This window comes from Mycobacterium sp. NGS41 (genome assembly GCF_059812725.1).
Genome location: NZ_JCALDF010000016.1, coordinates 1 through 57,236 on the forward strand (window position 1 = coordinate 1; position 57,236 = coordinate 57,236).

The 57,236-nt window shown below is 66.8% G+C and carries 59 protein-coding genes (1 of these 59 running past the window's edge); 31 read left to right on the plus strand and 28 right to left on the minus strand.

Annotated features, from left to right (window positions below; translation table 11 throughout):
* Positions 1–8 precede the first annotated feature (8 nt).
* From AC5Y21_RS15660 to AC5Y21_RS15670, 3 genes are read left to right on the plus strand one after another with little or no spacing between them, the layout of a single operon-like run.
* Positions 9–773, plus strand: a complete 765-nt coding sequence (locus AC5Y21_RS15660; RefSeq protein ID WP_499913641.1) for a gamma-glutamyl-gamma-aminobutyrate hydrolase family protein — start codon at positions 9–11, stop codon at positions 771–773.
* Positions 770–2,143: an aldehyde dehydrogenase family protein gene (locus AC5Y21_RS15665; protein WP_499913439.1), complete on the plus strand. Its 1,374-nt coding sequence runs from the start codon at positions 770–772 to the stop codon at positions 2,141–2,143. The genes AC5Y21_RS15660 and AC5Y21_RS15665 overlap by 4 nt, the downstream gene beginning before the upstream one ends.
* The gene (locus tag AC5Y21_RS15670) at positions 2,140–2,916 is read left to right on the plus strand and encodes a 3-oxoacyl-ACP reductase (RefSeq protein ID WP_499913443.1); all 777 of its coding nucleotides are present in this window, start codon (positions 2,140–2,142) and stop codon (positions 2,914–2,916) included. The genes AC5Y21_RS15665 and AC5Y21_RS15670 overlap by 4 nt, the downstream gene beginning before the upstream one ends.
* Before the next feature lie 16 nt (positions 2,917–2,932).
* Here the strand turns inward: AC5Y21_RS15670 and AC5Y21_RS15675 are convergent, their stop codons facing one another.
* The 21 genes from AC5Y21_RS15675 to AC5Y21_RS15775 all read right to left on the minus strand — a co-directional run bounded on the left by AC5Y21_RS15675 (position 2,933) and on the right by AC5Y21_RS15775 (position 22,066).
* Positions 2,933–3,871, minus strand: coding sequence for a PPE family protein (locus AC5Y21_RS15675; protein WP_499913445.1), 939 nt, complete (start codon positions 3,869–3,871; stop codon positions 2,933–2,935).
* Between the two features lie 276 nt (positions 3,872–4,147).
* Positions 4,148–4,597, minus strand: a complete 450-nt coding sequence (locus AC5Y21_RS15680; protein WP_499913447.1) for a hypothetical protein — start codon at positions 4,595–4,597, stop codon at positions 4,148–4,150.
* A gap of 73 nt (positions 4,598–4,670) precedes the next feature.
* Positions 4,671–5,822 (minus strand): alkaline phosphatase family protein, encoded by a 1,152-nt coding sequence (locus AC5Y21_RS15685; protein WP_499913448.1) that lies wholly within the window; start codon positions 5,820–5,822, stop codon positions 4,671–4,673.
* 379 nt (positions 5,823–6,201) lie between these two features.
* Complete coding sequence (locus AC5Y21_RS15690; RefSeq protein ID WP_499913643.1) at positions 6,202–6,921, minus strand: DUF6390 family protein; 720 nt, start codon at positions 6,919–6,921, stop codon at positions 6,202–6,204.
* Between the two features lie 31 nt (positions 6,922–6,952).
* On the minus strand, positions 6,953–8,089 hold the full coding sequence (hypD, locus tag AC5Y21_RS15695; RefSeq protein WP_499913450.1) for a hydrogenase formation protein HypD: 1,137 nt from the start codon (positions 8,087–8,089) through the stop codon (positions 6,953–6,955).
* 9 nt (positions 8,090–8,098) lie between these two features.
* Positions 8,099–8,371, minus strand: coding sequence for a HypC/HybG/HupF family hydrogenase formation chaperone (locus AC5Y21_RS15700; protein ID WP_499913452.1), 273 nt, complete (start codon positions 8,369–8,371; stop codon positions 8,099–8,101).
* Between the two features lie 35 nt (positions 8,372–8,406).
* Positions 8,407–9,519: a hydrogenase expression/formation protein HypE gene (gene hypE / locus AC5Y21_RS15705; protein WP_499913454.1), complete on the minus strand. Its 1,113-nt coding sequence runs from the start codon at positions 9,517–9,519 to the stop codon at positions 8,407–8,409.
* A gap of 47 nt (positions 9,520–9,566) precedes the next feature.
* On the minus strand, positions 9,567–10,232 hold the full coding sequence (locus AC5Y21_RS15710; RefSeq protein WP_499913456.1) for a D-sedoheptulose-7-phosphate isomerase: 666 nt from the start codon (positions 10,230–10,232) through the stop codon (positions 9,567–9,569).
* Positions 10,229–10,945, minus strand: coding sequence for a HypC/HybG/HupF family hydrogenase formation chaperone (locus tag AC5Y21_RS15715; RefSeq protein WP_499913458.1), 717 nt, complete (start codon positions 10,943–10,945; stop codon positions 10,229–10,231). The genes AC5Y21_RS15710 and AC5Y21_RS15715 overlap by 4 nt, the downstream gene beginning before the upstream one ends.
* On the minus strand, positions 10,942–13,305 hold the full coding sequence (gene hypF / locus AC5Y21_RS15720) for a carbamoyltransferase HypF (RefSeq protein WP_499913460.1): 2,364 nt from the start codon (positions 13,303–13,305) through the stop codon (positions 10,942–10,944). Before hypF ends, AC5Y21_RS15715 begins: the two co-directional genes overlap by 4 nt.
* A 1-nt stretch (position 13,306) precedes the next feature.
* A complete protein-coding gene (locus AC5Y21_RS15725) occupies positions 13,307–13,573 on the minus strand; it encodes a HypC/HybG/HupF family hydrogenase formation chaperone (protein ID WP_499913462.1) in 267 nt (88 codons plus the stop codon).
* 3 nt (positions 13,574–13,576) lie between these two features.
* Positions 13,577–14,074, minus strand: a complete 498-nt coding sequence (locus tag AC5Y21_RS15730) for a hydrogenase maturation protease (RefSeq protein WP_499913464.1) — start codon at positions 14,072–14,074, stop codon at positions 13,577–13,579.
* Between the two features lie 16 nt (positions 14,075–14,090).
* Positions 14,091–14,210, minus strand: a complete 120-nt coding sequence (locus AC5Y21_RS15735) for a DUF6893 family small protein (RefSeq protein ID WP_499913466.1) — start codon at positions 14,208–14,210, stop codon at positions 14,091–14,093.
* Positions 14,198–15,559, minus strand: coding sequence for a hypothetical protein (locus AC5Y21_RS15740; RefSeq protein WP_499913468.1), 1,362 nt, complete (start codon positions 15,557–15,559; stop codon positions 14,198–14,200). Before AC5Y21_RS15740 ends, AC5Y21_RS15735 begins: the two co-directional genes overlap by 13 nt.
* Positions 15,556–16,212 (minus strand): DUF6084 family protein, encoded by a 657-nt coding sequence (locus AC5Y21_RS15745; protein ID WP_499913470.1) that lies wholly within the window; start codon positions 16,210–16,212, stop codon positions 15,556–15,558. The genes AC5Y21_RS15740 and AC5Y21_RS15745 overlap by 4 nt, the downstream gene beginning before the upstream one ends.
* Entirely contained in the window at positions 16,209–16,868 is a 660-nt protein-coding gene (locus AC5Y21_RS15750) for a DUF5947 family protein (RefSeq protein ID WP_499913472.1), read from the minus strand. The genes AC5Y21_RS15745 and AC5Y21_RS15750 overlap by 4 nt, the downstream gene beginning before the upstream one ends.
* The gene (locus tag AC5Y21_RS15755) at positions 16,865–17,803 is read right to left on the minus strand and encodes a NifU-related iron-sulfur-binding protein (protein WP_499913474.1); all 939 of its coding nucleotides are present in this window, start codon (positions 17,801–17,803) and stop codon (positions 16,865–16,867) included. Before AC5Y21_RS15755 ends, AC5Y21_RS15750 begins: the two co-directional genes overlap by 4 nt.
* A gap of 3 nt (positions 17,804–17,806) precedes the next feature.
* Entirely contained in the window at positions 17,807–19,606 is a 1,800-nt protein-coding gene (locus AC5Y21_RS15760; protein WP_499913476.1) for a nickel-dependent hydrogenase large subunit, read from the minus strand.
* 88 nt (positions 19,607–19,694) lie between these two features.
* Positions 19,695–20,750, minus strand: coding sequence for an NADH-quinone oxidoreductase subunit B family protein (locus AC5Y21_RS15765; protein ID WP_499913478.1), 1,056 nt, complete (start codon positions 20,748–20,750; stop codon positions 19,695–19,697).
* A 200-nt stretch (positions 20,751–20,950) separates the two neighbouring features.
* On the minus strand, positions 20,951–21,718 hold the full coding sequence (gene hypB, locus AC5Y21_RS15770; protein WP_499913480.1) for a hydrogenase nickel incorporation protein HypB: 768 nt from the start codon (positions 21,716–21,718) through the stop codon (positions 20,951–20,953).
* 12 nt (positions 21,719–21,730) lie between these two features.
* Positions 21,731–22,066, minus strand: coding sequence for a hydrogenase maturation nickel metallochaperone HypA (locus AC5Y21_RS15775; RefSeq protein ID WP_499913482.1), 336 nt, complete (start codon positions 22,064–22,066; stop codon positions 21,731–21,733).
* Positions 22,067–22,155: 89 nt separating this feature from the next.
* On the opposite strand from AC5Y21_RS15775, the gene AC5Y21_RS15780 reads away from it, so the two are divergent.
* Positions 22,156–22,473, plus strand: a complete 318-nt coding sequence (locus AC5Y21_RS15780) for a hypothetical protein (RefSeq protein WP_499913483.1) — start codon at positions 22,156–22,158, stop codon at positions 22,471–22,473.
* Positions 22,455–23,528 carry a hypothetical protein gene (locus AC5Y21_RS15785; protein WP_499913485.1) on the plus strand — a complete coding sequence of 358 codons (1,074 nt, stop codon included), beginning with the start codon at positions 22,455–22,457 and terminating at the stop codon, positions 23,526–23,528. The genes AC5Y21_RS15780 and AC5Y21_RS15785 overlap by 19 nt, the downstream gene beginning before the upstream one ends.
* 6 nt (positions 23,529–23,534) lie before the next feature.
* On the opposite strand, the gene nicT is transcribed toward AC5Y21_RS15785, so the two are convergent.
* On the minus strand, positions 23,535–24,659 hold the full coding sequence (gene nicT / locus AC5Y21_RS15790; protein WP_499913486.1) for a Nickel transporter NicT: 1,125 nt from the start codon (positions 24,657–24,659) through the stop codon (positions 23,535–23,537).
* A gap of 142 nt (positions 24,660–24,801) precedes the next feature.
* On the opposite strand from nicT, the gene AC5Y21_RS15795 reads away from it, so the two are divergent.
* Positions 24,802–25,287, plus strand: coding sequence for a Fur family transcriptional regulator (locus AC5Y21_RS15795; RefSeq protein WP_499913488.1), 486 nt, complete (start codon positions 24,802–24,804; stop codon positions 25,285–25,287).
* Here the strand turns inward: AC5Y21_RS15795 and mtr are convergent.
* Complete coding sequence (gene mtr, locus AC5Y21_RS15800; RefSeq protein ID WP_499913491.1) at positions 25,273–26,652, minus strand: mycothione reductase; 1,380 nt, start codon at positions 26,650–26,652, stop codon at positions 25,273–25,275. The genes AC5Y21_RS15795 and mtr overlap by 15 nt on opposite strands.
* Before the next feature lie 14 nt (positions 26,653–26,666).
* Positions 26,667–27,671 carry an alpha/beta hydrolase gene (locus tag AC5Y21_RS15805; protein WP_499913645.1) on the minus strand — a complete coding sequence of 335 codons (1,005 nt, stop codon included), beginning with the start codon at positions 27,669–27,671 and terminating at the stop codon, positions 26,667–26,669.
* Between the two features lie 139 nt (positions 27,672–27,810).
* Between AC5Y21_RS15805 and mqo the strand changes: the two genes are divergently transcribed.
* The 8 genes from mqo (at position 27,811) to AC5Y21_RS15845 (ending at position 38,561) form a co-directional block, all read left to right on the plus strand.
* Positions 27,811–29,292 carry a malate dehydrogenase (quinone) gene (gene mqo / locus AC5Y21_RS15810; protein WP_499913493.1) on the plus strand — a complete coding sequence of 494 codons (1,482 nt, stop codon included), beginning with the start codon at positions 27,811–27,813 and terminating at the stop codon, positions 29,290–29,292.
* Positions 29,289–29,822 (plus strand): GNAT family N-acetyltransferase, encoded by a 534-nt coding sequence (locus AC5Y21_RS15815; protein ID WP_499913495.1) that lies wholly within the window; start codon positions 29,289–29,291, stop codon positions 29,820–29,822. The genes mqo and AC5Y21_RS15815 overlap by 4 nt, the downstream gene beginning before the upstream one ends.
* Entirely contained in the window at positions 29,819–31,663 is a 1,845-nt protein-coding gene (locus AC5Y21_RS15820; RefSeq protein WP_499913497.1) for a magnesium chelatase subunit D family protein, read from the plus strand. The genes AC5Y21_RS15815 and AC5Y21_RS15820 overlap by 4 nt, the downstream gene beginning before the upstream one ends.
* Before the next feature lie 20 nt (positions 31,664–31,683).
* Positions 31,684–32,307 (plus strand): cob(I)yrinic acid a,c-diamide adenosyltransferase, encoded by a 624-nt coding sequence (gene cobO / locus AC5Y21_RS15825; protein WP_499913499.1) that lies wholly within the window; start codon positions 31,684–31,686, stop codon positions 32,305–32,307.
* 94 nt (positions 32,308–32,401) lie between these two features.
* Positions 32,402–33,781, plus strand: coding sequence for a cobyrinic acid a,c-diamide synthase CobB (locus AC5Y21_RS15830; protein WP_499913501.1), 1,380 nt, complete (start codon positions 32,402–32,404; stop codon positions 33,779–33,781).
* A gap of 139 nt (positions 33,782–33,920) precedes the next feature.
* The gene (cobA, locus tag AC5Y21_RS15835) at positions 33,921–35,126 is read left to right on the plus strand and encodes a uroporphyrinogen-III C-methyltransferase (protein WP_499913503.1); all 1,206 of its coding nucleotides are present in this window, start codon (positions 33,921–33,923) and stop codon (positions 35,124–35,126) included.
* Between the two features lie 33 nt (positions 35,127–35,159).
* On the plus strand, positions 35,160–36,752 hold the full coding sequence (locus AC5Y21_RS15840) for an MFS transporter (RefSeq protein ID WP_499913505.1): 1,593 nt from the start codon (positions 35,160–35,162) through the stop codon (positions 36,750–36,752).
* Positions 36,753–36,812: 60 nt separating this feature from the next.
* Positions 36,813–38,561 carry a proline--tRNA ligase gene (locus tag AC5Y21_RS15845; RefSeq protein ID WP_499913507.1) on the plus strand — a complete coding sequence of 583 codons (1,749 nt, stop codon included), beginning with the start codon at positions 36,813–36,815 and terminating at the stop codon, positions 38,559–38,561.
* Between the two features lie 15 nt (positions 38,562–38,576).
* Here AC5Y21_RS15845 and AC5Y21_RS15850 read toward each other — a convergent pair whose 3' ends face one another.
* Positions 38,577–39,077, minus strand: a complete 501-nt coding sequence (locus tag AC5Y21_RS15850) for a ferritin-like domain-containing protein (RefSeq protein WP_499913509.1) — start codon at positions 39,075–39,077, stop codon at positions 38,577–38,579.
* Entirely contained in the window at positions 39,074–39,610 is a 537-nt protein-coding gene (locus AC5Y21_RS15855) for a hypothetical protein (RefSeq protein WP_499913511.1), read from the minus strand. The genes AC5Y21_RS15850 and AC5Y21_RS15855 overlap by 4 nt, the downstream gene beginning before the upstream one ends.
* A gap of 162 nt (positions 39,611–39,772) precedes the next feature.
* Here AC5Y21_RS15855 and rimP point away from each other — a divergent pair, with 162 nt between their 5' ends.
* The 11 genes from rimP (at position 39,773) to AC5Y21_RS15910 (ending at position 51,744) form a co-directional block, all read left to right on the plus strand.
* Entirely contained in the window at positions 39,773–40,357 is a 585-nt protein-coding gene (gene rimP, locus AC5Y21_RS15860) for a ribosome maturation factor RimP (RefSeq protein ID WP_499913513.1), read from the plus strand.
* On the plus strand, positions 40,354–41,397 hold the full coding sequence (gene nusA, locus AC5Y21_RS15865; protein WP_499913515.1) for a transcription termination factor NusA: 1,044 nt from the start codon (positions 40,354–40,356) through the stop codon (positions 41,395–41,397). The genes rimP and nusA overlap by 4 nt, the downstream gene beginning before the upstream one ends.
* A 177-nt stretch (positions 41,398–41,574) precedes the next feature.
* The gene (locus AC5Y21_RS15870; protein WP_499913647.1) at positions 41,575–41,829 is read left to right on the plus strand and encodes a YlxR family protein; all 255 of its coding nucleotides are present in this window, start codon (positions 41,575–41,577) and stop codon (positions 41,827–41,829) included.
* Positions 41,830–41,904: 75 nt separating this feature from the next.
* Complete coding sequence (gene infB / locus AC5Y21_RS15875; RefSeq protein ID WP_499913517.1) at positions 41,905–44,652, plus strand: translation initiation factor IF-2; 2,748 nt, start codon at positions 41,905–41,907, stop codon at positions 44,650–44,652.
* The gene (gene rbfA / locus AC5Y21_RS15880; protein ID WP_499913519.1) at positions 44,652–45,158 is read left to right on the plus strand and encodes a 30S ribosome-binding factor RbfA; all 507 of its coding nucleotides are present in this window, start codon (positions 44,652–44,654) and stop codon (positions 45,156–45,158) included. Before infB ends, rbfA begins: the two co-directional genes overlap by 1 nt.
* Positions 45,133–46,143, plus strand: coding sequence for a DHH family phosphoesterase (locus tag AC5Y21_RS15885; protein WP_499913521.1), 1,011 nt, complete (start codon positions 45,133–45,135; stop codon positions 46,141–46,143). The genes rbfA and AC5Y21_RS15885 overlap by 26 nt, the downstream gene beginning before the upstream one ends.
* Positions 46,109–47,479, plus strand: a complete 1,371-nt coding sequence (locus AC5Y21_RS15890; protein ID WP_499913649.1) for an MATE family efflux transporter — start codon at positions 46,109–46,111, stop codon at positions 47,477–47,479. Before AC5Y21_RS15885 ends, AC5Y21_RS15890 begins: the two co-directional genes overlap by 35 nt.
* A gap of 117 nt (positions 47,480–47,596) precedes the next feature.
* Positions 47,597–48,508, plus strand: a complete 912-nt coding sequence (locus tag AC5Y21_RS15895; protein ID WP_499913524.1) for a carbohydrate ABC transporter permease — start codon at positions 47,597–47,599, stop codon at positions 48,506–48,508.
* Positions 48,505–49,350: a carbohydrate ABC transporter permease gene (locus AC5Y21_RS15900; RefSeq protein WP_499913526.1), complete on the plus strand. Its 846-nt coding sequence runs from the start codon at positions 48,505–48,507 to the stop codon at positions 49,348–49,350. Before AC5Y21_RS15895 ends, AC5Y21_RS15900 begins: the two co-directional genes overlap by 4 nt.
* Positions 49,351–49,352: 2 nt before the next feature.
* Positions 49,353–50,654 carry an ABC transporter substrate-binding protein gene (locus AC5Y21_RS15905; protein ID WP_499913529.1) on the plus strand — a complete coding sequence of 434 codons (1,302 nt, stop codon included), beginning with the start codon at positions 49,353–49,355 and terminating at the stop codon, positions 50,652–50,654.
* Positions 50,655–50,658: 4 nt separating this feature from the next.
* Positions 50,659–51,744: an ABC transporter ATP-binding protein gene (locus AC5Y21_RS15910; protein WP_499913531.1), complete on the plus strand. Its 1,086-nt coding sequence runs from the start codon at positions 50,659–50,661 to the stop codon at positions 51,742–51,744.
* Between the two features lies 1 nt (position 51,745).
* Here the strand turns inward: AC5Y21_RS15910 and AC5Y21_RS15915 are convergent, their stop codons facing one another.
* Positions 51,746–52,495, minus strand: a complete 750-nt coding sequence (locus tag AC5Y21_RS15915; RefSeq protein ID WP_499913533.1) for an enoyl-CoA hydratase — start codon at positions 52,493–52,495, stop codon at positions 51,746–51,748.
* A 106-nt stretch (positions 52,496–52,601) separates the two neighbouring features.
* Between AC5Y21_RS15915 and AC5Y21_RS15920 the strand changes: the two genes are divergently transcribed.
* Positions 52,602–52,850: a DUF2277 family protein gene (locus AC5Y21_RS15920; RefSeq protein WP_499913535.1), complete on the plus strand. Its 249-nt coding sequence runs from the start codon at positions 52,602–52,604 to the stop codon at positions 52,848–52,850.
* Positions 52,847–53,407, plus strand: coding sequence for a DUF1802 family protein (locus AC5Y21_RS15925; protein WP_499913537.1), 561 nt, complete (start codon positions 52,847–52,849; stop codon positions 53,405–53,407). Before AC5Y21_RS15920 ends, AC5Y21_RS15925 begins: the two co-directional genes overlap by 4 nt.
* A 12-nt stretch (positions 53,408–53,419) precedes the next feature.
* Here the strand turns inward: AC5Y21_RS15925 and AC5Y21_RS15930 are convergent, their stop codons facing one another.
* On the minus strand, positions 53,420–54,031 hold the full coding sequence (locus tag AC5Y21_RS15930) for a DUF3558 domain-containing protein (RefSeq protein ID WP_499913539.1): 612 nt from the start codon (positions 54,029–54,031) through the stop codon (positions 53,420–53,422).
* Positions 54,032–54,201: 170 nt separating this feature from the next.
* On the opposite strand from AC5Y21_RS15930, the gene pptH reads away from it, so the two are divergent.
* The 4 genes from pptH to AC5Y21_RS15950 all read left to right on the plus strand — a co-directional run.
* Complete coding sequence (gene pptH / locus AC5Y21_RS15935; RefSeq protein WP_499913541.1) at positions 54,202–55,179, plus strand: ACP phosphodiesterase PptH; 978 nt, start codon at positions 54,202–54,204, stop codon at positions 55,177–55,179.
* A 13-nt stretch (positions 55,180–55,192) separates the two neighbouring features.
* Positions 55,193–55,879 carry a 4'-phosphopantetheinyl transferase PptT gene (gene pptT, locus AC5Y21_RS15940; RefSeq protein WP_499913543.1) on the plus strand — a complete coding sequence of 229 codons (687 nt, stop codon included), beginning with the start codon at positions 55,193–55,195 and terminating at the stop codon, positions 55,877–55,879.
* On the plus strand, positions 55,876–56,775 hold the full coding sequence (gene truB / locus AC5Y21_RS15945; protein WP_499913545.1) for a tRNA pseudouridine(55) synthase TruB: 900 nt from the start codon (positions 55,876–55,878) through the stop codon (positions 56,773–56,775). Before pptT ends, truB begins: the two co-directional genes overlap by 4 nt.
* Before the next feature lie 101 nt (positions 56,776–56,876).
* Positions 56,877–57,236, plus strand: partial view of a TetR/AcrR family transcriptional regulator gene (locus AC5Y21_RS15950; RefSeq protein WP_499913547.1) — the 5' portion only. 267 nt of this gene lie beyond the right edge of the window; only the first 360 of its 627 coding nucleotides appear in the window; the start codon lies at positions 56,877–56,879; the stop codon falls past the right edge of the window.

A 57,236-nucleotide genomic window follows, 5' to 3' on the forward strand; every position in this document is an offset into this window, starting at 1 on the left:
GCGACCCGCTGCGCCCGGCTGCGCCGCGCTTGCGATCGCCACTGGACCGGCCCGTCATCGGTTTGACGACGTACCTGGACCAGGCGCAGACCGGCATCTGGGACGTCACGGCGAGCTTCCTGCCCGCGAGCTATTTCAACGGCGTCACCATGGCCGGAGGTGTCGCGGTGCTGCTGCCGCCGCAGCCGGTGGACCCTGGCGCCGCGGAGCGGGTGCTCACTGGTCTTGATGGTCTGGTGATCACCGGGGGCAAGGACGTCGACCCCGCCGCCTACGGACAGCAGCCCCATCCGGAAACCGACCCGCCGGGTGCGGTCCGCGACGTTTGGGAGTTCGCGCTGTTAAAGGGTGCGCTGCAACGGAATCTGCCGGTGCTGGGTATCTGCCGAGGCGCCCAGGTTTTCAATGTCGCGTTCGGTGGGACGCTGCATCAGCACCTGCCCGACGTGCTGGGCCACCACGGCCACCGGGCCGGTGATGCGATGTTCACAACGCTACCGGTGCGCACCGTCGCAGGCACCCGGCTGGCCGGGCTGATCGGGGAGTTTGCCGAGGTGTGCTGCTATCACCATCAGGCGGTCGCCGAAGTCGGTGCGGGCCTGGTAGTCAGCGCATGGGATGCCGACGGCGTCGTCGAGGCGCTCGAGCTGCCGGGGGAGAACTTCGTCCTCGCGGTGCAGTGGCATCCGGAAGAGTCGCTGGACGACCTGCGGTTGTTCAGCGGGATCGTCGATGCCGCGCGGTCATACCGGATGAGCTCGGTAGAGCCGTGACGGGCACGGTGCAGCTGGTCAACCCCGCCACCGAGGAAGTGCTGCGGTCGGTCGAGCTTGCCGATGCCGGCGCCGTCGACGATGCGGTGGCGCGGGCCCGCGCGGCGCAGCGGCGCTGGGCGCGGTTGTCGCCGGCGCAGCGGGCGGGCAGCCTGCGCGAGTTCGCGGCCGTCGTCGACGCACACGTCGACGAGCTGGCCGCGCTGGAAGTGGCCAACTCCGGACATCCGATCGCGTCGGCCGAGTGGGAGGCCGGCCACGTCCGTGACGTGCTGGCGTTCTATGCGGGCAGCCCGGAGCGTTTGTCCGGCAAGCAGATTCCCGTCGCCGGCGGACTCGATGTCACCTTCAACGAGCCGATCGGCGTGGTTGGGGTGATCACGCCGTGGAACTTCCCGATGATGATCGCGTCCTGGGGTATCGCGCCGGCCCTGGCCGCCGGCAACGCGGTGCTGGTCAAACCCGCCGAGTGGACGCCGCTGACCACCATGCGGCTCGGTGAGCTGGCCGTCGAGTCCGGGCTGGACGCAGACCTGCTGCAGGTACTGCCGGGAAAGGGCACGGTGGTCGGGGAGCGCTTCGTCACGCACCCGCACGTGCGCAAGATCGTGTTCACCGGCTCCACCGAAGTCGGCAGGACGGTAATGGCCGGTGCCGCCGCCCAGGTGAAGCGGGTGACGCTGGAACTGGGCGGCAAGAGCGCCAACATCGTCTTCGAGGACTGCGACCTGTCGAACGCGGCGGCGACCGCGCCGGCCGGGGTGTTCGACAACGCCGGACAGGACTGCTGTGCCCGCAGTCGGATCCTGGTGCAGCGCAGCGTCTACGACCGGTTCATGGAGCTACTCGAGCCGGCGGTGCAAGGCGTGGTCGTCGGGGACCCCGGATCCCGCGAAACGGAAATGGGTCCGCTGGTCTCCGGCGCACATCGTGACAAGGTGGCCTCCTACGTGCCCGGCGACGCCCCGGTCGCGTTTCGCGGCACGGCGCCGTCGGGGCGCGGATTCTGGTTTCCGCCAACGGTTCTGACCCCCAAGCGCACCGATCGCAGTGTCACCGAGGAGATCTTCGGCCCGGTGGTCACCGTGCTGCCGTTCGACGACGAGGCCGACGCCATCGCACTGGCCAACGACACCGCCTACGGGCTGTCCGGGTCGATCTGGACCGACGACCTGTCCCGGGCGCTGCGGGTGTCACGAGCCGTGGAAGCGGGGAATCTGTCCGTCAATTCCCACTCGTCGGTGCGCTACAACACGCCGTTCGGCGGCTTCAAACAGTCGGGGCTGGGCCGTGAGCTCGGGCCGGACGCACCGTTGCAGTTCACCGAGACCAAGAACGTCTTCATCGCGATCCGAGAGGGCGACCAGTGATGGACCTGACGCAGCGGCTGGCTGGCCGAGTGGCGGTCATCACCGGCGGTGGCAGCGGCATCGGCCTGGCAGCGGGCCGCCGGATGCGCGCCGAGGGCGCGACGATCGTGGTCGGAGACATCGACGCCGACGCCGGCGCGGCCGCAGCCGCGGAGCTTTCCGGCTTGTTCGTGCCAGTGGACGTGTCCGACGAAGACGCGGTCGACGCACTGTTCGACGCCGCGGCCGAACGCTGCGGATCCGTCGACATCGCGTTCAACAACGCCGGCATCTCGCCGCCGGACGACGATCTGATCGAAAACACCGGGCTGGCCGCGTGGCAACGGGTGCAGGACGTCAACCTGAAGTCGGTCTACCTGTGCTGCCGGGCGGCCCTGCGGCACATGGTGCCGGCGGGGAAAGGCTCGATCGTCAACACGGCGTCGTTCGTCGCGGTGCTGGGGTCGGCGACCTCCCAGATCTCCTACACCGCCTCCAAGGGCGGGGTACTGGCCATGTCGCGGGAGCTCGGCGTGCAATACGCGCGGCAAGGCATCCGGGTCAACGCGCTGTGTCCGGGACCGGTCAACACCCCGCTGCTGCAAGAGCTCTTCGCCAAGGATCCGCAGCGGGCCGCGCGCCGGCTGGTGCATGTGCCGCTGGGTCGCTTCGCCGAGCCAGACGAGATCGCGGCCGCGGTCGCGTTCCTGGCCAGCGACGACGCATCGTTCATCACCGCGTCGACATTTTTGGTCGACGGCGGCATCAGCTCGGCTTACGTCACACCGCTCTAGCCGTTGCGGCGTCTGGCTAGCGGGCCAGAGGCCACAGTGGCGGCTCGGCGTATTCGACTTCGACGACCGGTTCGCAGACCCAGCCGCGACGCTGCACCGGCGGGGCGGCGGGCGTCACCGCCGTGGCCGTCACCCACCCTCGCGGTACCGACAGCATCCCCACCGGGGTCCCGCGACCGAAGCCCGCAGAAACCGTTGCGACAACTTTTTCCGCGCCCGCGGCAGCGGCCGCCTTCCCGACCCTTGCGAAACCCATCCGCAGTTTTCGCAGCTTGGCAAGCGCCGGCAGGACTGCGGCGAAGGGCGACGCCGTGACCGGCGTCGAGGAGAGCGCCCGCAGCGCGCGCGGAACCGCGGGAATCAGTTGACCGCCCGTCGCGAGGACATCTTCCGCGTCGAGTAACGCCGATGCGCCATACGCCAGCCCGGCTGGATCGAAGCTGGCCGGCGGCGACGCGAACGGCGTCACCGTCGTCGCGCCGGCCGACGAGGCGGCGTAGGCGTACATGGCGTCGGCATCCTGGGCCCACATCCGCTCGTAATCGGCGTCGATGTCGGCGATGGCCGCACTGATTTGGCCCAGGCAGTTTGTCGAGGCCAGGGAGGCGCGCTGCGCGCGGTTGGCGTCGATCACGGGTGGGGGAACCATCGTCGCGAACGCCGTCTCGTGGGCGCTCACGGCCGCCCTGGCGTGGCCGGCCGCCTGAGCAGCCTGTCCGGCGGCGGCGTTCAGCCAAGCTATATGTGGCGCTACGGACGAGGTCATCGCCGTCGCCGCGGACCCCTGCCAGCCGCCTGCCAGCTGTGAGATCACAGCTTCGTACCCGGTTGCCTGGTCGTAAAGGCTGGCCGCGAGCCGGTCCCAGGCAGCCGCGGCGGCCATCAGCGACCCCGAGCCCGGGCCCTCATACATTCGCGCGGAGTTAACCTCCGGCGGCATACCCCCGAAATCCATTACAATCCGTTCTGACGTTTGGCTACGGCTTCCCTGTCGTTCACCTATCGTTCACTTTAAGTTCACAATGATTTTAATCTACAGTAACGACGGGCGTTGAACCCTGGCAGGTTCCTTTGAAAATCATTAGAGGGGCGGGTTACACCGCCCATCCTGGATAAACGGCGAGGTCAGCGGCTTGGGCGGGTGGTTTCCGGTCGTTCGGACGGCGTGTCGGCCCTCAGAACCGTGGCCCGCTACCAGGTCGACGTCGCGTGCCTGACCAACGCAGACCAGTCAGCAACGGTTGACGCAGAGCAGCGTCAAAGTGTCTTGGGTGCTGGGACGGGCCTCGAACAGCCCCGACGCGGCGGAGTTCTGGTAGCCAGGCTTAAACCCCAAGGCGGCCAACGTAATCGGCCGCAGTGACCACACTGATGGGGTGAAGCGCGCCCAATTCGGCTGCCGTTTGCGCTTCATGACGGCACTTTTGAACGACATGTGATTCGTCGTAGACGTGCCCGAAAGAGCTTGGTGGCCAACACGACTTGCCTGCACAGAGTCGAAATCGAATTGTGCTGAGCCAGTTACCAGAGTCGTTGGTGAGGGTGGCCCCGCCAGGGCCGCCGCGTCGGGCCCGGGACGCAACGTCGAATACCCCAGGATGACGACGAACAGGCTCAACACGGCGACGATGGCGATGGTTGGTTGCCATCGTTGAGTTTTGGCCGCGCCCCGGTCATTCACAGTGGCTCGACTGTATAACGGCACCGCCTGGAAGCGGCCTGCTGAAGAGGTTTGAAATCGATATGAGGTTTGGTCAGCCAGCGGAGATAGCGCCGAAAACGATGAGTGGGATTGCCATTTCGGCTGCGGTGGGCCCGCCGTGAAAACCTATGAGCCGCGCGGTTTCTGGTGGTTCATGGCCGGTTGCCAGCACTGCCGTGTCGTCGGTGCAGACGACGACGACATCGCCGATGCGGGGCAGAAATCGCGGGTTCACCGGCCCGAACATTCCGGCGGCCACGGCCTCCTCGCGGCTGCATACCTCGGCCCGGCCGTCAAGTACCTCATGCCAGGTGGCCTGCACATCCGTTGCGGCGCCAGGGTCGGTGTGCAAGTAGCGCACCCGCGGCTCGCCGGCCACCACTCGCACGCCCGCAGCCAGCCTTGGGTCGGTGTCGAGGTCGACACGAGCCTGAGGGGGAACATTCAGACCGCCGTGGTCAGCGGTCACAAGCAACGCCGCATTCGGGGGCAGCGTCTCGACGAGCCGAGTCAACAGCGCATCGACATGGGCAGCCGCTTCATGCCACCGCGGCGAACCGATGCCGAATACGTGCGCCGCGGTGTCCAGCTCGGCCGTGTAGCCGTATACCAGCCCAGGCTCAGCGCGCAGCTCGCCGGCCACGGCCTCCGCGTAGTCCTCGTTCGAGCGCGTCGGGCGAAACTGCGCGCCGCGATACGCCGCGTCGGTCAGTCCGCTGCCGATAAACCAGTCCGGCAGCGCGGCGCGCGCGCTGACGCCGGATTGTTCGAGCCGCTCGAACCAGGTGGGCAGCGGCTGCCATTGACGGTGTGGTGGGTCGTCGCGCCATTTGATGTGGCTGAGCACTCGGTCGGTGCCCGGGATGTTGAGCGTGAAGCCCAGAATGCCGTGCTCGCCGGGGCGTGCGCCGGTGCCCAGCGACACCAGGCTGGACGGTGTCGTCGAGGGAAAGGTGCAGACAAGTTCTGTCAACCGTCCGGCGTCGCCGGCCAGAACCGAGGCGAGCAACGGTGCATCGTCGGCCAACTCCGGCAGCAGGTACCAGCCCAGGCCGTCGACGAGCATGACCGCCACGCGGTCGACTTGGTCAACCGCGCCGAGCCAGCCCGCCAGGGCCAACCCGTCGGCCGCACCCGGGACGCCGAGCAGTGCCGCCGCGGACGGCAGCACGTCGCAGATTGACCCGGGGTCTGGACCAGACATGGGGCCAGTCTGGCACGGCGATCGCCGCTAGCCGCGATCGCCGCTAGCCGCGATGGCGGCGACCCGCTTCGCCCGGCCTTGCCGCGCTCGCGATCGCCGCTAGCCGCGATGGCGGCGACCCGCTTCGCCCGGCCTTGCCGCGCTCGCGATCGCCGCTAGCCGCGATGGCGGCGACCCGCTTCGCCCGGCCTTGCCGCGCTCGCGATCGCCGCTAGCCGCGATGGCGGCGACCCGCTTCGCCCGGCCTTGCCGCGCTCGCGATCGCCGCTAGCCGCGATGGCGGCGACCCGCTTCGCCCGGCCTTGCCGCGCTCGCGATCGCCGCTAGCCGCGATGGCGGCGACCCGCTTCGCCCGGCCTTGCCGCGCTCGCGATCGCCGCTAGACGTGTGCCAGACGGTCGCTGGTGACCCGCAATTGCCGGTCCGTGCTGTCGGCAAGCGTCTCAACCTGCTCCGGTTGCAACCGGCCGCACAACCGGCCCCAGTGCACCGCAACGTCGTCGCCCACGGCCACATCGGGCACGGCACTGTATCCGTCGGCCCAGACCTCGAGCGGGCGCGCCACGGGTTCGGACAGCTGCAGCCCGGCGCCATCCCAGATCAGCGTCCGGCCCAACACCTCGATGTCGTCGCCGTGACGAGAAATCACCGTGCCCCAGCTGATCCGGCAATTGTCCAACACATGCAACGGATGCTCGGCAGGGATCTTGCGGTCCCCGTCTAGAAAGCGCGTCCACGGATACACCCCGAAGACGTGGAAGCAGTGGTTGGCGGCCGCCTCGCACGCGAGGTCCGGCGTCAGATGCGACCAGTAATGACCCGCCTGCGGGCCGATGGCAGAAAGCAACTCATCGAAGAACTCGTTCGGATCGAGGTCGGCCCCGACGCCGCCGCCAAGCCAGTACGACTCGACGAGCTGGTAATCCAGCGGGTCGGCGATGCCGGTCAGGCCAGACAGCACCCGCAGGTACGGCCAGGCGCCGGAAAACCGTGTCGCCGCGCGGCGCACGTCATCGACTGAGCCGTCCCGCAAGGTGGCACCCAACGGAGGACCGCAAAACCCGAGCGCGTTGGGGGCGTAGGCGTAGCGGGCGAACATCTCGACACCGCGGCAATCCGCGCCGCTCACGTCATACCCGTCCGGACTGTCCCACCAGCTTGACCGCGTCGCGGTGCATGCGACCGAAGTTGTAGTAGGCGGCGCACGCTCCCTCGGGTGACACCATGCACGTCCCGATCGGTGTCTCCGGAGTGCATGCGGTACCGAAAACCTTGCATTCCCAAGGCTTCAGCACGCCCTTGAGCACCTCACCGCACTGGCACGCCTTCGGGTCCGCGACCCGCACGCCGGGCATCGAGAACTGCAATTCGGCGTCGAACTCCGCGAAGTCGTCGTGCAACCGCAGCGCGCTCTGCGAAATGAATCCCAGCCCGCGCCACTCGAAGTGCGGGCGCAATGCGAAGACTTTCCCCATCAGCGCCAGAGCGGCCGGGTTGCCGTGCTCGGGAACCACCCGCTTGTATTGGTTCTCCACCTCGCAACGGCCTTCGCGGATCTGGCGTAGCAGCATCGTGACCGCGGCCAGAATGTCCAACGGCTCGAACCCGGCCACCACCAACGGCTTTCGGTACACCTCGGGCACGAACCGGTACGGGCGGTTGCCGACGACGGTCGAGACGTGTCCGGGTCCGATGAAACCGGACAGCCGCAGATCCGGTGATTCCAGGATCGCCTTGATCGGCGGCACGATCATAACGTGGTTGCAGAACACGCTGAAATTACGCAGGCCCAGATCGCGGGCACGCACCAAGGTGACCGCGGTCGAGGGCGCGGTGGTCTCGAAGCCGATGGCGAAAAACACCACCTTTTTGTCGGGATGCTCGACGGCGATCTTCAGTGCGTCCAACGGAGAGTAAACGAACCGCACATCGGCGCCACGGGCCTTGGCGTCCAGCAGGCTGCCCGCCGAACCCGGAACTCGCATCATGTCGCCGAAACAGGTGAAAATCACGTCGGGTTGGCCGGCCAGCCACATGGCGTCGTCAATGCGGCCCATCGGGATCACGCAGACGGGGCAACCCGGGCCGTGCACCAGTTCGACATTTTCCGGTAGCAGGTGTTCGATGCCGTGCCGGTAGATGGTATGCGTGTGCCCGCCGCACACCTCCATGAACTTGAAGCGTTCGTCATCACCCGCCAAGTGCTCTATGGCAGCCAGCAATTTGCGGGCGGCAGCCGGATCGCGGAATTCGTCAACGAATTTCATCATGGTTCCTTACACGATTGCCGAGGAGTCAAAGGCTTCCAGCTCGGTGGTGTAGGCCTCGCCGAGCTTCTTGACGGCGGCCAGGGTGAGCAGCGCTTCGGTCTCGTCGATTTTGGCCATCGCGAAGCCGACGTGGACCAGTACCCACTCGTCGGGTTCCGGCATGTCGTTCTCCAGCAGTCGCACACTGATCGTGCGCTGTACCCCACTGACGTCGACCTTCGCCAGATAGTTTGCGGGGTCGGTGATCTCGACGATCCGCCCCGGAATGCCAAGGCACATATCGGCACACCTCCTTTTCGAGTCCTCTCCGGTGTTCAGCAGATTCGCGGCAGTGGATCGCCGACGAGCATGTCGACGATCCGGGTGCCGCCGAATCCGGTACGCAGCACCACGCTTTCCGCGGGTTCGGTGACGATTTCGCCAACTTCGGCCGCATCGACACCCAACGGATGCGACCGCAACGCCGCCAGCCCCGCCCCGGCTTCCTCCGGCGCGACGACGGCGACGAACTTGCCCTCGTTGGCGACGTAGAGCGGATCGATGCCGAGCAGCTCGCACGCGCCAGTGACCATGGGCAGCACCGGAAGTCGCTCCTCTTCGAGCAACACCCCGAGCCCGCAGGCCTGGGCCAGCTCGTTGCAGACGGTGCCCACCCCGCCGCGGGTCGCGTCGCGCAGCCAGCGGGTCGACGGCGCGGCCTCCATCAGCAGTTCCACCAGCGGGCTGACCGAGGCGGTGTCGGAGTGAATGTCGGCCTCGATGGCCAGGTCGCCGCGGGCGAGCATGACCGCCATGCCGTGATCGCCCATCGTTCCCGACAGCAACACCTTGTCGCCGGTGCGCACCGATTGTGCCGATAACCGCCGGCCCACCGGGATGACGCCGGCCCCGGCCGTGGTGACGAACAGGCCGTCGGCGGCGCCTTTGGGCACCACCTTGGTGTCACCGGTGACGATCTGCACATCCGCCTTGGCGGCGGCGGCGGCCATATCCGCCGCGATCTCTTTGAGTTCGGCGATCGGGAAGCCCTCTTCGAGCACGAAAGCCGCCGAGATCCACGACGGGACGGCTCCGGCCATCGCCAGATCGTTGCAGGTGCCGTGCACGGCGAGGGCGCCGACGGAACCGCCGGGAAAACGCCTGGGCTGCACCACAAATGAATCGGTGGACATTGCCAGCCGCTCACCGCTGGGCAAGGTGAGGACCGCGCCGTCGCCGAGCGACTCCAGTAGCGGGTTGCGGAATGCTTCCAGGAATACCGCGTCCACCAATGCCGCCGAGGCTTTGCCACCCGCTCCGTGCGCCAACGTGATGTGCTCGTCGAGCAGCCGGGGCCGACGTCTGCGGAATGACTCGATCCGCTCGATCACCTCGCCCTCGCCGAACCGCGGGCCCGACGACAGGTATTCGCCCGCTGCCGTGTTCATTGCGCCACTCCTCCTCATCGCGAGCTCTGCATCGTCGCCGGCGCGGCTCATGCCGCCCCCAGTTCTCGGTCGTAGCGTTCGTGTACCGCCAACCACAGCTGATATCCCACCAGTGCTTGAGACTCCTGAATCCGGTGCACGCTCTGCGAGCGAACCACGAAGCAGGCGTCCACATTTGGGCTGCTCACGAATGCGCCGCCGTCGTATCCGGCAAAGCCGACGGTGTACAGACCGCGCTGCCTCGCCTCGGCCAGCGCGGTCAGCAGATTGGGCGAGCTACCGCTGGTCGACATGGCGATCGCGATGTCGCCGGCCTTCGCGCGGGCGATCAGCTGCCGGGCGAACACCAACTCGAACCCGACGTCGTTGCCCAGCGCCGTCATCACCGCCTGATCGGCGGTCAACGACCAAGCCGGAAGAGGCTTTCCGATCGGCGGGCGGGCGAACAGCCGGGCCAACGTGGTGGAATCGGTGCAGCTGCCGCCGTTTCCGAAGGTGAACATCCGCCCCCCCGCGGCGAAACGGGACGCCATCTCGGTGGCGGCCCGCTCTAGCAGGTCGGCGTTGTCTTCCAGCGTCGAGCGCCGCAATGCCAGGCTTTCAGAGGCTTTGGCCTGAGCCGACGCGGCCAGGTCGGCCAGCAGCGATTTGGGGTCGTCCTCCTGTGCGTCGATGAACGGATACAGGAAGTTGGTGGGTTCGTCGTGGGTCACGGCTCCTCCTCCGCACGGCCGATCGCCGTGCCGGCGTGGACCAGTACCAAGTCGCCTGCGGTGACCGGATCGACCAGCGTCGTCACCACCTTCTCGACACCACGCGCGGTTCGTACCGCAGCCAGCCCGTCGGCCGCGGTCGCCACCACCTCGCCCAAGTGTCCCTCGTCGCTGCAGGTGACGCAAACGTCTTCGGCACGTTCGGGTTTCAGCAGGCCAGAGTGTTCGAAGCACACGTGGGTCAGTTCCCACAGCAGGTGGTAGAACAGCACGAAGCCACCCGTCGCGGGCACCCGCGGGTCGGGATCGTCCAGCCACAGCACATGGTCGGCCATTCCGGCTGGGGGCCGTTCCCCACTGCCAATCCAGATGGTGCTGGCACCCCATGCCGGGCTGCGGCGCATCACCGAGCGGACGTCGGGATGGTCTGCGCCGGAGACCGCGATCACGATGTCGCCGGGACTCACCGACACCCGCACCAGGTCGACGAGGTCGGGTCCGGTCAACGCGACCGCCGGCAACGCGCGCTTGCCCATGATCACCGGATGCACGAACTCGACCGCGATGTGCAGGGCGTGCGGTTCCCACGACGGTGCGATGGACCACATGGTGGCACCCGCCGCGAACCGCTTGGCCAGGGTGAACGCGGTCGCCGCCAGGTCTTCGGCAAGTTCGGCGCCGAGGCCTCGGTCGATCGCGGTGGTTGGCTTCACGAGTCAGTCTCCTCACTCGCCGATAGCAGCGAGATCGCCGCCTGACCCAGGGCCAGCCCGCCGTCGTTGGGCGGTACCGTGTGGTGGGTCAGCACTTCAAACCCGGCTAGCTGCAACCGCTCCCGACACGCTCGCAGCAGCAGCACGTTCTGGAACACGCCACCGGTGAGCCCGACCAGTCGCACCGCGCCGGCCACTTGACCGACCGCCGTCGCGACGGCCTCCGCGACCGCTTGGTGGAACGCGGCAGCCAGCAGCGCGGGCTCGGCGCCGGTGCGCAAGGCCGACACCAGCGTTCGCATCAAGGGGGCCGGATCGATCACCCCGTCGGGCCGCACCGTAAGCGACGGCATGGGTCGCAGGCCACCGGGAAATGCCGAGTCGGCGAGGGCTTCGAGTTCGATCGCGGCCTGACCCTCGTAGTCGATCCGGTGCCGCACCCCGAGTAGGGAGGCGACGGCATCGAACAGCCGCCCCATGCTCGAACACGGCACACACCCCGTCCCGCTCTCCAATTGCGAGCGGGTAAGCCGCAGTTCGTCCGGCGTTGCCGCGGCGACCGGCGCCAGATCAGGGGTCCAGTCGATGCCGGCCGTCCACAGCTGGGACAGCGCCATCCGCCATGGATTGCGGACTGCGGCGTCACCTCCGGGCAACGGGACCGGCAGCAGGTGGCCGGCCCGCACGAACCGGTGGCTGTCGCATCCGAGCCGCAGAATCTCTCCGCCCCAGATCGTCTGGTCGCAGCCGAATCCGGTGCCGTCGAAGGAAACCCCGATGATGGGTTGACCGATGCGTCCGTGCTCGGCCAGCAACGAGACGACATGCGCGTGATGATGCTGGACCAGATCCAGCGGTCGATCGTCCGCGTGGCGTTCCGCCCAGCTGCGAGTGTGGTATGCCGGATGCAGGTCTGCGGCCAATCGCAGTGGAGCGCCCCGTATTTCGCTGAGTTGAGCCACCGCGCGCTCGAACGCGCGCAGCGTCTCCCAGGTCGCCATGTCGCCGATGTGGCCCGACAGGTAAGCATGTGAGCCGTCGGTGAGGCAGAAGGTGTTCTTCAGTTCGCCGCCCACGGCCAGGACGGCGGGGCCGGCAATACCGAGATCGACGGGCAGCGGGGCATAGCCGCGGGACCGCCGGATCGGCAACTCTCGGTTGTCGACCACGCGCACCACCGAGTCGTCGCACGGCACCTGGATCGGACGGTCATGATCGAGAACGGCATCGCACAAGGCCGGGAGTCGCTGCCTGGCATCGTCGTCGGTGAAGCAGATGGGCTCGTCGGAGCGGTTGGCGCTGGTGAGAACCAGCGCATCGGGGACCGGCGCGTCGGCGCCCGGCACGGGCGACAGCAGCAGGTGATGGATCGGGGAGTAGGGCAACATCAACCCCAGCAGCGGGCTGCCGGGTGCAACGGCCTCGGCAACCGACGCGCCGGGGCGCCGTCGCAACAGAACGATCGGCCGGGCCGGGCTGGACAACACCAAAGCCTCGCTGTCGTCGATGAACGCATATCGCCGCGCGACATCGACATCTCGGGCGAGCATGGCGAACGGCTTGGCGCCCCGCGCTTTTCGCGCCCGCAGCGCGCTCACCGCCGCGTCGTCGTCGACAACACAGGCCAGGTGGTAACCGCCGACTCCCTTGATGGCGACCACGGGACCTCCTGGTCCCCCCGCCAGCGCCCGCTGGGTGGCCGCGAGCGCGCCATCCGCACGGTCGATGCGTCCCGCTGGCGACGAAAACCACAGCGAGGGGCCGCAATCCGGACACGCTATCGGTTGCGCGTGGAAGCGGCGGTCGGCCGGATCGTGGTACTCGGCCGCACACCGCGCGCACATGTCGAACGCCGACATCGTGGTGGCCGGACGGTCATACGGCAACGCGCGGATGATGGTAAACCGCGGTCCGCAGTTGGTGCACGTGACGAACGGGTGCCGGTAGCGGCGGTCGTTCGGGTCGAACAACTCGGCCACACAGTCGTCGCACACCGCGATGTCGGGAGGAATCGGAGTGATGGCCCCGAGCGCTGTCCGGCTCGCTACGATCCGGAACTCGTTGTTGCATGCGTTATCCGGTGCGACATCGACGACGGAGATCGTGTCGATCCGCGCCAGCGGCGGCGCCTGGGCGCGCAGCCGACGAGCGAATTCGCCGACGCGTGCCCGATCTCCTTGCACTTCGAGAAAGACCGCGCCCGAATCGTTGCCGACGAATCCGGCCAGGCCAATTTCGCTGGCGATGCGGTGGACAAACGGACGGAAGCCAACCCCTTGGACGACACCGGTCACGGTGAAGCGCTGCCGGACGTTATCGGTCTCTGATAACACGGTGAGCGTCATTGGGCTGGCGGTCATTTCAGCCCGCCCCAGGGTATACCGACGGATCGCTGGGTCCGCGGCCCATCAACTCCAGACCGGCCATCGCCTGTTCGGCTCCGGCACGGTCCGTCTTCTCGACGACGAAGCCCATGTGAATGATCACCCAGTCACCGGCCGAGAATGTCTCGTCGGGCAGCATGCCGACGTTGACCTTGCGTTGTTCCCCGGTGACCTCCACGAGTGCGAGCTGACCCTCGTAGCCGTCCAGCATCCGGATCACTTGACCGGGTATACCGAGACACATAATTCAGCACTCCTCCCGCGCCGGCGCAGTTGCGCGAGTGCGGAGCGCCGCGACGATGTCCTCCACCGCGCGAGCTGCTCTGGGCACGGCCTTGGCTACCGGTTCGGTCAGGCCGATTCCTTCTTCGACGTTTCCCGCCTCGCAGCCGACGACCACGGTGTAGGGCGGATTGCCCCCCAGCGCCCGCAGGCTGGCGAACACCGTTTCCGGATCCATGCCGTGCGCGTCCAGGCCCGCTGTGGGGGAACTTGATTCGTGGTCGGCCTGGAACACGTGCAGGGTGCCGGGGCTGCCCCGGCTCGGCACCGCATCGACGAGAACCAGTGTGTCCCAATCCTCGAGCAGGTCATAGGCCAGGTGCATGCCGCCGATACCGTAGTCGACGACGCGCACGCACTCATCGTTCGGCGGGATCTCGGCGTGCCGAACCACCTCGGAGCCAAACCCGTCGTCCCCCAGGAAGATGTTGCCGATTCCGGCGACCAGGATGCGTGCTGCCACGAGCTGTTCGACTCCGCTACATGCGGCGCAGCTTGAGATAGCGCTTGGCATCCGGCAGGGACACCAGCCCCATCGTTACAGCCGCCAGGACGACTATGCCGATAAGGGCAAGAAACACCCAACCTAAGATTTCCATGCCGAACTCCTTTCAGGATTTGTTGAGGTTGCCTGCGGATCAAGAGGCTCGATTTCGTCGGGGGAGAAGTACAGGTAGCGGCCATACCAGTCGTGCAGGTCGGCGGCCGGGTCGTCATCGACGACGACCCCGACGTGTTTGTTTCCCTCGACGTCCTTGTGTACCGACGTGACCCGCGCAGTCTTGCCGGCCACGAAGATGTCCTGAGCGTCGGCGTTACGCCTCGGCCGCAACCTGACACGGCTGCCCCGGGACAGCGGCGTCCCGTTGACCAGCACCGCATCGACTTCAGGCCGAACCGCATTGTCGGCCAGGGGATCCCACCAGTCGATGCCTTCCGGAATCTCGGGAACAAGGCCTGCGGCGTCGTGCGGGTCGCGCAGCACGCCGTGCAGGCGCGCCATCTGCTCAGGCGACATGGCGTCACACTGGTCGATGATCTGGGCGGCCCGCGGGTCGGTGGCGCGGGCTTGCGCCTTCTCTTCGTCGGTCATGGTCATCACGCGCAGGGTGAGGATCTCGTCGATCTCGGTGCAGTCGTACAGCGCGGTGTTGCTCTGCTCGGCAACCTCGGGATGGTCGTAGAGAATGATCGGCGAGACCAGCAGCAGGTCTTGGGTTTCCGGCGGGCCGGCCAGCACCGGGAAGCAGCGATGCTGGCGACACCGCGACACCGCCCCGGCCGCGCCTGGCGGCGGCTCGAGCAGCGAGACGAACCGGCCACCAACGACTTCGGCGATCAGGTGGGCGCCGATCATGGACCGCGCAATCGCGTCATTCTTGTCGACGGCCGCGGCACCGACGTTGGCAAGACGCACCGAGACTCGTAACAGGTCGCCGTCGGGTTCGGCGGATACCGTCAGTTCGCCACGTATCTCCTGTCGTTCGCGGACCAGACGACCGTCGTCGAGCGACTCAACGTCCGTTCCCGCGGACGCGACCACCGGCAGTGTCCAGCACTGGGCTGGGTCGTCGAACTCAAGCGGCCCGAACGATATTTCACATTCCACGGCCTCATCCCAGGTCAGCCACGAACCCGTTGCGGTGGTCAGCTCGTCGACAGGCACGAAGGTGCCGTCCAAGTCGCGTTCCGCGCGGCGACGCTGCAACTGCAGGAACCGCGCTACCAGCGTTATCGCCTGCGCGCCGTCGACCAGAAACTGCGCGGCCAGCGTGTCACCTTCGCCCAGCCCGGCCTCGGCCGCACCGGGCGGACCCAGAACGCCGAACTGCCAACGGGATTGGTTCTTGCTCGAGGTGCCGCGGTATGGGTACAGCAGGTAGCCCTCATACAGCACCGCGTCGGCGACGGCGCGGACCCGGTCCCAGGTCCTGGATATGTAGGTCATGGGGCGACCTCTCGCTCAGACGCGTCGGCCAGCAGCGTCGTGACCGCATGATCGAGGTCGAGCATTCCGTGTGCCGACTTGTAGCGGGACAACGCGGCGACAGTATCGTGACCTAGCCGTACCCAACCGGTATTCGGATAGTGCTGGGCGATCAGGTCGCGCCACACCGTGATCGGCATATCATAGGCGTCCTCGCAGTTCCAGGACACTTGCTGCACCGAGAAGCCGCGCTCGGATTTGACGAAGATCGTTCCACTGAACAGGAATTGAAGAGGTAACGAGCCGTCGCGCAGGGCATGTAGATACTTCGCGGCGGCGACCTCGAAGTCGTAGGTACAGTCCAGCGGAAGTGCCACCGTGGTGTTACCGGCGAATCCCGGCACCATCGCGGTGCAGTGCTGCCACAGGAAGGTGCGTTGGGTGGTCGCCCAGCGTTCGCGAGGCCCGAACAAGTCGACTAGCCCGGGCGCCTCCTCGTCGGAGTAGGAACGCCGCAGCGGCTCGATACGCACCTGGCAGCGCAGCGCGATCGCGTGTACCGGATCGTCACTGCCGGCGACGACGCCTATGCGGGCGGTCAGCACTGGTGTTACGGTGTAGGGCTCGGGTGCCACGTCCAGAACGGCGAAGCTGAGGTCGATCGGCTCGGTCATCGCGGGATCTCCAGTGGCGTTTCCCTTGCGCGCGAGGCGATCTGCGCGAAGAAGCCGTCGATGAACTCCCGTGCCTCCTGGCCGCCGTCGAAGCCCCGCCACAGCGTGCGCAGTCGTCCGACGAACTCGTAGCAGACGTCGATCGGGACGAGATATGTCTGGGGCTGGGCGGATTCATCGTCTTCGGGAACTCGTACCAGCAGCGCCTCGACATCGTCGGTCAGCAGGTCGATCCGAGAGTCGTTGCCGCGCAGTCTGTTCCAGGAAGCCAGATCCAGTTCGGATTCGCATGCCCCCGCCGGGCCGGGGTAGAAGGCGACCATGCGACCCAGCGACGAGTTGGTGAAGAAGAAGGCGACGCCGACCGGGATCTGCAGTGCCTCCCACGCCCGACGATCCAGCGCGAAGTCGCCGAACGCCAGATACCGGTCCGGCACCGCCCGGTAGCGCAGCTCGGCGGCGCTGTCGGTGAACAGCAGATAGCAGGCGCGGCAGACGCACATCAACTGCCGGCCAGCGATATTGACGACGTGCTGGTGCTCGTCGGCGATCGGATCGGAGCACATTTCGCAGCGCTCGCCGGCCGGCTCCGGGGGTCGGCCGTCGCTGCTGATGCGGGCCAGCACGTCGTAAGGCGTCGTCTTTTCCGGGGTCATGCCGGCACACCTGTCGCTTCGCCGTGCAGTGCCACCGACGGCACGCCGTCACGGGCTAGCAGAGGCAGCGGCTCGAGGTGAGCCCCGTCCGGGCCCGCACCCGCGTGCACCACGTCGAAATCCGTTTGACAGCGTGGGCAGCGCAGCATCGCGTGTGTGGTCTGGATGGTCAGTTGCGCGCCAGCCAGCGAGTCCCGGCAAATAGGGCAGTGGTCGCGGTAGGCCAGCGTCTGTTCACCGACTCGGCACGCCAGCATCGTTGTCCCGGCAACCAGAAAGCCTCCGACCTCGCCGGGCGCCAGATCGGCCACCTCGGGCACCGCATGCCAGGTGGTCGGGCCGTGCCCGTTCGAACGTAGCGGCGCCAGCAGCGATTCGGCCGGGATGACCCCCGCCGGTGTCGCGGTAACCACCTCGATCGAGGAGATCTCCGGTGCCGCCGCGCGAACCGCGTCCTGCACCGCCAGCTCCAGTGTCGCCGCCGACGACGGACAGCTCTTGCAGCTGCCTTTGAAGGCGAGGCGCACGCCGGCACCTTCGGGTCCGTCGGTGATCTCGATCAGATCGACGTCTCCACCGTGTGAGCCGAGGTAGGGCCGCACCCGGTCCAGCGCATCCGATACCCGGCGGTGTACGTCGTGCGGATGCAGGCCGTGCACCAGGAGCAGGCTGGCCACCAGGTCGTCGGTGGCCAGCCGCTCGGCCAACCCCGCGTCAGCACACTGCTGCATGATCCGTTCCAGCGCGGCGCCATACAGCCCGACCACCTCGCGGACCAGCTGCCGGGCACGTTCCTGCGCTGCGGGCCCGCCCGCCGCGCAGGAATCCAGAAGTGTCTGGATTCGATCGCCCGCCGTACGCCATTGCGCGTCGCTCTCGGAGGTTCCCGGGGGTGTTTGGGGGGCTCCCGCGGGTCTAGCCGGGCGATCGGCCATCAGTCACTCCCCGACAGGCGACTGCGTCGGTGTGTGCAGTCTCTCGAGCGTCTTGCCCTTACCCAGGTACATGTGCACACCGCAGGGCAGGCACGGATCGAAGCTGCGCACCGTGCGCATGACATCGATGCCCTTGAAATTCTCCCGATCGTTCTCTTCGAATATCGGCTGGCCCTGCACCGCATCCTCGTACGGGCCCGGCGTGCCGTAGCTGTCACGCGGGTTGGCGTTCCACGGGGTGGGTGGATACGGGTGGTAGTTGGCGATCTTGCCGTCCCGGATCACCATGTGGTGACTCAACACACCGCGGACCGCTTCGGTGAAGCCGCAACCGATGGCCTCGTCGGGCACCTCGAACTTCTCCCAGGTCTTGGTACGTCCCGCCCGAATCTCCGCCAACGCCTTTTCGGCGAAGTGCAACGCACACGCCGCCGCGTACGCCTGGAAGTAGGTCCGCGCCCGGTCACGTTCGATGGTGTTGCTGCCGTGCTTGGGAATCTTCCACTCCAGTTCCACCGGGCCCTTCAGGGCGGTCTTGGGGAAGTTGATCTTCACGCTGTTCCCCGTCGCCTTGACGTAGCCGATGTCGACCAGGCCGGCCAGCGCGGTCGCCCACAACCGGGCCAGCGGACCGCCGCCGGTGTCCAGCGCCAGGTGGTCGGTGCCGTCGAACCAGCGCGGCGACATCACCCAGCTGTACTTGCCACCCTCCAGATCCCGCTTCTGCGGGTGCGGGTTGGTGTGCTGGTTCCACGGGTGACGCCGGTCCACCTGGTTGCCCAGCGGATCGGTCTTGACGAACATCTCCTGGTCGGTCCAGTCGTCGTAATACGAACTGCCCAAAAGGATCCGGATGCCCAGGTTGATGTCGACCAGCGAGTGGGTGACCAGCTTGCCGTCCACCACCACGCCGGGGGTGACGAACATCGCGTTGCCCCAACGCTCCATGTCCTTGTAGGCGAAGTTGCATACTTCGGGATCCTGGAAGGAGCCCCAGCACCCGAGCAGGGTGCGGCGCAGGCCGACCTTCTCGTAACCGGGCAGTGCGTCGTAGAAGAAGTCGAACAGGTCGTCGTGCATGGGGACGACCTTCTTCATGAACTCCACGTACCGCATCAGCCGGGTCATGTAGTCGGTCATCAGCTGAACGGTCGCGACCGTGCCGACTCCACCGGGGTACAGCGTGGACGGGTGCACATGGCGACCCTCCATGAGGCAGAACATCTCTCGCGTCCAGCGGCTGACCTGAAGTGCCTCGCGGTAGAACTCACCACTGAACGGGTTGAGCGACCGCATGATGTCGGCGATGGTCTTGTACCCGTGCGCGTCGGCGTGCGGCGCGTCGGTCTTCTCCGCCTTGGCGAGCACACCCGGGTTGGTCTCGGAGACCATCTTTTCGCAGAAGTCGACGCCAACCAGGTTCTCCTGAAAGATGTTGTGGTCGAACATGTATTCCGCGGCCTCGCCGAGGTTGACGATCCACTCGCCGAGGTGTGGGGGCTTGACCCCATAGGCCATGTTCTGCGTGTAACACGAACAGGTCGCGTGGTTATCGCCGCAGATACCGCAGATGCGGCTGGTGATGAAGTGGGCGTCGCGAGGATCCTTGCCCTTCATGAAGATCGAGTAGCCGCGGAAGATCGACGACGTGCTGTGGCACTCGACGACTTCCTTGTTCTCGAAATCGATTTTGGTGTAGATGCCGAGGCTGCCCACGATCCGGGTGATCGGATCCCACGCCATCTCGACGAGTTGGCCGGGTTCGCGGGTGGCATGTGACGGCTCAGGGATGATCGTTGTCATCGGGCTTCGCTCTCTATAGCGACGATACAAATACTTGGAAATACCTTGGTGTCACCCGGATGGCGCTGCTTGCTCAACGCCGACGTAACTACCAGGTGCGACGGGCGCCGGTGGTGAGTTTCGTGCCCTTGTGGCGCCAGCTGGGCTCCTTGTCGAGGGTGCGGTTGGTGATGCCGCGCAGGTTGCGGATCACCGAGCCATACAGACCCGACGCGGTGGTGGAGACCTTGCCGCCCGGTGGCTCGTCCATGAACGGCATGAACTTGTCCGGGAAGCCCGGCATCGTGCATCCGATGCAGATGCCGCCAACGTTCGGGCAGCCGCCGATGCCGTTGATCCACCCGCGCTTGGGCACGTTGCACTTCACGACTGGGCCCCAACAGCCAAGTTTGACAATGCATTTCGGTGACCCGTACTCGGTGGCGAAGTCGCCCTGCTCGTAGTAGCCTGCCCGGTCACACCCCTCGTGCACGGTGCTTCCGAACAACCACGTCGGGCGCAGTGCGTCGTCGAGTGGGATCATCGGGGCCTGGCCGGTGGCCATGTAGAGCAGATAGGTCAGCGTCTCGGACAGGTTGTCTGGGTGGATCGGGCAGCCGGGAACGCACACGATCGGGATACCGGCCTTGCTCTTCCAGTCCCAGCCGAGGTAGTCGGGCACCCCCATCGCCCCGGTGGGGTTGCCGGCCATCGCATGGATGCCGCCGTAGGTGGCGCAGGTCCCGACTGCGACGACCGCGGTGGCCTTGGGGGTCAGCCGGTCGAGCCACTCGCTGGTGGTCATCGGCTGGCCGGTTGCGGGGTCGTTGCCGAAGCCGCACCAGTAGCCTTCGTCCTTGATTTTCTCGTTGGGAATGGACCCTTCGACGACCAGCACGAACGGTTCCAATTCGCCACGATCGGCTTTGAAGAACCACTCGAGGAAGTCGTCCGCCCCTCCAGTGGGCCCGCATTCGAAGTCGATCAACGGCCAGTGGACGGCGACCTGCGGGAGGCCGGGCAGCGCGCCCAGTGCGATCTCCTCGACGCTCGGCTGGGTGGCGGCAGTCAACGCCACCGAATCACCGTCACAACTCAGGCCCGCATTGATCCAGAGAACGTGGATCAACGTTTCTTCTGCTTTGACTGCTGCTTCTGTTGGCATGTTGCAGCTTTCCGGGGCCGGGCTGGGGCTCCTGCGCTGCCGGAGTCGACCGTCGGCCCACTTGCACAGCGCTGTTTTTGGGTCTACGCCTGCTGTCCGGTGTTGTCAACGGTGCGCGGGTGGCGAGTAGCCAGGCTTGCTGTCGGGTTTCCCGTTGTCTTGCAAGTCATTTGCAACACGGGCGCGGCCGAGCCGCGGCGTCATAGGTCGGAAGAGGGTTGAGTGAACCGCCGTAGCCAGCCGAACCAGGCGTCCATGCCGGCTCCGGTGCGCGCGCTGATCGGCAGGATCGTCGCGGCCGCATTGACTTCGCGAACGTGTGCGATATATCTGTCGACGTCGACATCGAGGTGGGGCACCAAATCAATCTTGTTGAGCAACACCAGATCCACAGATCGAAACATGACCGGGTATTTCAGCGGCTTGTCCTCACCTTCGGTGACGGAGTAGACCATTGCCTTGGCGTGCTCGCCGACGTCGAATTCCGCCGGGCAGACTAGGTTGCCTACGTTCTCGATGATCACCAGGTCAAGCCCGGAAAGGTCGAGGCCCGGTAGCGCACGGCTGACCATCGGCGCATCGAGATGGCATTCGCCGCCAAACCCATTGCTGGTGTTGAGCAGAGACACCTGGGCGCCGCGGCCGTTGAGTTTGGCCGCATCCAGGTCGGTGGCGATGTCGCCCTCGATCACCCCGATCGCGAACTCGCGGGCCAGTGCGTCGAGCGTGGCCTGCAGCACCGTCGTCTTCCCCGAGCCGGGCGAGCTCATCAGGTTGAGCGCACGGATCCCGTTGCTCTCGAACGCCGTCCGGTTGGCATCGGCAAGGACGTCGTTCTCGGCGAAGATCGCCTCCAGCACGTCGATCCGCTGTTTTCCGGTCCCGTAGCCCTGAAAATCCCCGTGATCCCCATGATGGTGCTCGTGGGTGTGCACGCTGCCGTCGTCGTGGCGATGAAATCTACCCATACCGAACACCTTTCACGAGACGTCCAGGGATGTCACCAGAAATTCGTTGCCGCGGAGCACCTGGACATCGGAGCTATCGCACTGCGGGCACCAGATCGACCAGGCCGAGGTGATCTCCGACTGCCGCCCGCAGGATCGGCATTTCACTTCGGCGGCGACGCACTCGAGTTCGAGCTCGGCGTCGGGCATGTTCTCGGAGTCCCTGACGAGTGTCCAGCAGAAGGACAGCGATTCCGGCACCACTTGGCGCAGTGCGCCGATCCGGACCCGGACGACGTCAACATGGCGTCCGTCGGCGTGCGTCTTGACGACGCCGGCGATCGCTTCACACAGTGACAGCTCATGCATTGCCGGTCACCGGGGTCCGCTCGCGGGGAGGCCCATGAGCACTTTTCTACACCTGAATCGGGGTTACCCTTAGCCTCACGGGGCGCGCAGTGAATGTCGATGAGTTATTCGCCTCGTTCGAGGCCTTGATCGAGGCGGACCGCCCCGACCGAGATGATGTCGTGTACCTGGCGCGCCGCGGGGACGACTATGACTGGTGGATCGTTCCGGTATCGGGCGCCACCCGGCCCGTCCGCACCGACCAGCCTGAGCCCGATACGTGGATGTCGTTCTCCGCGTCGTGGCCAAAGGACCGAGACGGGCTGCGGGAATTCTTCGGCGACCTGCTCGCCGAGCTGGACTCGATGGCCACGCGCGCCGACCGGTGCCGCTGGCCGGTTGGCGAGCCGTGGCCGCATTCACACTGACCGACGACGACCGCGTCAGGTTCAACCGCTGCCGGAGGCAGTGGGATTTCGCGTCGCCGCACCGCCGTGACCTTGAGCCCGTCACCGGCCCGGCCGGCCAGGGCCGCTTGCTGCGCGCCGTCCTCAAGGACGCGCTCGCCTTCTACTACTACCCGGGCACGTGGGACTGGCAACCCGAGGTGAGGCAGTCGCTGGTGCACAAGGCCGTTGTCCGCGCACTGGAGGAATCCGATGCGACCGATTCGCGCGCCGACGCGATCGCGCTGGTCGACGCCTACGGCGAGTGGGCCGGCACGGTCGACGACTTCGCGCCGGTGAAGATCAGCCACGACGTCCAGGGAATGGTGCCCGACCCCAGGGACCCCGAGCGGGGGTTGACGGCTCCGGACGGATCGGCGGTGGTCTATGCCTGCCAGATCGATCTCTTGGCGATTGATGCCGGCGACGAGTATTGGGTGGTCACCCACCAGGTCGTCGACGACTGGCAGGAGTTGGATGCGCTGATCGGTGACGAGTCGGCCGTCGCGGCCTGCTGGGCCTGGGAGCAGGAATACCTGGGCATGGAGATCTCCGGCACGATCCACAACGAGGTGCGTCTGCGCGGCCCGCTCGATCCGCCCGCCGACATCGCGGGTAGGCCTCCGCAGGTGCGCCAGAGCGAGGCCAGCGGTGGCGGTCGCGCGATACCGCAACACCGCCGGCTGTCGGCGCGCACCTCACGCAGCGACGAGTCGGGCCCCGTCGAGCAGACCGCCGCGGGTCCGCTGCGGCGCACCCGAATCCGGCGCAGTCGCGCCGAGATCGGCGCGGTCGGCGTGCGGATCGGCGCCGAGGCGATCCAGATGACCGGTGCGCCGGCCATCGCCCCGACCTTCGGCGCCCACTGCCAGACGTGCGAATTCGGCGCACCATGCCTGGCCCTCGTCGCGGGAGCAGACCCGGAACCGTTGCTGGCGGCGAACTATCGCCGGCATCCCGCAGAGGATCGGCGCAAGCCGCGGCTGGGACAGGCGACGTGGGGCTTCGGCCGAGGGGCTGCGCCGCCAAAATGGTGAGCCCGCTCAGCGTTCGGGAGCCGAGCTCCACCTTTCTTCGATGCGACCGTAGCGCCAAATCAGCAGCGCCAGAGCCCAGGTGCCGACGAACATCCCGACCACGACGAAGCCGGCGGTGTTGAGATCGAGGCCGCCCAGCCATTCCCAGACCGGGCCTTGCCAACCCAGCTGGCGGGCGAACAGACCGAGCAGTTCGATGCTGCCGATCAGCAGGGCCACGGCCACCGACAGCCCGGTGACGGTGATGTTGTAGTAGATCTTGCGCACCGGGCTGGAAAAGGCCCAGCCGTAGGCGAAGTTCATGAACGAGCCGTCGATGGTGTCCAGCAGGCACATGCCGGCGGTGAACAGCACGGGCAGACACAGGATGGCGTACCACGGCAGCCCGGCCGCTGCGCTGGTCCCGGCCAGGACCAGCAGGGCGATCTCGGTGGCGGTGTCGAAACCCAGTCCGAACAGCAACCCGACCGGGTACATGTGCCACGACTTGGTGATCGATTTGGTGAACCGGCCGAGAAACCGGTTGATCAAGCCGCGGTTGTTCAGCTGTTGTTCGAGCTGAGCCTCGTCGTACTCGCCGCGGCGCAGTCGCGCGAAAACCCGAAGGATGCCGACCAGGACGATGACGTTGAGGATTGCGATCAGATACAGGAACACGCCCGAGACGCTGGTACCGATCAGCCCGGTGTAGTGGTGCAGCGTGGATGAGTCGTCTTCGACCGGTCCGGCTGTGGCCTTTATGAAGGCCTTCGACCCAGTCGCCAGCAGCACCGCCAACCCGAAGACCACGGTGGAGTGGCCCAGCGAGAAAAAGAACCCGACGGCGAGCGGACGCTGCCCGTCGCTCATCAGCTTGCGGGTGGTGTTGTCGATGGCGGCGATGTGGTCGGCGTCGAACGCGTGCCGCAGACCCAGCGTGTAGGCCGTAACGCCGATACCGATGCCAAATGCCTTGCCGCCCACGCTAAGCCGTGCCGGATCCACGATGAACACCAAAGTGATCCAGCCGACCAGATGCAGAGCGAGGATCACCGCCAGCATCAATCCCAGACGCGACCACTCCGCTGGTGTCAGGGCTTTACGGAGCGTCGCCGACCGCGAAGACTGACGGTCGAGCACGCCACCGGCCACGTCGGTCCTTCTCAAAGATTGGTAGAGCGCAACAGTCCCGACTGTAGGTTCGCCGACGAGCTGGATGCAACTGACTTGCAAAACCACGCTCCGTTAACGGCGAAAGCTGGCAATCGCCGCTGTCCGGCGGGACACTGGATAAGTGACGCCTAAGCCGTCGGCACTGGACCCGGCTGTCACCGAACGGATCGGTGAATTCCTGCGCGCCCGCGGGCTGCGGCGGATGACATCGCGGATCCAGGTGTTGGCCGTGCTCGAGCCGGTCAACGGGCACCTGCCGGTGTCCGAGATCCACCAGCGGCTGTGCGCGACCCAGTGCCCCGGCGCCCACCCGCCCGACGTGGCAACCATCTACCGCACCGTGACCACGCTGGTCGATCAGGGCGTGCTGCACGCGTTGACCCTGGACGGCGGCGTGACGACGTACGGACTGGCCACCGCGCCGCACCATCACGCCGTATGCACCCGATGCGAATCGATTATCGAAGTTCCCGCGCGTCAACTCAGCTCTGCGTTGGAACACGCGATGGAGGGCAGCTCGTTTGCGCTGTCGGAGCGGGCCGGGCTGACGCTGCACGGCCTCTGCCCGCAGTGCCAGCAGAGCAAGGGCCCGTCAGCACAGGCCTAGGAGCGCGTTCTCGACCACCTCGGGCAAGGCCGGGTGAATCCAGTATTGGCCGCGCGCCATTTCGGCCGCGGTCAGTCCGAAGCTCATCGCCTGGATCAATGGCTGGATGATCGACGACGCCTGGTAGCCCATGACGTGGGCGCCCAGCAGACACCCGCTGCGGCGGTCGGCGATGAGCTTGACGATGCCGGTGGTGTCCTCCATCGCCCAGCCGTACGCGACGTCGCCGTAGTCCTGGATCTTGACCGAAATATCGAATCCGCGTGCGATGGCTTGGTTTTCGGTCAATCCGACGGTGGCCAGCGGGGGATCGGTGAATACCGCCGACGGTACGAACCGATGGTCGGTGACGGCCATCGACTCGGTGTCGTCCCAGTCGCAGAGCAGATTGTGCTGCACCACTCGGGCCTCGTGGTTGGCGACGTGCTTGAGCTGATACGGCGACGAGACGTCACCGAGCGCGAAAACACCACGCGCGGAGGTCCGTTGGTATTCGTCGACCACGACTCGCCCGTTGTCGACATCGACGCCGGCCTGCTCGGCGTCCAGCTGATCGGCGTTGGACAGCCGACCGGTTGCCACCAGCAGCAGGTCGGCGTTCAGCGTGCAGCCATCGTCGAGTTCCAGCACCACCCCGGAGCCGCGGCTGGTGGCCCCGACGACGTTGCGGTGGGTGCGTAGCTCCCACTTGGTTGAGGCGATACGGGTAAACCGCTCGCAGATGGTGTCGTCGTAGTGGCGCAGCAACATGCCGCCCCTGATCACCAGGGTGATCCGTACTCCGAGCGCGGAGAAGATGTGAGCGAATTCGGTTGCCACGAAGCCACTTCCGACGATCACCAGATGCTCAGGCAACTCGGCGATGCGCATCACGGTGTCGCTGGTCTGATAGTCCACGCCGGACGCCAGGATGGCCGGCGGGATCACCGGCCGCGAGCCTGCCGCGATCACCACCTGATCAGCGGTGAATTCCTCACCGGCGTCGGTGCGCAACAGATAGCGCCCGTCCGCCTGAACCGGCCCGAAGCGGATGTGCTGGCTGTAGACATCGATATTAGGCGAGGAGCGCCGATAGTCCTCGCCGCCCAGCGCGATTGGATCGATCCGCCCGAAAACGCGCGAGACGATGTCTCCCCAGCGCACCCCGTCGATGTGCGCGTCGACGCCGTAACGCGCCGCGCCCCGGACCGTCCTGGCGACCTCGGAGGCATACACGAACATCTTCGTCGGGATGCACCCGACGTTCAGGCAGGTGCCGCCAAAGGTGCCCTGTTCGCAGATCGCCACCCGTTTGGCGGCATAGCGATCGTCGGGAATGCTGTTGCCCGAACCGGTTCCGATGATCGCAAGGTCGTAGGTTTCCATGGTGTCCGGGCCGCTTACCCTTTCCCTGACGATGCCGACGTGTCGGTGTGGTCCGTGGTCTTGAGATAGTCGTCCAGCCAACGGTCGAGGTGGCGGAAAGCCAGCTGGCGCGGCTGCGGCAGCGACAAGAACACGTCGTGTTTGGCGTCCGTCACCGGAATGATGGTGCTGCGGTTGCCGATACAGCCGGCCCAGCGGGCTATTTGCCTGACATCGAGAACGGCGTCGCCGCATTGCAGCGCGGTCGGCCCGGCGTCTTCGCGCACCGTGTGATCCGAACGCAGGATCAGGTTGGGCACGCCCACGTCCAGTCCGCGATGCAGCCGTGCCTGGCCGCGGCGCATGGCGTGCAGCCAGCCCAGCGTGACCGGGAAGCCGCCCACCGGTTTCCATTCCAGGTTGTAGTCGAATTCCCCGTGGTAGTCGCGGTGCAGGCTGGACCCATAACCGGCGCCGCCCTGGCCGCGGATCACCCCTTTGTTGCGCAGCCGCGACAGCGTGGCGATCGCGGCCGAGGTCATGCCCAGCCGCAGAATCGCCGGACCCTGCAGATCAAGCCACGGGCTGTTGAGCACCAGGCCGCCGACGCCGGCGCGGGCCGTCGCGCCGCGTCGCCGCAGCCGGTCCAGCCAGAGCGCGATCACCAGCCCGCCGGTGGAGTGGCCGTATGCCAGCACCTGGCCCGAGCCGGTGTCGTCGCGGATGGTCGTCAGTGCGTGTTCGAGTTCGGTGTCGTAGTGCGACAAGTCACGAATGAAGTGCGGCGTCTGGCCGGCCTGCCGGGAGCGGCCGCACTTCTGTAGGTCGATTCCGTAGAAGGCGAAGCCGCGGTTGGCGAAGTGATCGGCCACCTCGGTGTGAAAGAAGTAGTCGGTGAAGCCGTGTACCGCCAGCACCGCATGATCGGCGCGTGCCGGGTCGCCGCGTCGTATCAGGGTCGCGACGATGTCGCCCTCGCCGACGGGATCGGGCCCGAGCGGGATCGTGCACTGCCAATAGCCGGGCAGGACATCGGGCACCCAGCCAGTCGCCCCGACGGTCACGGGGCCAGCTTAGAGCGTGGTCAGCGCTTTTGCTTCTGTGGTGCACAAATCCGGTTGGCCTCGCATCGGGATAACCTTGGTGGCGGCACAGCCGAGGAAGGACCAACGATCGCGGGTGGCACAGCTAGCCAGAACTGACGTCGTGCTGGTGGGCGCGGGCATCATGAGCGCCACACTGGCGGCGTTGCTGCGACGGCTGGAACCGGACTGGTCGATCACGCTGATCGAACGGCTGGACGCCGTCGGCGCCGAAAGCAGCAGTCCCTGGAACAACGCCGGCACCGGCCACTCCGCGCTGTGCGAGCTCAACTACACGCCAGAAAATCCCAACGGCTCGATAGACATCACCAAAGCGGTCCGCATCAACGAGGAATTCCAGGTCACCCGCCAGTTCTGGGCGTACGCCGCAGAGAACGGCATCCTTGACGACCGCAGCTTCGTCAACTCCGTCCCGCACGTCAGCTTCGTGCACGGCGCACACCGCGTCGACTACCTGCGGCGGCGGCAGCAGGCGCTGGCCGATAACCCGCTGTTCGCCCGAACCGAATTGATCGACGACCCCGACGAGTTCGCCCGCCGGCTGCCGTTCATGGCGGCCAAACGCGACTTCTCCGAGCCAGTTGCGCTCAACTGGGCGCAGGACGGCACCGACGTCGACTTCGGTGCACTGTCCCGGCAGCTCGTCGGGTACGCGGTGCGCAACGGCGCTACCGCGCTGTTCGGCCATGAGGTGCGCAGTCTGTCACGCCAGTCCGACGGCAGCTGGACCTTGACCGTCAGCAACCGTCGCACCGGCGAAAAGCGCAAGCTGAACGCCAAATTCGTCTTCGCGGGGGCCGGCGGTGACACACTGCCGCTGTTGCAGAAGTCCGGCATCAAGGAGATCAGAGGATTCGCCGGCTTCCCGATCGGCGGTAGGTTCCTGCGCACCGACAATCCCTTGCTCACTGATGCGCACCGGGCGAAGGTGTATGGCGTTCCGTCGCCGGGTGCCCCGCCGCTCGGAGCGCTGCACTTAGACCTGCGGTTCGTCAACGGCAGGTCGTGGCTGGTGTTCGGCCCGTATGCCGGTTGGTCGCCGAAGTTCTTGAAACACGGGCACTTCAGCGACCTGCCGCGATCGGTCAGGCCGGGCAATGTGGTGCCCATGCTCGGTGTCGGCGTGACCCAGACGAGGCTGCTCAACTATCTGATCCGGCAACTGCGGCTCACCCAACCCGACCGGGTCCGGGTCCTGCGCGAATTTGCCCCCAGCACAGTGGATTCGGATTGGGAGCTGACCGTGGCCGGGCAGCGGGTGCAGGTGATCCGGCGGGGCGGGAGCAAGGGTGGGGTGCTGGAGTTCAACACCACGGTGGTCTGCGCGGCCGACGGCAGCATCGCCGGGCTGCTGGGCGGCTCACCCGGTGCCTCGACGGCGGTGCCGATCATGCTCGACGTTCTGGAACGCTGCTTTGCCAACCGGTATCCCTCCTGGCAGCCGACGCTCAAGGAGATGGTGCCGTCGCTGGGGGCGCGGCTCTCGGAGGAACCGGCGCTGTTCGACGAGGTGTGGTCGTGGGGCACCAAGGCGTTGCAGTTGGACAGCGTGTCGTGACCGCAACCGAGGCGCTGCGCCGGGTATGGGCCAAAGACCTTGACGCCCAGATCCTTTACGAGCTGCTCAAGTTGCGGGTGGAGGTGTTCGTCGTCGAACAGGCCTGTCCGTACCCGGAATTGGACGGACGTGATCTGCTCGCCGAAACGCGACACTTCTGGCTGGAAACGCCTGAGGGAGAGGTGATCTGTACGCTGCGGCTGATGGAAGAACACGCCGGGGGAGAGAAAGCGTTCCGGATCGGCCGGCTGTGCACCAAACGCAGCGCACGCGGACAAGGTCACACCACCCGGCTGCTGCGCGCCGCCCTGGCCGAAGTGGGCGACTATCCGTGCCGGATCGACGCGCAGGCATACCTGGCGGACATGTATGCCCAGCACGGATTTGTCCGAGACGGTGCGGATTTCGTCGACGACGGCATTCCGCACGTGCCCATGCTTAAGCCCTCACGCCCGCCTACTCCTCAGGCCGATAGCCGGCCTGCATCGTCGGCGGGCGGACCCGGCTCCGGTCTGGCGGAGAAGCCGTGAAGCCCTATCCGTTCAGTGCCATCGTGGGTCACGATCAGATGCGCCTCGCGCTGCTGCTGTGCGCCGTGCGCCCGGAAATCGGCGGTGCGCTGATCCGCGGGGAGAAGGGCACCGCCAAGTCGACGGCGGTTCGCGGTCTGGCCGCGTTGCTGGCCGCAGCGACTGGAAGCGACGCGGCAGATGCGGGTGCTGCCCTGGTCGAGATGCCGCTGGGAGCCACCGAGGACCGGGTGATCGGGTCACTGGATCTGCAGCGGGTGCTGCGTGACGGCGAGCATGCGTTTTCACCCGGTCTGTTGGCCCGCGCACATGGCGGGGTCCTCTACGTCGACGAGGTCAACCTGCTGCACGATCATCTGGTCGACGTACTGCTCGACGCCGCCGCGATGGGGCGGGTGCACGTGGAACGAGACGGCATCTCGCATTCACATGAGGCCCGGTTCGTGCTGATCGGCACGATGAACCCGGAGGAGGGCGAGCTACGTCCGCAACTGCTGGACCGATTCGGTCTCACCGTCGACGTGCACGCGTCGCGCGAGGTCGACGTGCGGGTGCAGGTCATCCAGCAGCGGATGGCCTACGAGGCCGACCCGGACGCGTTCGCCGAACGCTATGCCGACGACGACACCGAACTGGCTCACCGGTTAGCCGCGGCCCGGGCTCTGGTCGACGACGTTGTGTTGCCGGACAACGAGTTACGGCGTATCGCGGGGCTGTGTGCGGCGTTCGACGTCGACGGCATGCGAGCCGATCTGGTGGTGGCCCGGACCGCCGTCGCGCACGCCGCCTGGCGCGGCGCGCGCACGGTCGAGGAGCAGGACATCCGGATGGCGGCCGAATTGGCATTGCCGCATCGCCGCCGCCGGGACCCGTTCGACGATCATGGCATCGACCGCGACGAGCTGGATGAGGCGCTACGGCAGGCCGGCGGTGACCCGGAGCCCGAGCCCGACCCGGAACCGCCGGGAGGCGGGCAGTCCATCGACATGGAAGCAGCTCCGCAACAACAGAATTCGCACTCGAAACCCCCGCAGCCGGCCAGGCCCAGCGCGCCGCCGTCGAAAGTCTTTCGTACCCGCGCGCTGACCGTCCCGGGTATCGGTGAGGGCGCGCCCGGACGACGCTCGCGCGCCCGCAACCGGTTCGGTGCTGTGGTGGCGGCCGTAGATGGCGACGCCGTGGGCGGACTGCACGTGTTCGCCACCCTGCTCTCGGCCGCCGAGCAGTCCGCCGGAGCGGGGCCGCTGCGGCCGGGGCCGGACGACGTACGCCGGGCAGTCCGCGAAGGGCGCGAAGGCAACCTGGTGATATTCGTCGTCGACGCTTCGGGTTCGATGGCAGCGCGCGACCGCATGGCCGCGGTCAGCGGGGCGACGCTGTCGCTGCTGCGTGACGCCTACCAGCGGCGCGACAAGGTCGCGGTGATCACGTTCCGTCAGCACGAGGCGCGGCTGTTGCTTCCGCCGACGTCGTCGGCGCACATCGCGGGGCGGCGATTGGCTCGGTTCGACACCGGCGGCCGGACCCCGCTCGCCGAGGGCCTGCTGGCGGCGCGCGAGTTGGTGCTCCGCGAGAGGGTCCGCGACCGCGCCCGGCGTCCACTGGTGGTGGTGCTCACCGACGGCAGGGCCACCGCGGGCCCAGACCCGCTGGGCCGCAGTCGAACCGCGGCGGCACGACTGGTCGCCGAAGGTGTGGCCGCGGTGGTCGTGGATTGCGAGACGTCATACGTGCGGCTGGGGCTGGCCGGACAGCTGGCCCGTCAACTCGGTGCGCCCGCGATACGCCTCGAGCAGCTGCACGCCGATCATCTGATGCAGGCCGTACGCAGCGCTGCCTGAGCCTGCGAGGATAAACGCTTATGCCATTAGGTCGTCCGCTCCACGTTCCCGACGATGGCCTGACTACCCGGGCGCGGCGCAACACGCCGATCCTGGCGGTGCACACCGGCGCGGGCAAGGGAAAGTCGACAGCGGCATTCGGAATGGCGTTGCGGGCCTGGAACGTGGGCCTCAGTGTCGCCGTCTTCCAGTTCGTCAAGAGCGCCAAGTGGAAGGTCGGTGAGGAGGCGGCCTTTCGTCAGCTCGGCGACTTGCACGACCGGGATGGTATCGGCGGAGCGGTGGAATGGCACAAAATGGGCGCCGGCTGGTCCTGGACGCGTAAGTCGGGTCAGGCCGGCAGCGAACAAGATCAGGCCGCGGCCGCAGCGGACGGGTGGGCCGAGATCGCTCGCCGGCTGGGCGCGCAGCAGCACGACTTCTATGTGCTCGACGAGTTCACCTACCCGCTGAAGTGGGGATGGGTCGACGTCGACGAGGTGGTAGATGTCTTGCTGGCCCGCCCAGGCCACCAGCATGTGGTGATCACCGGTCGGTATGCCCCGCCGCGGTTGGTCGAGGCCGCGGATCTTGTCACCGAGATGACCAAGGTCAAGCACCCGATGGACGCGGGGCGTAAGGGGCAGAAGGGCATCGAGTGGTGAGCGCCGCGTCGCCCCCTGCCGAGCGTGCGCGTTTGTACGGCGACACGCCGTGTCGGGTGGCATTTTGCGCACGCTCGCGCCACCTGGGCGCGCCGTGACCTCGACCCCTGCTGTCGTCGTCGCCGCCCCAGCGTCGGGCAGCGGGAAGACCACGGTCGCAACGGGTTTGATCGGAGCTCTGCGGCAGGCAGGTCATAGCGTCGCCCCCTTCAAGGTCGGCCCGGATTTCATCGACCCCGGCTACCACGGCCTGGCCGCGGGACGCGCCGGCCGCAACCTCGACCCGGTATTGGTAGGAGAGCGGCTCATCGGGCCGCTGTACCTACACGGCACCGCAGGCCTCGACCTCGCCGTGGTCGAGGGCGTGATGGGCCTGTTCGACGGGCGGATCGGGCCCGATGCCGCCGGCCCGGCAGCCGGGTCCACCGCACACGTCGCCAGGCTGCTCGGCGCCCCGGTGATCCTGGTCGTTGACGCGCGGGGCCAGAGTCACAGCATTGCCGCTCTGCTGCACGGCTTTTCCACGTTCGATACCGCGACCATGATCGCCGGTGTGATCCTCAACCGGGTCGGTTCGCCCAGACACGAGCAGGTGCTGCGACAGGCTTGCGAGCAGGCCGGCGTCCCGGTCCTCGGGGCGATTCCCCGCTTTGCTGAATTAGAGCTGCCCACAAGGTATCTGGGGCTGGTCACCGCGGTCGAATACGGCCGTCGCGCGCGACAGGCGGTCGAGGCCATGAGTGCTCTGGTGGCTCAACACGTCGATCTGGCAGCAGTTTTCGCGGCCGCGGCGAGCCGGGTCGCCGGGCCGCCATGGGACCCTGTTGCCGCGGTCGGCGAGGCCGGTGACCAGCCCGCCCGAAAAGCCGTGGTCGCGGTGGCGAGCGGAAAGGCATTCAGCTTCGGCTACGCCGAACATGCCGAACTGCTTCGTGCAGCCGGTGCCGAGGTTGTCGAGTTCGACCCGCTCGTCGACGCATCGCCCGACAACACGGACGCGCTGCTGCTGCCCGGCGGTTTTCCCGAACAGTTCACCGCGGAGCTGTCCGCCAACGACGTCGCCCGCCGACAGATCAAGGAGCTGGCCGCGACCGGCGCGCCGCTGCATGCCGAATGCGCCGGACTGATCTACCTGATCTCCGAGCTCGACGGATACCCGATGTGCGGAGTGCTGGCCGGGTCGGGAAGGTTTACCCAGCAGCTGAGCCTGGGCTATCGCGACGCCATCGCGGTCACCGCCTCGCCGCTCTACTGTCCCGGCGAGCGGGTGGTCGGTCATGAATTCCACCGGACCGCGGTCACATTCACCGACAGCTACCAGCCGGCGTGGGTGTACCGGGGGCAGGACGTGGAGCGCGTGCGAGAAGGGGCGGTGCACGCCGGCGTACACGCGTCGTACCTGCACACCCATCCGGCTGCGGCGCCGCAAGCGGTGGCGCGCTTCGTCGCCCACGCCAAGCGTCCGCGAGCGTGAAGCCTTTGCGAAAAGTTCGGCCGAGATTCGCAGTGCCGTCACATTCGCGGCGTGGAAACAACCGCCACTACGTCTGATGGTGGTGACCCGCTGCGCCCGGCCTGACGGCCGCGCTGGCGATCACCACTAAACTTGCCCGGTGACTGAGAGCCCCTACCTGGTGGGCCTGCGACTGGCCGGCAAGAAGGTCGTCGTGGTCGGTGGCGGCACGGTCGCCCAGCGCCGGTTACCGCTGCTCATCGCCAGCGGCGCGGACGTACACGTCATATCTCGCAGCGCGACCCGCGCGGTCGAGGCGATGGAAGGCATCAGCCTGTCGGTGCGTGAATATCGCGACGGCGATCTCGACGACGCCTGGTACGCGATCGCGGCAACCGATGACCCGGAGGTGAACGCGGCCGTCGTCGCCGAGGCCGATCGCCGTCGGGTCTTCTGTGTCCGCGCCGACATCGCGCTCGAAGGGACCGCGGTGACGCCGGCTTCGTTCAGCTATGCCGGGCTGTCGGTCGGAGTGCTGGCCGGTGGTGAGCACCGCCGGTCGGCGGCCATCCGTTCGGCCATCCGCGAGGCATTGCAAACGGGCGTCATCACCCCGGAAAGCGCAGAGAGTTCCGACGTGGTGCGTGGCGGGGTGGCGCTGGTCGGGGGCGGCCCCGGCGACCCAGAACTCATCACGGTGCGCGGCCGTCGCCTGCTGGCCCAGGCCGACGTCGTGGTCGCCGACCGGCTGGCGCCGCCCGAGCTGCTTGCCGAGCTGCCGCCGCACGTCGACGTCATCGACGCGGCCAAGATCCCGTACGGCCGGGCGATGGCACAGGACGCCATCAACACCGTCATGATCGAGCGCGCCCGCGCCGGCAACTTCGTCGTCCGCCTCAAAGGGGGCGATCCATTCGTGTTCGCGCGTGGATATGAAGAAGTACTGGCATGCGTCGACGCCGGAATTCCGGTCACCGTGGTGCCAGGTGTGACGAGCGCCATAGCTGTGCCCGCTTTAGCGGGCGTTCCGGTCACTCACCGGGCCATAAATCACGAATTTGTGGTGGTCAGCGGCCATCTGGCACCCGACCACCCCGAATCGTTAGTGAATTGGAACGCACTGGCGGCAATGTCCGGCACGATTGTTTTGCTGATGGCGGTCGAGCGCATCGAACTTTTCGCCGACGCGCTGCTGAAAGGCGGCCGACCTGCGGATACGCCGGTACTGATCGTCCAACACGGAACCACGGCCGCTCAGCACACATTGCGGGCGACTCTCGCCGACACGCCGGAGAAGGTCCGGGCCGAGGGGATCCGACCTCCCGCGATCATCGTGATCGGGCCGGTGGCGGCGTTCGCCGTTTAAACAATTCTTAAGATTACTGTAAGGTAACCCGTTATGACGGCTCTCAACGACACAGAGCGCGCGGTCAATAATATGACGTCTGCGCGCCCCGATCGTCCGGCCAAGGAGCGCACCGCGCGCCCGGCGGAGACCGCCCCAGAACGTACGAGCAGGTATTACCCGGCTTGGCTGCCCTCCCGTCGCTTTATTGCCGCAGTCGTCGCGATCGGTGGAATGCAGCTGCTGGCGACCATGGACAGCACCGTCGCCATCGTCGCGCTTCCTAAGATTCAGAACGAGCTGAGTCTGTCCGACGCGGGCCGCAGCTGGGTGATCACCGCCTACGTGCTGACGTTCGGCGGGCTGATGCTGCTCGGCGGCCGCCTCGGCGACACCATCGGGCGCAAGCGCACCTTCATCGTCGGCGTCGCGCTGTTCACCATCTCCTCGGTGCTGTGCGCGGTTGCCTGGGACGAGGTCACGATGGTCATCGCCCGGTTGTCACAGGGCGTGGGCTCGGCCATCGCATCGCCCACTGGGCTGGCGCTGGTAGCAACCACATTCCCCAAGGGGCCCGCGCGTAATTTCGCGACGGCGGTGTTCGCCGCGATGACCGCGGTCGGCTCGGTGATGGGTCTGGTGGTCGGCGGGGCGCTGACCGAGTGGTCCTGGCGGCTGGCCTTCCTGGTGAACGTGCCGATCGGTCTGCTGATGATCTACCTGGCCCGCACCGCCCTGCGGGAAACCAACCGGGAGCGAATGAAGCTGGACGCAGCCGGGGCCATGCTGGCCACACTGGCGTGCACCGCAGCCGTCTTCGCCTTCTCGATGGGTCCGGAAAAGGGCTGGGTCTCGCTCACCACCATCGGTTCGGGCGTGGTGGCCCTGGCTGCCGCCATAGCTTTCGTGATCGTCGAGCGCACCGCCGAAAACCCCGTCGTGCCATTCCATTTGTTCAAGGACCGCAACCGGCTGGTCACATTCACTGCGATCTTCCTCGCCGGCGGACTCATGTTCAGCCTCACCGTGTGCATCGGGCTTTACGTGCAGGACATCCTCGGCTACAGCGCGCTGCACGCGGGCGTCGGCTTCATTCCGTTCGTTATCGCGATGGGAATCGGCCTTGGTGTGTCCTCGCAGCTGGTGTCACGGTTTTCGCCGCGGGTGCTGACCATCGGCGGGGGAATCCTGCTGTTCTGGGCGATGATTTACGGCTGGGCGTTCATGCACCGGGGCGCCGCCTACTTCCCCAACCTGGTGCTGCCGATCGTCGTCGGCGGCATCGGGATCGGCATGGCCACCGTCCCGCTGATGCTGTCGGCGATCGCCGGTGTCGGCTTCGACCAGATTGGCCCGGTGTCGGCGATCGCACTGATGCTGCAGAGCCTGGGCGGCCCGCTGGTGCTGGCCGTCATCCAGGCCGTGATCACCTCGCGCACCTTGTACCTGGGCGGTACCACCGTGCCGGTGAAGTTCATGAACGACCTCCAACTGCACGCCCTCGACCAGGGTTATACCTATGGCCTGCTGTGGGTGGCCGGGGTGGCCGTCATCGTCGGCGGCGCGGCGCTGTTCATCGGCTACACACCCGACCAGGTTGCCCACGCACAGGAAGTCAAGGACGCGATCGACGCCGGCGAGCTGTAGCCGTCATCATCTTCGCCGCCCCCGCGGCACGTCTTCTCGCAACCGTTAGGCTTGCCCGCTGTGGTCACCCGGATGTCGAAACTGTTCCTGCGCACCCTGCGTGACGATCCCGCCGACGCCGAAGTCCCCAGCCACAAGCTGCTGATCCGAGCCGGTTACATCCGGCCGGTCGCGCCCGGCCTGTACAGCTGGCTCCCGCTCGGGCTGCGGGTGCTGCGCAACATCGAACGCGTGGTCCGCGAGGAGATGAACGCCATTGGCGGACAGGAGATCCTGTTCCCCGCCTTAATGCCACGGGCGCCATACGAGACCACCAACCGGTGGACGGAATACGGCGAGGGCGTGTTTCGGCTCAAGGACCGTCGCACCAACGACTACCTGCTGGGCCCGACGCATGAAGAGGTCTTCACCCTGACCGTCAAGGGTGAGTACAGCTCCTACAAGGACTTTCCGCTGACCTTGTACCAAATTCAGAACAAATACCGGGACGAGGCGCGTCCGCGGGCCGGCATCCTGCGCGCCAGGGAATTCGTCATGAAGGACTCGTACTCCTTCGATATCGACGACGCCGGGCTCAAGGCTGCCTATCGCGCGCACCGCGAGGCCTACCAGCGCGTCTTCGATCGGCTGAAGCTGCGATACGTCATCGTGTCTGCCGTGTCCGGCGCGATGGGCGGCAGTGCCTCCGAAGAGTTCCTGGCCGAGAGTCCGGTCGGTGAGGACACTTTCGTGCGGTGCATAGAGTCCGGCTACGCGGCCAACGTCGAAGCGGTCATCACCGCCCGCCCGGAGGCCCTGCCCACCGATGGCTTGCCCGAGGCGGTAGTGCACGACACCGGCGACACGCCGACCATCGCGACCCTGGTGGCCTGGGCAAACGAGGCCGGCCTGGGCCGCGACGTCACCGCCGCGGACACCCTGAAGAACGTCCTGCTCAAGGTCCGCCGGCCCGGCGGTGACTGGGAATTGCTGGCCATCGGCGTGCCGGGTGACCGCGAGGTCGACGACAAGAGGCTGGCTGCGTCGCTGCATCCTGCCGACTTCGCCTTCCTCGGCGACGAAGACTTCGCCAGGCACCCGTTCCTGGTCAAGGGATATATCGGCCCGAAAGCGCTGCGGGACAATGGTGTTCGTTATCTGGTGGATCCGCGCGTGGTCGACGGCAGCAGCTGGATCACCGGAGCCGACCAACCCGGCCGCCACGTCGTCGGCTTGGTGGCCGGCCGCGACTTCACCGCCGACGGCACCATCGAGGCCGCCGAGGTCCGCGAAGGCGATCCCTCCCCGGACGGTGCCGGCCCATTGGTGTCGGCGCGTGGCATCGAGATCGCGCACATCTTCCAGCTCGGCCGCAAATACACCGATGCCTTCGCCGTCGACGTACTCGGCGAGGACGGCAAGCCGGTACGCCCGACCATGGGCTCCTACGGCCTGGGGGTGTCGCGACTGGTTGCCGTCGTCGCCGAACAGCACCATGACGAACTGGGCCTGCGCTGGCCGTCGTCGATCGCGCCGTTCGGTGTGCACCTGGTGATCGCCAACAAGGACGCCGAGGCCCGCGCCGGCGCCGCCGAACTGGCCGACCAACTGGATCGGCTCGGCGTCGAAGTGCTGCTCGATGACCGTCAGGCCTCGCCGGGCGTCAAGTTCAAGGACGCCGAGCTGCTGGGCATGCCCTGGATCGTCGTGGTGGGGCGCGGCTGGGCCGACGGCGTGGTCGAGCTGCGGGACCGCTTCACCGGTCAGACCCGCGAATTGCCCACCGGCGCCTCGCTGGCCGCCGATATCGCCGCCGCCGTCAGCGGTTAGCCCGGCTATTCCCGGTTATTCGTTGCCGCCCGGGAATCCTGCGGTGATGGGCCAGGCTCCCAGCACCCGGTTCCATCGGGCGGCCATGACCGCGCTCTGGGTCAGGGCAGTGGACGCAAAGGCACGGTCACTCGCGGTGTCGGCGTGCTCGATGACCGCGCGCCAGGCCGTCGCGCCGTCGTTCTCCATCCGCACGGCCAGGCGCGCCGCGTCGGCCGCGCTGGCCACCAGCAACGGCAACTGGTAGCCGGCCGCGGCGACCGGGGGAGTGACTTTGCGGGCGTCCAGCATGGCGATGACGTCGTCGCGACGTTGCCGGTGTTGCAGCAGCGCTTCCACCACCAGGTCGTTGACGCCCGGCGGCGACAGCGCGGACACGATGCCGTAGCCGTAGATGGTCGAGTGTTCGATGGCGAGGGCGTCCGTCAGCGCCGTGACCTCGGCGTCTTTGCCACCGGCTGGGCCGGTGGGAGACCGCTTCGGCGTGCCGCCCGGAGTGGGTTCGGCCGAGGTCATATCGAGGGACCTCCCGGCACCAGCGCAACCGTGTAGGAAGCGGTGCAGGAAGCGGCGATGGAGGCCAGCAGCCCGGCCCGGTAGCCCGACGAGGTGGACACCAGCCGGCTGGCGCTTTCGGCTGACGCGCGCAGCGCATCGATCACGTCGGAGACGGGTGGCGGCGGAGGCGGAGCCTGTGAAGTTGCAGCCTGGCCGGTGGGACTGGGGCTGGTCGTTTCGCTCGATGAGGCGGAGAGCTTGCCGGCGGCGCGGGCGATCTCCGTGGACAGTGCACGGGCGTGCGCGGCCCGCTGGGTGGCGACCACGGTCAGCGCCGCGGCGATCTGCGGCGGGCTGCCGACGGCGTCCGCAGCGGCGGAGGCGAGCGAGGTGTCGCGTCTGGCCTGGTCTAAGGGCCCCAGCAGCTCTTCGACGGCGGGGGGCTTGGGCGGGGGCTCACCGCAGGCGGATGCGGCCACCCCAAGCACAGCGAGAGCGGCGCCACCGGCGAGCACACCCCGCCTGTTGATGACGGGTCCTGTGCTGGGCACCCCAACATCCTGCCATTGGGGACTCAGAAGGGACGACTAGGCGCGATCAGGCAGCGGCGAAGCGGGACTCATCGACCACACGACGACGACCTCAAGGACGACCTGAAGATGTCCTCGTTCGAGCTTGCTTCTGGCGTATCGTTGGCGATTGGACCTCGATAGATGCAGACAACTCAAGATGAGGAGCTCGCCGTGGCGACGGTGTTGCCGTCACAGAAGCAGGTGATAGAGCTGCTCGATGACGAGTTCGCGCGCGCCGGCTTCGAGATCGAAGACGTGGTCGTTCAAGCAACCGCGCGGCCGCCGCGCATCACCGTCGTCGCCGACGGTGACGTTCCGCTGGATTTGGACACCATCGCGTCGTTGTCCCGGTCGGCGTCCGGCCTGCTCGATGCGGGCGCCGAGGTCAAAGGACACTACATCCTCGAAGTCAGTTCGCCCGGCGTCGATCGGCCGCTCACCTCGGAAAGGCACTTCCGCCGGGCCCGCGGACGCAAGGCCGACGTGACATTGACCGACGGCTCCGAAGTCACCGTTCGACTCGGCGACGTCGTCGACGATCAGGTACGGGTGGTGGTCTGCGGCGATCGCGGCGCCAAACCCGCCGTGCGGCAGATTCCCCTCGACGAAATTGCGAGCGCGGTGGTCCAGGTGGAGTTTGGCCGGCCGGATCCACGCGAGATGGAACTCCTCTTCGAGGGGAAATTGCGCAGTGGCAGTGGTGGTGCTGAGGAGGGCGGCGGATGAACATCGACATGGCCGCATTGCATGCGATCGAGGTGGACCGTGGCATCTCGGTCAATGAGCTACTGGAAACGATCAAATCCGCGCTACTGACCGCATACCGCCACACCCAGGGTCACCAGACCGACGCACGCATCGAGATCGACCGCAAGACCGGCGTCGTCCGCGTGATCGCGCGGGAGGTGGACGCCGACGACAACCTCATCAGCGAATGGGACGACACTCCTGAGGGCTTTGGCCGTATCGCCGCCACTACCGCCCGTCAGGTGATGCTGCAGCGATTCCGCGATGCCGAAAATGAGCGCACTTACGGCGAGTTCTCCACCCGTGAGGGCGAGATCGTCGCAGGAGTCATCCAGCGCGACAGCCGGGCCAACGCCCGCGGCCTGGTCGTTGTCCGGCTCGGCACCGAGAGCAAGGCCTCCGAGGGTGTGATCCCGTCCGCCGAGCAGGTTCCCGGTGAGAGCTACGAACACGGCAACCGCGTGCGCTGCTACGTGGTCGGTGTGACTCGCGGCTCCCGTGAGCCGCTGATCACGTTGTCGCGTACCCACCCCAACCTGGTGCGCAAGCTGTTCTCGCTGGAAGTGCCCGAGATCGCCGACGGATCGGTGGAGATCGTGGCGGTGGCCCGAGAGGCCGGTCACCGGTCCAAGATCGCGGTCGCGTCGCGTGTCCCGGGCCTGAACGCCAAGGGTGCCTGCATCGGTCCGATGGGGCAGCGGGTTCGCAACGTGATGAGCGAGCTGTCCGGCGAGAAGATCGACATCATCGACTACGACGACGACCCGGCCCGTTTCGTCGCCAACGCGTTGTCACCCGCCAAGGTGGTCTCGGTGTCGGTCATCGACCAGACCGCCCGGGCCGCCCGCGTGGTGGTTCCCGATTTCCAGCTGTCGCTGGCGATCGGCAAGGAAGGGCAGAATGCGCGGCTGGCGGCCCGGCTCACCGGCTGGCGCATCGACATCCGGGGTGACTCGCCGGCGCATCCGGAGAGCCAGCCCGAACACGGCGCCAGCCACGGGATGGCGCACGAGCGCTAGTCCCTGACGACGAGCCGAGACGTCGCCCTCCACCGGATTCTGACCACTGCTCCGGTGACGCTAGACTGAGCCGTGATCCAGCGCGAGCCTTCGGCCCTGGCGCACAGACACACAGATGGACCCGTGCGGACGTGTGTTGGGTGCCGAAAGCGAGAGTTGGCTGTCGAACTGCTTCGAGTGGTTGCCGCGTCGACGGGGAACGGCGAATACGTCCTGATCGTTGACGCAGCAAGAAGCCTGCCGGGGCGGGGTGCGTGGCTGCATCCCCTACCGCAGTGCGTGCAACAAGCGGTAAGGCGGCGGGCTTTCAGCAAAGCGTTGCGCATCGCCGGTTCACCGGACACATCCGCGGTGGTCGAGCACATTGAGCTTTTCAGTGCCCGATCTGCCCCGGCAACAGAACAGGTAGCAAAGAACATGAGCACACCGTGAAGTCCCGATGACTCCCACCCCTAGCTAGCCCCCGAGGCGCGGCCCACGACTGTCGCCTCATAGACAGGAGATGTAGTGGCAGGTAAGGCCCGCGTACACGAGTTGGCCAAGGAACTCGGTGTAACCAGCAAGGAAGTTCTCGCCCGGCTGAACGAACAGGGCGAATTCGTCAAGTCCGCATCGTCGACGGTGGAGGCTCCCGTCGCTCGCCGGCTGCGCGAGTCGTTCGGTGGCAGCAAGCCCGCCCCGGAGAAGGCTGCAGACAAGGCCCCGGACGCAGCCAAGGGCAAGCCCGTCGACAAGTCGCTCGACAGCGCCCTGGACAAGGCAATCGACAAGGCCGTCGGCAACGGCGAGGCCGCGAAGACCGACTCGGGCGGCGTGGCAACCGCGCCCCCGACGCCGGCCGACGAGGCGCCGGCACCCGGCCCCCGGCCGGGAGCGCAGAGCCCCGGGCAGCCGCCCGCCCATCCGGCGCCCCACGCCGGCACGACGCCCGGCGCCCGTCCCGGCCCGGCGCCGAAGCCGGGGGTTCGTCCCCCCCGGGTCGGCAACAATCCGTTTTCGTCGGCGCAACCCGTCGACCGGCCAATCCCGCGTCCGCCGGCGCCCCGCCCCGGTGCGCCCCGGCCGGGCGCCCCACGACCGGGCGCTTCACCCGGCAGCATGCCGCCGCGTCCCGGTGGTGCCGGTGGACCGGTCCGTCCGGCCCGTTCCGGCGCGCCGCGGCCCGGCGGGGGGCGGCCCGGTGGGCCCGGTGGTGGCCGCACCGACGGTGGTGGAGGTAACTACCGAGGCGGCGGCGGAGTAGGCGCCGCGCCCGGCGGCGCTCCCGGAGGTTATCGGGGCCGTCCCGGGGGCGGCGGTCCAGGTGGCGGCGGTGGCCGTCCCGGCCAGCGTGGTGGCGCCGCGGGCGCGTTCGGGCGTCCCGGCGGTGCGCCCCGTCGTGGCCGCAAGTCCAAGCGGGCAAAACGCGCCGAGTACGAAAACATGCAGGCACCGGTAGTCGGCGGTGTGCGATTGCCGCACGGCAACGGCGAGACGATCCGGTTGGCGCGGGGAGCATCGCTGTCCGACTTCGCCGAAAAGATCGACGCCAACCCGGCTGCGCTGGTGCAGGCGCTGTTCAACCTCGGCGAGATGGTGACCGCCACCCAGTCGGTGGGCGACGAGACGCTCGAGCTGCTGGGCAGCGAGATGAACTACGTCGTCCAGGTCGTCAGCCCCGAGGACGAAGACCGCGAGTTGCTGGAATCCTTTGACCTCTCCTATGGAGAAGACTCCGGGGACGAAGGCGATTTACAGGTCCGTCCGCCGGTGGTGACGGTCATGGGTCACGTCGACCACGGGAAAACCCGACTGCTGGACACCATCAGAAAGGCCAACGTCCGCGAGGAAGAGGCCGGCGGTATCACCCAGCACATCGGTGCCTATCAGGTCGGGGTCGACCTCGACGGCGACGAGCGGCTGATCACCTTCATCGACACCCCGGGTCACGAGGCGTTCACCGCCATGCGTGCCCGCGGCGCCAAGGCCACCGACATCGCGATCCTGGTGGTCGCGGCCGACGACGGCGTCATGCCGCAGACGGTTGAGGCGATCAACCACGCCCAGGCCGCGGACGTGCCCATCGTGGTGGCGGTGAACAAGATCGACAAGGAGGGCGCCGACCCGGCCAAAATCCGCGCGCAGCTTACCGAATACGGTTTGGTGGCAGAGGATTTCGGTGGCGACACCATGTTCGTCGATATCTCCGCCAAGCAGGGCACCAACATCGAGGCGCTGCTCGAAGCGGTCGTGCTGACCGCCGACGCGGCGCTGGACCTGCGGGCCAACCCCGACATGGAGGCCCAGGGTGTGGCCATCGAGGCGCACCTGGACCGCGGCCGCGGCCCAGTGGCCACCGTGCTGATTCAGCGCGGCACGCTGCGCGTCGGCGACTCGGTGGTCGCCGGCGACGCCTACGGCCGCGTCCGCCGCATGGTCGACGAGTTCGGCGACGACGTCGAAGCCGCACTCCCGTCGCGTCCGGTGCAGGTTATCGGCTTCACGTCGGTGCCCGGTGCGGGTGACAACTTCCTGGTCGTCGACGAGGACCGCATCGCCCGCCAGATCGCGGACCGGCGCAGCGCCCGCAAGCGCAACGCGCTTGCCGCGCGTTCCCGCAAGCGGATCAGCCTGGAGGACCTGGACTCGGCGTTGCGGGAGACCAGCCAGCTGAACCTGATCCTCAAGGGCGACAACGCCGGTACGGTCGAAGCCCTGGAAGAAGCCCTGATGGGTATCCAGGTCGACGACGAGGTGGTGCTGCGCGTCATCGACCGCGGCGTCGGTGGCATCACCGAAACCAACGTCAACCTGGCGTCGGCCTCGGACGCGGTGATCATCGGCTTCAACGTGCGCGCCGAAGGCAAAGCAACGGAGCTGGCCAACCGCGAAGGCGTGGACATCCGCTACTACTCGGTCATCTACCAGGCGATCGACGAGATCGAGAAGGCCCTGCGCGGCATGCTCAAGCCGGTCTACGAGGAGAACCAGCTGGGTCGTGCCGAGATCCGCGCGCTGTTCCGTTCTTCGAAGGTCGGCCTGATCGCCGGCTGCCTGGTCACCTCCGGTGTAGTGCGCCGCAACGCCAAGGCCCGGCTGTTGCGGGACAACATCGTGGTCGTCGAGAACCTTTCGATCGTGTCGCTGCGACGGGAGAAGGACGACGTGACCGAGGTTCGCGACGGCTTCGAATGCGGTATGACGCTGGGCTACTCCGACATCAAGGAAGGCGACGTCATCGAGTCCTACGAGCTGGTCCAGAAGGAACGCGCGTAATGGCCGACCCGGCCCGCGCGCGCCGGCTGGCCAAGCGGATCAACACGATCGTCGCGAACGCGATCGAGTTCGAGATCAAGGATCCCGGGCTGGCCGGGGTGACCATCGTCGATGCGAAGGTGACCGCTGACCTGCACGACGCGACGGTGTACTACACGGTGATGGGGTCGTCGCTGGACGAAGAGCCGGATTACGCCGTTCCGGCGGCCGCGCTGGAGCGGGCCAAGGGCGCGCTGCGCACCAAGGTCGGCGCGGGCACCGGTGTGCGATTCACTCCCACCCTGACCTTCACCCGGGACACGACGTCGGACAGCGCGCGCCGGATGGAGGAGCTGCTGGCACGCGCCCGTGCCGCCGACGCCGATCTCGCGCGGGTTCGGGTGGGGGCGAAGCCGGCGGGGGAGGCCGACCCATACCGGGCTGCGGGCCCGGAGGGATCACGAGAATCAGAAGAACCGTCAGCTCACCCCGAGGACACCGGTGACGGCGATCGATCCGAAGACTGAGCTGCCGGTCGCCCCGGTCGCGGGGGGACGTGTCGACGCCCTTGGCGCCGTCGAGCTGCTGGCCGCGGCGCAGACCATCGCGGTGATCTGCCACGTCCACCCCGACGCCGACACCATCGGCGCCGGACTGGCATTGGCCTTGGTGCTGGACAAGTGCGGCAAGGACGTCGAGGTCAGCTTCGGCGCGCCGGCGACCCTGCCGGAATCGCTGCGGTCGCTGCCCGGCTGCGAGTTGCTGGTCAGCCCCGATGTGCTGCGCCGCGACGTGGATTTGGTTGTGACCGTTGACGTGCCGAGCCTCAAACGGCTCGGCGCACTGAGTGATCTGGCCGGTGGCGGCCAGCAGCTGCTGGTCATCGACCACCACGCCTCCAACGATTTGTTCGGCACCGCGAACTTCGTTGACCTGTCGGCTGATTCGACCACGATGATGATCGCCGAGCTGCTCGACGCGTGGGAGAAGCCGATCGAACCGGACGTCGCGCATTGCATCTACGCCGGTTTGACGACAGATACCGGCTCGTTCCGCTGGGCCAGTGCCCGCGCGCTTCGGCTGGGCGCGCGGCTGGTCGACCTCGGCGTGGACAACGCCGCGATCAGCCGCACGGTGATGGACAGCCATCCTTTCGGGTGGTTGCCGATGCTGTCGCGGGTGCTGGGCTCGGCGCAGTTGGTGGCCGACGCGGCCGATGGCCGTGGACTGGTCTATGCGGTCGTCGACAACCAGGAGTGGGTCCGCGCGCGTCCCGAGGAAGTCGAGAGCATCGTCGATATCGTGCGCACCACGCAACAAGCCGAAGTGGCGGCGGTGTTCAAAGAGGTTGACCCGCAACAGTGGTCGGTGTCGATGCGCGCCAAGAAGGACGTGGATCTGGCGGCGGTCGCATCCGCGTTCGGCGGTGGCGGCCACCGGCTGGCCGCCGGCTATTCGACCATCGGCTCGATCGATGATGTCGTGGCGTCGCTGCGCGCCGCTCTTGGCTGACCCCGAGCGACCGGCCGCCGGCGGCCGGGAAGTCGTGAAGCTGGCGCTGCCCGCGCTGGGTGTGCTGGCGGCCGAGCCGTTGTACCTGCTGTTCGACACGGCCGTGGTCGGACGTCTTGGCGCGCTGGCGCTGGCGGGCCTGGCCATCGGCAGCCTGGTGCTCGGCATGCTGGGTTCCCAGTTGAACTTCCTGTCCTACGGCACGACGGCGCGCTCGGCGCGCTACTTCGGAGCCGCGGACCGCGCGGCGGCGGTCACCGAAGGCGTGCAGGCGACCTGGCTGGCGCTCGGACTGGGTGGGTTGATCGTCGTCGCGGTGGAGGCGACCGCGGTTCCGTTGGTGGCTGTGATCGCCGGCTCCGGGCCGGGTGGCTCAGGGGGTTCGGCGATCGCGGCCGCGGCTTTGCCGTGGCTGCGGATCGCGATCCTGGGCACGCCCGCGATTCTCGTCTCGCTCGCCGGGAACGGGTGGATGCGAGGAGTGCAGGACACCATGCGTCCACTCCGCTACGTGCTCGCCGGTTTCGGGCTGTCGGGCCTGCTGTGCCCGCTACTCGTCTACGGCTGGTTGGGGTTACCCCGCTGGGGGCTACCCGGTTCTGCGGTAGCCAATTTGATCGGCCAGTGGGTGGCCGCATTGCTGTTCCTGGGTGCGTTGCTCGTCGAGCGGGCACCGCTGCGGCCCGACGGCGCAGTGCTACGCGCTCAACTGGTGATGGGCCGCGACCTGGTGCTGCGGACCTTGTCCTTTCAGGTCTGCTACGTATCGGCCGCGGCGGTCGCGGCGAGGTTCGGCGCTGCGGCGGTCGCTGCGCATCAAGTGGTGCTGCAGCTGTGGAATTTCCTTGCGCTGGTTCTCGACTCACTGGCTATCGCGGCGCAGGCGCTGGTCGGTGCCGCGCTGGGCGCCGGCGATGTCGCGGGTGCCAAGTCGGTGGCGCGGCGGGTGACGGTGTCGTCGTTCGTGGCGGCGGGAATGCTGGCCGCGGTATTCGGGATGGGCGCCCGCGTGTTGCCGAAATTGTTCACCGGCGACCCGTCGGTGCTCGCCGTGATCGGCGTGCCGTGGTGGTTCCTGGTCGCCCAATTACCGCTCGCGGGAATTGTTTTCGCTCTCGACGGGGTGCTGCTGGGCGCGGGTGATGCGGCGTACCTGCGCACCGCGACCGTCGTCAGCGCGCTCGTCGGCTTTCTGCCGCCGATCTGGTTGTCGCTGCTCTACGGCTGGGGACTGGCGGGCATCTGGGCGGGACTGAGCATCTTTGTCGTGTTGCGGCTGATCTTCGTTGGCGTTCGCGCAATATCCGGACGCTGGGCCGTGCCTGGCGCGGCGTAACCGTCGCGAGATCGACGCTAGCGCGAATTTTTGCGAGTGGACTGCACGATAACGTCGATCTCGACGCATAGATCGTGCACTCCCGATCTTTGAGAAATTCGGGGTTACACTGCGCCGGTGACGGCGACGCGGCGGACACGGCGGCAGTCATCGAGAGATCGCGCGCGCGATTACGCGCTGTTCGCCGTCTTGGTGGGCCCCAATGTGGCGTTGCTGCTGGTCTTCATCTACCGTCCGTTGGCCGACAACATCCGGCTGTCGTTTTTCGACTGGAACATCTCCGATCGCAGCGCGCAGTTCGTCGGATTCTCCAACTACGCGGAGTGGTTCACCCGCTCGGACACCCGCCAGATCGTATTCAACACCGCGGTATTCACCACAGCGGCGGTGATCGGGTCGATGGTGTTGGGGCTGGTCCTGGCCATGCTGCTCGATCAACCCTTGCGGGGACGAAACCTGGTGCGCTCGACCGTGTTCGCGCCTTTTGTGATCTCCGGCGCCGCGGTCGGACTGGCGTCCCAGTTCGTCTTCGACCCGCATTTCGGTCTGATCCAAGACCTGTTGCACCGCGTCGGAGTCGGCGTGCCCGACTTCTATCAGGACCCGCACTGGGCGTTGTTCATGGTGACGGTCACCTACGTCTGGAAGAACCTGGGCTACACGTTCGTCATCTATCTCGCGGCGTTGCAAGGAGTGCGCCGAGACCTGTTGGAGGCGGCTGAGATCGACGGCGCCAGCCGGTGGGCCACCTTTTACCGAGTGCTGTTGCCGCAGCTGCGTCCGACGACGTTCTTCCTGTCGATCACCGTGTTGATCAACTCGTTGCAGGTGTTCGACGTGATCAACGTGATGACCCGGGGCGGGCCGCTGGGCACCGGCACCACGACCATGGTGTTCCAGGTGTATCTGGAGACGTTCCGCAACTTCCGGGCCGGCTATGGCGCCACCATCGCCACGATCATGTTCCTTGTCTTGCTGGCCATCACGTACTACCAGGTGCGGGTGATGGATCGAGGGCAACGGCAATGACGGCAGTGAGGTCGGGTCATTTGAGCATTACCCGCCGGGCACTCGGCTATGCAGCGATGCTGCTTGTTGTCGCGCTGATCGCCGGGCCGCTGGTCTTCGTCTTCTTCACGTCGTTCAAGAACCAGCCCGACATCTATTCGCAGCCGACCACCTGGTGGCCGCCGCGCTGGCACCCGCAGAACTACCGCACGGCCACCGGGCAGATCCCGTTCTGGACGTTCCTGCGCAACTCGGTGATCATCACGTCGACGCTGGCCGTGGCGAAGTTCGTGCTCGGTGTGCTCAGCGCATTCGGCCTGGTGTTCGGGCGGTTCCCGGGCAAGAACGCGGTGTTCCTGTTGATCATCGCCGCGCTGATGGTCCCCAACCAGATCACCGTTATCTCTAACTACGCGTTGATCTCCCAAGCCGGTCTGCGCAACACATTTCCAGGCATCATCCTGCCGCTGGCCGGGGTGGCGTTCGGAACCTTCCTGATGCGCAACCACTTTCTCTCGCTGCCGCCCGAGGTCATCGAAGCGGCCGAGATGGACGGCGCGCGTTGGTGGCAGCTCCTGCTGCGGGTGGTGTTACCGCTATCCGGGCCCACCATGGTGGCTTTCGGCATCATCACGGTGGTCAACGAATGGAACGAGTACCTCTGGCCATTCTTGATGTCCGACGACGAATCGGTGGCGCCGCTGCCGGTGGGCCTCACCTTCCTGCAGCAGGCCGAGGGTGTGACGAATTGGGGTCCGGTGATGGCGGTGACGTTGCTGGCCATGCTGCCGATCCTGTTCATCTTCATCGTCTTACAACGACAGATGATCAAGGGCCTCACCTCCGGCGCGGTCAAAGGCTAGCCATGGAGGCCTTGAATCGCAGAAAGTTCCTGTCGCTGGCGAGCGCAGCCGGGTTGGCGACCGGCTGCGCGGGAATGGGTGGCAGCGGTTCGGTGAAATCGGGATCGGGGCCGATTGCGTTCTGGTCCAATCACCCCGGCCAATCCAGCGCGGTGGAACGAGAGCTGATCGGCCGCTTCCAGAGTCAGTTTCCCGGCCTCGAAGTCAAGCTGATCGATGCCGGCAAGGACTACGACGAAGTGGCGCAGAAATTCAATGCTGCGCTCATCGGCACCGACGTGCCCGACGTCGTTGTGCTGGACGACATCTGGTGGTTTCATTTCGCTCTCAGCGGCGTCCTCACCCCGCTTGACGACCTCTTCGGTCAAGTCGGGGTGGACACGTCGGATTACGTCGACACGCTGCTTGCGGACTTCGAGTTCCGCCGAAAGCACTATGCACTGCCTTATGCGCGCTCGACGCCGCTGTTCTACTACAACAAAGACATCTGGGCACGGGCCGGTCTGCCTGACCGCGGACCGCACACCTGGCAAGAGTTCGACGAATGGGGTCCGCAGCTACAGCGAGTCGTCGGTGCCGGGAGATGGGCACACGGTTGGGCCAATGACCAAGGCATTTCCTGGACGTTCGAAGGGCCGAACTGGGCATTCGGCGGCGCCTACTCGGACAAGTGGACGTTGAAGTTCACCGACCCGGCCACGCTGGCGGCGGGCAACTTTCTGCGAAACTCCATCCACGGTAAGGGTTACGCCGCGGTCGCCCACGACCTGGCCAATGAATTCGCCACCGGCATCATGGCCTCGGCCGTGGCGTCGACCGGCGCTCTGGTCGGCATTACCGCCGCGGCCAGGTTCGACTTCGGAGCGGCGCCGCTGCCCCCTGGCCCGGGCGGAGCGCCCGCATGCCCCACCGGTGGCGCGGGGCTGGCGATTCCAAGCAAGCTGTCCGACGAGCGAAAACTGAACGCGCTCAAGTTCATCGCATTCATCACCAGCCCACAGAACACCGCGTATTTCAGCCAGCACACCGGATACCTGGCAGTGCGGAAGTCCGCCGTCGACGATCCCGACGAGCAGAAGTACTTGGCGGACAATCCGCGCGCCCGAGTGGCGCTGGATCAACTCCCGCACACCCGCGCGCAGGACTACGCCCGCGTTTTCCTCCCCGGCGGTGATCGCATCATCTCCGCCGGCCTGGAATCCATCGGACTGAAGGGATCCGACGTGAGCACAACCTTTACCGACATCGACAAACAGCTACAGGTCATCTACGACCGCCAGATCAAGCGGAAGCTACCGAGCTGACGTCATGGCCAGAGTTGAGTATTCCGCAGTCACCCACCGCTACCCCGGTGCCGACACTCCGGCAGTGGACAACTTGGACCTCGACATCGCCGACGGTGAGTTTCTGGTGCTGGTCGGCCCGTCCGGTTGCGGCAAATCCACCACCCTTCGCATGCTCGCCGGGCTGGAATCCGTTGCCAACGGCCGTATCACCATCGACGACGTGGATGTCACACATCTCCCGCCGCGAGCGCGCGACGTCGCAATGGTGTTTCAGAACTATGCGCTCTACCCGAATATGACGGTCGCCGCCAACATGGGGTTCGCATTGCGCAACGCGGGCGTCTCCCGCGCCGATACCCGACAACGGGTGCTCGAAGTCGCCGACATGCTGGAATTGACTGACCTGCTTGACCGTAAGCCGTCCAAGCTATCCGGCGGGCAGCGTCAACGGGTCGCGATGGGACGCGCGATCGTGCGACGGACCCAGGTGTTCTGCATGGACGAGCCGCTGTCGAATCTTGATGCCAAGCTGCGGGTGAGCACCCGGTCGCAGATCTCGGGATTGCAGCGGCGGCTGGGCATTACCACCGTGTACGTCACCCACGACCAGGTGGAGGCGATGACGATGGGCGACCGGGTCGCGGTGCTGAAAGACGGTGTGCTGCAGCAGGTTGACACGCCACGGGCGCTGTACGACGACCCGGTCAACACGTTTGTCGCGACGTTCATCGGGGCGCCCGCGATGAATTTGATCGACGCCACGGTGGCCGACGGTCTGGTGAAATCACCCGATTTGGGGTTGCCGGTTCCCCGCGCCACGGTCCAGCGTCTGCTGGTCGGTGTTCGTCCGGAGTCCTGGGATGTGGTAGCGGCCGGAACCTCCGGAGCTCTGCCGGTGGTGGTCGAGTTGGTTGAGGAGCTTGGGTTCGAATCGTTTGTCTACGCAACGCCCGTCGAGCAGGAGGGGTGGTCGTCACGTGCGGGCCGCATCGTGTTCCGCACCGACCGCCGGACCGCGGTGAGCGTGGGGGACTCATTGTCGATCGTGCCGCACCCTCGCGAGGTCTGTTTCTTCGACGGCCAAACCGGCAACCGCATTCGGGCGTGAGTTAGCGCACCTGCGAACGTCCGCGCTGCAGCACGGCATCGCGGTTGGCGGCGATGTCGTCGCCGCTGGGCCGAAACTGCTTGGCCGCCATCGCTTCCAGCCACAGCCCGCTGCTGGTCTGCGACTCGTCGATGCGATGGTAGGACGCCAACAAGGCCCGTACCGCTTTCTGGTTGTTGCCGACGATGGTCGCAGCCACCTCGCGCGCGGTCGGCAGCAGTTGGTCATGCGGCACCACCTCGGTGACCAGGCCGGCCCGCAGCGCGTCGGCGGCGGACAGATAATCACCGGTCATGCTCATCCGCCGGGCCAACCCCACGCCCAGCTTCTGCGGCAGTCGCACACTCAACCCCCAGGTGGGCAACAGCCCCACCCGGGCGTGGGTGTCGGCGAAGCGCGCCTGCTCGGAGGCGATCACGATGTCGCAGTACAGGACCAGCTCCAGCCCGCCGGTGACCGCGGCGCCGTTGATCGCGCCGATCACCGGCTTGGTCATTGCCGGCCAACGCGGCGAAATGTCCGGCAGCGCCGTCTGCCCGCCCAGTTCTTTGAGGTCCAGCCCTGCGCAGAACACCGGGTCGGCGCCGGTGACGATGACGACGTCCACGCCGTCGTCGGTCTCGGCATCGGCCAGGGCCCCGAAAAACCGATCCCGCAGCGCCGTGGACAGCGCATTGCGGGATTGCGGGCGGTTGAGGGTCAGGGTGCGCACGCGTTCGTCGGTGTCGATCAGCAGGATGTCGTCGCTCATACGGACAACCCTAGGTTGCCGAGCGTGGGCCTTAGGTACGAGAACGGCGCTCAGTTCGTCCGTAGGCCCCACGCTCGCGAAGCGAGCCCGCACTTATCGTTGAAGCATGTGCCGGAACATCACCGAACTGCGCGGGTTGCAGCCCGCAGCCACGCCAGAGGAGATCGCGGCGGCGGCGCGCCAATATGTGCGCAAAGTCAGCGGCATCACCCACCCGTCGGCCGCCAACGCCGAGGCGTTCGAGGCAGCGGTCGCAGAGGTCACGCAAACGACGACGCGGCTACTCCAAACCCTGTCACCGCGGCGCCAGCCACCCAAGACGGTCCCGCCGTTGCGCCGACTGGGAGTCGGGTGACGCAGGTCGCCACCTCGCCCGCGCTCAAGGAGTGGAGCGCGGCGGTGCACGCGCTGCTCGATGGACGTCAGACCATCCTGCTGCGCAAGGGCGGCATCAAAGAGAAGCGGTTCGAGGTGTCCGCCCGGCAGTTCCTGCTGTTCCCGACGGTCGCGCACAGTCACGCGCAGCGCGTCCGGCCCGAACACCGGGACTTGCTGGCCGCCGCGGCCGCGGACAGCACCGACGAACACCTGACGCTGCGGGCCGCCGCGAAAGTTGTCGCCGCGCTGCCGGTGACACGACCAGACGGACTTAGCGAAATCGAGGATCTGCACATCTGGACCGCCGAGTCGGTGCGCGCCGACCGGCTCGACTTCCGGCCCAAACACCAACTTGCCGTGCTGATCGTCCAGGCGATTCCGCTGACCCAGCCGCTCCGAATCGCCCGCACCACCGAATCCGCCGGCTGCACCAGTTGGGTGCAGCTGCCCGTCGAGCCGGCCTTGGCGGCGCCGATATACGGCGAGGCCGCGCTGGCGCAGGTAGCCGGCCGGGTTCGCGACGCCGTCGGCTGACGCCGGGGCGACCTAGAACTTGTAGAACGGGGTGAGGTCGTTGGCGCGTTGCAGGTTGGTGGGCATGCAGTCGACCTCGGGGTTGGAGTAGACCGTCGAGAAGTACAGCGCCTGCTGGAGCACCCCGTAGCTGGTCTTGAAGGCGACCATGCAGGAGTAGAACCAGAAGCTGTTGTGGTAGGTCGGCTTCATCACCCAGTACTGGGCGGCGCGGTGTCCCTGGATCGTGGTCTCGAGCGCGTCAGCGGGCAGCGACTGCTCGTAGGTCCGCCAGATGATGGGCTCGACCGCCATCTGATAGTTGCCGGCGTCGAAGTGGCAGCGCAGCCCGTCCTCGTGTTCGGGCGGGGTGAACGCCAACCCGAGCCGCTGCAGGGCGTCGAACGGGATGTCCTCGCATGCGTCGAACGGACGCGGGTCGGTGGTCGCCACAATCGGGCTCTTCATGGTGGTTTCCATCGGCACCGGGCTTTTGATCGGTTCAGCGGTGGACCGCAGTTGCACGGTCCCGCGTCCGGTCGCCGCGGGAGGGGCGCCCAGCCAGCCGATTGTGCCCACGAAGCCCATTAAGACCACAGACACTAACGCGCCAAGCGCCCCGATCAGTCGCACCCTGGTTAACACGACACCCCCTGTGATCGGCGGTCCTTTGCCCGGACTATACAAGTCGGTTCCTCGCCGTCACAGTGAAACTAGAACTTGTGCCAGCCCGGCCAGCGTCCCGGCGGTGCGGCGGCCCGGGCCGGACGGTGCAGAAGCCTGGTGTGTAAGCCGGGTCGTTAGGGTGGTTAATCGTGACCAGGCAAGAACTAGGGGGCAGGTCGACCAACGGCGGTCAGCCGACGTTGTGGGCGATCTCCGACCTGCACACCGGTCACACCGGCAACAAGCCGGTTACCGAGTCGCTGCACCCGTCGTCGCCAGACGACTGGCTGATCGTGGCCGGTGACGTTGCCGAGCGCACCGACGAGATCCGCTGGACGCTGGACCTGCTGCGGCGGCGCTTCGCCAAGGTGATCTGGGTGCCCGGCAACCACGAGCTGTGGACCACCAGCCGCGATCCGAACCAGATTTTCGGCCGGGCCCGATACGACTATTTGGTCAATATGTGCGACGAGATGGGTGTCGTCACGCCCGAGCACCCGTTTCCGGTGTGGACCGAGCGGGGCGGCCCGGCCACGATCGTGCCGATGTTCTTGCTGTACGACTACACCTTTCTGCCACAGGGGGCGATGAGCAAAGCCGAGGGTCTGGCCATCGCGCGGCAGCGCAATGTGGTGGCCACCGACGAATTCCTGCTCTCGCCGGAGCCCTACCACACCCGCGAGGCATGGTGTGCCGACCGGCTGACCAGCACCCGCGCCCGCCTCGAACAGCTGGACTGGATGACGCCGACCGTGCTGGTGAATCATTTCCCGCTGGTGCGCGAGCCCTGCGACGCCTTGTTCTATCCGGAGTTCTCGCTGTGGTGCGGATCCACCAAGACCGCCGACTGGCACACCCGTTACAACGCCGTCTGCTCCGTCTACGGCCACTTACACATTCCGCGCACCACCTGGTACGACGATGTGCGGTTCGAGGAGGTGTCGGTGGGCTACCCGCGGGAGTGGCGGCGGCGCAAGCCGTACAGCTGGTTGCGGCAGGTGTTGCCGGATCCCCACTATGCGCCGGGTTACCTGAACGACTTCGGTGGTCACTTCGTGATCACCCCCGAGATGCGGGCGCAGGCCGCGCAGTTTCGGGAACGGTTGCGGCAGCGTCAGTCTCGATGAGGGGGCAGTCTCGATGACGGCCGGCATGCTGGTGTCCGCGGTGCTACCCGATACGCCGACGCAGGATCTGGCGTACGCCGAGTTGTACTCCGACCCTCCCGGACTGTCCCCGCTGCCCGCAGAGGAGCCGTTGATCGCCAAGTCGGTGGCCAAGCGGCGCAACGAGTTCATCACCGCCCGGCACTGCGCCCGGATCGCCCTTGGTGAGCTCGGCCTGCCGCCGGCGCCGATCCTGAAGGGTGACAAGGGTGAACCGTGCTGGCCCGACGGTGTAGTGGGCAGCCTCACCCATTGCACCGGCTATCGCGGCGCGGTGGTGGGACGCAGTACCGCGGTGCGCTCGGTGGGAATCGACGCCGAACCGCACGACGTGTTGCCCGACGGCGTGCTCGACGCAATCACCCTCGACGAGGAACGCCACGAAATCACTGCGCTACCCGCGGGGCTGCACTGGGATCGAATCCTATTCTGCGCCAAGGAAGCAACATACAAGGCGTGGTTCCCGTTGACCAAGCGCTGGCTGGGATTCGAGGACGCTCACATCGTGTTCGACGTCGACCCGTCCGGCAACGGAACCAGCGGCGTCTTCGTCTCCAAGATACTGATCGACGGTGCCGCGCTGTCCGGTCCGCCGTTGACCGCTCTGCGCGGACGCTGGTCGGTCGAACGCGAACTGGTGCTGACCGCGATCGTGTTATGAGCCCGACGGGCACCGATTTCGGACCAGGCATCGTCGTCGTCGACAAACCGGCCGGCATGACCAGTCACGACGTGGTAGGGCGCTGCCGCCGCATCTTTTCCACCCGCCGAGTGGGACACGCGGGGACGCTGGATCCGATGGCCACCGGCGTGCTGGTGATCGGGATCGACCGCGCCACCAAGATCCTCGGCCTGCTGACGGCGGCTTCAAAGTCGTATACCGCCACCATCCGGCTGGGTCAGACGACGTCCACCGAGGACGCCGAAGGCGATGTGCTGCAGACAGTTTCGGCCGCGCACCTGACGGCTGCGGTGATCGGCGCCGCGATCGCCGAGCTGCGCGGTGACATCATGCAGGTGCCGTCGGCGGTCAGCGCGATCAAGGTCGACGGTCGTCGTGCCTACCGGCTGGTCCGCGAGGGCCACGCCGTCGAGCTGCAAGCCCGGCCGGTATATATCGAGAGGTTCGAGCTACTGGCCGTCCGATCCGAGGGTCAGCTCGTCGATGTCGATGTCGAAGTGGACTGCTCGACGGGCACCTACATCCGCGCGCTGGCCCGCGACCTCGGCGAGGCGCTGGGTGTGGGCGGTCACCTGACGTCGCTGCGGCGCACCCGGGCCGCACGCTTCACACTTGAGCAAGCGTGCTCGCTGGACGAGTTGGCGGAGCGGCCCCGGCTGAGTCTGACCCTTGACGAAGCCTGTCTACTGATGTTTCCGCGCCGCGACCTGACCGCCACCGAGGCCGAGGGCACCAGCCACGGCCGGTCCCTGACGCCCGCGGGTATCGCCGGCGCCTACGCCGCGTGTGACCCCGACGGTCGGGTGATTGCACTGCTGCGCGACGAGGGCTCGCGGACCAAGCCAGTCGTGGTGATCCGCCCGGCGACGCTCTGAGACGGACCGTTTGGGATTCGCCCAAAAAATATAGTTAGATGCAGCCCAGCAGGTATTGTTGACCTCGCCAGAAACAGATCATCGTGGTGAGGAGGTCAGCGGTGGCCGCGGAAGTCGACGGCCGGGTCGTCCGGCGCACCCAGGCAGAGCGTAGTGCGGCCACGCGTTCACGTTTGCTGGATGCGACCATCGAGTGCCTGGTTGCTTATGGTTATGCGGGCACGACCACGCCGCGGGTGGCGGAGCTGGCGGGCCTTACCCGTGGCGCGCAGATCCACCATTTCCGGTCCAAGGAAGATCTGGTGGTCGCGGCCATCGAGCACCTGGCCCAGCAACGCGCGCAAGCCGCAATCGCGGAACTCGGTCGTGTCAAAATTACTCCTGATCTGACCTCAACCATTCTGGACTTCATGTGGGAACTGCACCAGGGGCCGATGTTCATTGCAACACTGGAACTTTGG

Coding starts and splice junctions, on each gene's coding strand:
- AC5Y21_RS15675 (WP_499913445.1), bottom strand. CDS start 3,871: ATGGATTTCGGGGGTATGCCGCCGGAGGTTAACTCCGCGCGAATGTAT.
- AC5Y21_RS15685 (WP_499913448.1), bottom strand. CDS start 5,822: ATGTCTGGTCCAGACCCCGGGTCAATCTGCGACGTGCTGCCGTCCGCG.
- AC5Y21_RS15690 (WP_499913643.1), bottom strand. CDS start 6,921: ATGTTCGCCCGCTACGCCTACGCCCCCAACGCGCTCGGGTTTTGCGGT.
- hypD (WP_499913450.1), bottom strand. CDS start 8,089: ATGAAATTCGTTGACGAATTCCGCGATCCGGCTGCCGCCCGCAAATTG.
- AC5Y21_RS15700 (WP_499913452.1), bottom strand. CDS start 8,371: ATGTGCCTTGGCATTCCGGGGCGGATCGTCGAGATCACCGACCCCGCA.
- hypE (WP_499913454.1), bottom strand. CDS start 9,519: ATGAACACGGCAGCGGGCGAATACCTGTCGTCGGGCCCGCGGTTCGGC.
- hypF (WP_499913460.1), bottom strand. CDS start 13,305: ATGACCGCCAGCCCAATGACGCTCACCGTGTTATCAGAGACCGATAAC.
- AC5Y21_RS15725 (WP_499913462.1), bottom strand. CDS start 13,573: ATGTGTCTCGGTATACCCGGTCAAGTGATCCGGATGCTGGACGGCTAC.
- AC5Y21_RS15735 (WP_499913466.1), bottom strand. CDS start 14,210: ATGGAAATCTTAGGTTGGGTGTTTCTTGCCCTTATCGGCATAGTCGTC.
- AC5Y21_RS15740 (WP_499913468.1), bottom strand. CDS start 15,559: ATGACCTACATATCCAGGACCTGGGACCGGGTCCGCGCCGTCGCCGAC.
- AC5Y21_RS15745 (WP_499913470.1), bottom strand. CDS start 16,212: ATGACCGAGCCGATCGACCTCAGCTTCGCCGTTCTGGACGTGGCACCC.
- AC5Y21_RS15750 (WP_499913472.1), bottom strand. CDS start 16,868: ATGACCCCGGAAAAGACGACGCCTTACGACGTGCTGGCCCGCATCAGC.
- AC5Y21_RS15755 (WP_499913474.1), bottom strand. CDS start 17,803: ATGGCCGATCGCCCGGCTAGACCCGCGGGAGCCCCCCAAACACCCCCG.
- AC5Y21_RS15760 (WP_499913476.1), bottom strand. CDS start 19,606: ATGACAACGATCATCCCTGAGCCGTCACATGCCACCCGCGAACCCGGC.
- AC5Y21_RS15765 (WP_499913478.1), bottom strand. CDS start 20,750: ATGCCAACAGAAGCAGCAGTCAAAGCAGAAGAAACGTTGATCCACGTT.
- hypB (WP_499913480.1), bottom strand. CDS start 21,718: ATGGGTAGATTTCATCGCCACGACGACGGCAGCGTGCACACCCACGAG.
- AC5Y21_RS15775 (WP_499913482.1), bottom strand. CDS start 22,066: ATGCATGAGCTGTCACTGTGTGAAGCGATCGCCGGCGTCGTCAAGACG.
- mtr (WP_499913491.1), bottom strand. CDS start 26,652: ATGGAAACCTACGACCTTGCGATCATCGGAACCGGTTCGGGCAACAGC.
- cobO (WP_499913499.1), top strand. CDS start 31,684: ATGCCATTAGGTCGTCCGCTCCACGTTCCCGACGATGGCCTGACTACC.
- AC5Y21_RS15840 (WP_499913505.1), top strand. CDS start 35,160: ATGACGGCTCTCAACGACACAGAGCGCGCGGTCAATAATATGACGTCT.
- AC5Y21_RS15850 (WP_499913509.1), bottom strand. CDS start 39,077: ATGACCTCGGCCGAACCCACTCCGGGCGGCACGCCGAAGCGGTCTCCC.
- rimP (WP_499913513.1), top strand. CDS start 39,773: ATGCAGACAACTCAAGATGAGGAGCTCGCCGTGGCGACGGTGTTGCCG.
- nusA (WP_499913515.1), top strand. CDS start 40,354: ATGAACATCGACATGGCCGCATTGCATGCGATCGAGGTGGACCGTGGC.
- rbfA (WP_499913519.1), top strand. CDS start 44,652: ATGGCCGACCCGGCCCGCGCGCGCCGGCTGGCCAAGCGGATCAACACG.
- AC5Y21_RS15890 (WP_499913649.1), top strand. CDS start 46,109: ATGTCGTGGCGTCGCTGCGCGCCGCTCTTGGCTGACCCCGAGCGACCG.
- AC5Y21_RS15900 (WP_499913526.1), top strand. CDS start 48,505: ATGACGGCAGTGAGGTCGGGTCATTTGAGCATTACCCGCCGGGCACTC.
- AC5Y21_RS15905 (WP_499913529.1), top strand. CDS start 49,353: ATGGAGGCCTTGAATCGCAGAAAGTTCCTGTCGCTGGCGAGCGCAGCC.
- AC5Y21_RS15910 (WP_499913531.1), top strand. CDS start 50,659: ATGGCCAGAGTTGAGTATTCCGCAGTCACCCACCGCTACCCCGGTGCC.
- AC5Y21_RS15915 (WP_499913533.1), bottom strand. CDS start 52,495: ATGAGCGACGACATCCTGCTGATCGACACCGACGAACGCGTGCGCACC.
- AC5Y21_RS15920 (WP_499913535.1), top strand. CDS start 52,602: ATGTGCCGGAACATCACCGAACTGCGCGGGTTGCAGCCCGCAGCCACG.
- pptT (WP_499913543.1), top strand. CDS start 55,193: ATGACGGCCGGCATGCTGGTGTCCGCGGTGCTACCCGATACGCCGACG.
- truB (WP_499913545.1), top strand. CDS start 55,876: ATGAGCCCGACGGGCACCGATTTCGGACCAGGCATCGTCGTCGTCGAC.